Source organism: Oharaeibacter diazotrophicus (assembly GCF_004362745.1).
GTDB classification, from domain to species: Bacteria; Pseudomonadota; Alphaproteobacteria; order Rhizobiales; family Pleomorphomonadaceae; genus Oharaeibacter; species Oharaeibacter diazotrophicus.
In genome coordinates this window covers 113,044-169,069 of record NZ_SNXY01000011.1, presented here as the reverse complement: position 1 = coordinate 169,069, position 56,026 = coordinate 113,044, and the positions used below count along the sequence as shown (strand labels likewise).

At 72.1% G+C, this 56,026-nt stretch carries 50 protein-coding genes and 1 tRNA gene (2 of these 51 running past the window's edge); 31 read left to right on the top strand and 20 right to left on the bottom strand.

What is annotated here, in order from left to right; all coding sequences use genetic code 11:
* Positions 1–366, top strand: the 3' portion of a protein-coding gene (gene lpdA, locus EDD54_RS23285; RefSeq protein WP_126540554.1) for a dihydrolipoyl dehydrogenase. 1,041 nt of this gene lie to the left of the window's left edge; only the last 366 of its 1,407 coding nucleotides appear in the window; its start codon lies off the left edge, out of view; its stop codon occupies positions 364–366.
* A gap of 296 nt (positions 367–662) precedes the next feature.
* A complete protein-coding gene (locus tag EDD54_RS21050; RefSeq protein WP_165644869.1) occupies positions 663–1,754 on the top strand; it encodes an acyltransferase family protein in 1,092 nt (363 codons plus the stop codon).
* Here the strand turns inward: EDD54_RS21050 and EDD54_RS21045 are convergent.
* Complete coding sequence (locus EDD54_RS21045; protein ID WP_126540552.1) at positions 1,729–2,664, bottom strand: DMT family transporter; 936 nt, start codon at positions 2,662–2,664, stop codon at positions 1,729–1,731. The two genes, EDD54_RS21050 and EDD54_RS21045, sit on opposite strands and share 26 nt — an antisense overlap.
* A 460-nt stretch (positions 2,665–3,124) precedes the next feature.
* Between EDD54_RS21045 and EDD54_RS21040 the strand changes: the two genes are divergently transcribed.
* Positions 3,125–3,592: a hypothetical protein gene (locus tag EDD54_RS21040; protein ID WP_126540551.1), complete on the top strand. Its 468-nt coding sequence runs from the start codon at positions 3,125–3,127 to the stop codon at positions 3,590–3,592.
* 163 nt (positions 3,593–3,755) lie between these two features.
* Here the strand turns inward: EDD54_RS21040 and EDD54_RS21035 are convergent, their stop codons facing one another.
* Positions 3,756–4,703: a tyrosine recombinase XerC gene (locus tag EDD54_RS21035; protein ID WP_126540550.1), complete on the bottom strand. Its 948-nt coding sequence runs from the start codon at positions 4,701–4,703 to the stop codon at positions 3,756–3,758.
* Positions 4,704–4,919: 216 nt separating this feature from the next.
* Between EDD54_RS21035 and EDD54_RS21030 the strand changes: the two genes are divergently transcribed.
* Positions 4,920–5,228: a hypothetical protein gene (locus EDD54_RS21030; RefSeq protein ID WP_126540549.1), complete on the top strand. Its 309-nt coding sequence runs from the start codon at positions 4,920–4,922 to the stop codon at positions 5,226–5,228.
* Between the two features lie 141 nt (positions 5,229–5,369).
* Here EDD54_RS21030 and bfr read toward each other — a convergent pair whose 3' ends face one another.
* The 5 genes from bfr to EDD54_RS21005 form a co-directional block, all read right to left on the bottom strand.
* A complete protein-coding gene (gene bfr, locus EDD54_RS21025) occupies positions 5,370–5,852 on the bottom strand; it encodes a bacterioferritin (protein WP_126540548.1) in 483 nt (160 codons plus the stop codon).
* Positions 5,853–5,963: 111 nt separating this feature from the next.
* Positions 5,964–6,212, bottom strand: a complete 249-nt coding sequence (locus EDD54_RS21020) for a (2Fe-2S)-binding protein (protein WP_126540547.1) — start codon at positions 6,210–6,212, stop codon at positions 5,964–5,966.
* Between the two features lie 97 nt (positions 6,213–6,309).
* On the bottom strand, positions 6,310–7,797 hold the full coding sequence (locus EDD54_RS21015) for a glucosamine inositolphosphorylceramide transferase family protein (protein ID WP_126540546.1): 1,488 nt from the start codon (positions 7,795–7,797) through the stop codon (positions 6,310–6,312).
* A 99-nt stretch (positions 7,798–7,896) separates the two neighbouring features.
* Complete coding sequence (locus EDD54_RS21010; RefSeq protein ID WP_126540545.1) at positions 7,897–8,646, bottom strand: phosphatase PAP2 family protein; 750 nt, start codon at positions 8,644–8,646, stop codon at positions 7,897–7,899.
* A 61-nt stretch (positions 8,647–8,707) separates the two neighbouring features.
* Positions 8,708–9,787 (bottom strand): polysaccharide pyruvyl transferase family protein, encoded by a 1,080-nt coding sequence (locus EDD54_RS21005; protein WP_245515843.1) that lies wholly within the window; start codon positions 9,785–9,787, stop codon positions 8,708–8,710.
* A gap of 290 nt (positions 9,788–10,077) precedes the next feature.
* On the opposite strand from EDD54_RS21005, the gene gltX reads away from it, so the two are divergent.
* The 4 genes from gltX (at position 10,078) to EDD54_RS20985 (ending at position 14,479) form a co-directional block, all read left to right on the top strand.
* Complete coding sequence (gene gltX / locus EDD54_RS21000) at positions 10,078–11,517, top strand: glutamate--tRNA ligase (protein ID WP_126540544.1); 1,440 nt, start codon at positions 10,078–10,080, stop codon at positions 11,515–11,517.
* A 74-nt stretch (positions 11,518–11,591) separates the two neighbouring features.
* Entirely contained in the window at positions 11,592–13,085 is a 1,494-nt protein-coding gene (gene lysS / locus EDD54_RS20995; RefSeq protein WP_126540543.1) for a lysine--tRNA ligase, read from the top strand.
* A gap of 223 nt (positions 13,086–13,308) precedes the next feature.
* On the top strand, positions 13,309–13,791 hold the full coding sequence (locus EDD54_RS20990) for a methyltransferase family protein (RefSeq protein WP_126540542.1): 483 nt from the start codon (positions 13,309–13,311) through the stop codon (positions 13,789–13,791).
* 187 nt (positions 13,792–13,978) lie between these two features.
* On the top strand, positions 13,979–14,479 hold the full coding sequence (locus EDD54_RS20985; protein ID WP_126540541.1) for an MmcB family DNA repair protein: 501 nt from the start codon (positions 13,979–13,981) through the stop codon (positions 14,477–14,479).
* 574 nt (positions 14,480–15,053) lie between these two features.
* Here EDD54_RS20985 and EDD54_RS20980 read toward each other — a convergent pair.
* Entirely contained in the window at positions 15,054–15,605 is a 552-nt protein-coding gene (locus EDD54_RS20980) for an ActR/PrrA/RegA family redox response regulator transcription factor (protein WP_126540540.1), read from the bottom strand.
* A gap of 233 nt (positions 15,606–15,838) precedes the next feature.
* Positions 15,839–17,161 (bottom strand): ActS/PrrB/RegB family redox-sensitive histidine kinase, encoded by a 1,323-nt coding sequence (locus EDD54_RS20975; protein WP_126540539.1) that lies wholly within the window; start codon positions 17,159–17,161, stop codon positions 15,839–15,841.
* A gap of 245 nt (positions 17,162–17,406) precedes the next feature.
* Here EDD54_RS20975 and phaZ point away from each other — a divergent pair, with 245 nt between their 5' ends.
* The 4 genes from phaZ to EDD54_RS20955 all read left to right on the top strand — a co-directional run bounded on the left by phaZ (position 17,407) and on the right by EDD54_RS20955 (position 22,334).
* Positions 17,407–18,921, top strand: coding sequence for a polyhydroxyalkanoate depolymerase (gene phaZ, locus EDD54_RS20970; RefSeq protein WP_126540538.1), 1,515 nt, complete (start codon positions 17,407–17,409; stop codon positions 18,919–18,921).
* 158 nt (positions 18,922–19,079) lie between these two features.
* Positions 19,080–20,756 (top strand): methyl-accepting chemotaxis protein, encoded by a 1,677-nt coding sequence (locus EDD54_RS20965; RefSeq protein ID WP_126540537.1) that lies wholly within the window; start codon positions 19,080–19,082, stop codon positions 20,754–20,756.
* Positions 20,757–20,919: 163 nt separating this feature from the next.
* A complete protein-coding gene (locus EDD54_RS20960; protein WP_126540536.1) occupies positions 20,920–21,324 on the top strand; it encodes a DUF2852 domain-containing protein in 405 nt (134 codons plus the stop codon).
* A 206-nt stretch (positions 21,325–21,530) separates the two neighbouring features.
* Positions 21,531–22,334 carry a M48 family metallopeptidase gene (locus EDD54_RS20955; RefSeq protein WP_245515842.1) on the top strand — a complete coding sequence of 268 codons (804 nt, stop codon included), beginning with the start codon at positions 21,531–21,533 and terminating at the stop codon, positions 22,332–22,334.
* Positions 22,335–22,340: 6 nt separating this feature from the next.
* Here EDD54_RS20955 and EDD54_RS20950 read toward each other — a convergent pair whose 3' ends face one another.
* The 3 genes from EDD54_RS20950 to EDD54_RS20940 form a co-directional block, all read right to left on the bottom strand.
* Positions 22,341–24,683 carry a transglycosylase domain-containing protein gene (locus tag EDD54_RS20950; RefSeq protein WP_245515840.1) on the bottom strand — a complete coding sequence of 781 codons (2,343 nt, stop codon included), beginning with the start codon at positions 24,681–24,683 and terminating at the stop codon, positions 22,341–22,343.
* Positions 24,684–24,818: 135 nt separating this feature from the next.
* Entirely contained in the window at positions 24,819–27,839 is a 3,021-nt protein-coding gene (polA, locus tag EDD54_RS20945) for a DNA polymerase I (protein ID WP_126540535.1), read from the bottom strand.
* Positions 27,840–27,919: 80 nt separating this feature from the next.
* Positions 27,920–28,954: an acyltransferase family protein gene (locus EDD54_RS20940; RefSeq protein WP_126540534.1), complete on the bottom strand. Its 1,035-nt coding sequence runs from the start codon at positions 28,952–28,954 to the stop codon at positions 27,920–27,922.
* Positions 28,955–29,151: 197 nt separating this feature from the next.
* Here EDD54_RS20940 and EDD54_RS20930 point away from each other — a divergent pair, with 197 nt between their 5' ends.
* Together EDD54_RS20930 and EDD54_RS20925 are read left to right on the top strand one after the other, a co-directional pair.
* Positions 29,152–29,574 (top strand): hypothetical protein, encoded by a 423-nt coding sequence (locus EDD54_RS20930; RefSeq protein ID WP_165644543.1) that lies wholly within the window; start codon positions 29,152–29,154, stop codon positions 29,572–29,574.
* 102 nt (positions 29,575–29,676) lie between these two features.
* Complete coding sequence (locus EDD54_RS20925; protein WP_126540532.1) at positions 29,677–30,729, top strand: MaoC family dehydratase; 1,053 nt, start codon at positions 29,677–29,679, stop codon at positions 30,727–30,729.
* 96 nt (positions 30,730–30,825) lie between these two features.
* On the opposite strand, the gene EDD54_RS20920 is transcribed toward EDD54_RS20925, so the two are convergent.
* Positions 30,826–31,956, bottom strand: a complete 1,131-nt coding sequence (locus tag EDD54_RS20920) for an SMP-30/gluconolactonase/LRE family protein (RefSeq protein WP_126540531.1) — start codon at positions 31,954–31,956, stop codon at positions 30,826–30,828.
* A 132-nt stretch (positions 31,957–32,088) separates the two neighbouring features.
* A complete protein-coding gene (locus EDD54_RS20915) occupies positions 32,089–33,237 on the bottom strand; it encodes a hypothetical protein (protein ID WP_126540530.1) in 1,149 nt (382 codons plus the stop codon).
* A gap of 390 nt (positions 33,238–33,627) precedes the next feature.
* On the opposite strand from EDD54_RS20915, the gene sdhC reads away from it, so the two are divergent.
* The 10 genes from sdhC (at position 33,628) to EDD54_RS20865 (ending at position 42,325) form a co-directional block, all read left to right on the top strand.
* On the top strand, positions 33,628–34,026 hold the full coding sequence (gene sdhC / locus EDD54_RS20910; RefSeq protein WP_126540529.1) for a succinate dehydrogenase, cytochrome b556 subunit: 399 nt from the start codon (positions 33,628–33,630) through the stop codon (positions 34,024–34,026).
* Positions 34,027–34,037: 11 nt separating this feature from the next.
* Positions 34,038–34,430 carry a succinate dehydrogenase, hydrophobic membrane anchor protein gene (gene sdhD, locus EDD54_RS20905; RefSeq protein WP_245515839.1) on the top strand — a complete coding sequence of 131 codons (393 nt, stop codon included), beginning with the start codon at positions 34,038–34,040 and terminating at the stop codon, positions 34,428–34,430.
* A 2-nt stretch (positions 34,431–34,432) separates the two neighbouring features.
* Complete coding sequence (gene sdhA, locus EDD54_RS20900) at positions 34,433–36,268, top strand: succinate dehydrogenase flavoprotein subunit (RefSeq protein WP_126540528.1); 1,836 nt, start codon at positions 34,433–34,435, stop codon at positions 36,266–36,268.
* Between the two features lie 36 nt (positions 36,269–36,304).
* Complete coding sequence (locus EDD54_RS20895) at positions 36,305–37,084, top strand: succinate dehydrogenase iron-sulfur subunit (protein WP_126540527.1); 780 nt, start codon at positions 36,305–36,307, stop codon at positions 37,082–37,084.
* 53 nt (positions 37,085–37,137) lie between these two features.
* Positions 37,138–37,956 carry a nucleotidyltransferase domain-containing protein gene (locus tag EDD54_RS20890; RefSeq protein WP_166653475.1) on the top strand — a complete coding sequence of 273 codons (819 nt, stop codon included), beginning with the start codon at positions 37,138–37,140 and terminating at the stop codon, positions 37,954–37,956.
* Between the two features lie 130 nt (positions 37,957–38,086).
* Positions 38,087–38,854: a hypothetical protein gene (locus EDD54_RS20885; RefSeq protein ID WP_126540525.1), complete on the top strand. Its 768-nt coding sequence runs from the start codon at positions 38,087–38,089 to the stop codon at positions 38,852–38,854.
* Between the two features lie 188 nt (positions 38,855–39,042).
* Positions 39,043–39,822, top strand: coding sequence for a hypothetical protein (locus EDD54_RS20880; RefSeq protein ID WP_126540524.1), 780 nt, complete (start codon positions 39,043–39,045; stop codon positions 39,820–39,822).
* A gap of 172 nt (positions 39,823–39,994) precedes the next feature.
* A complete protein-coding gene (creD, locus tag EDD54_RS20875) occupies positions 39,995–41,380 on the top strand; it encodes a cell envelope integrity protein CreD (protein ID WP_126540523.1) in 1,386 nt (461 codons plus the stop codon).
* A gap of 224 nt (positions 41,381–41,604) precedes the next feature.
* The gene (locus tag EDD54_RS20870) at positions 41,605–42,084 is read left to right on the top strand and encodes an arsenate reductase/protein-tyrosine-phosphatase family protein (protein ID WP_126540522.1); all 480 of its coding nucleotides are present in this window, start codon (positions 41,605–41,607) and stop codon (positions 42,082–42,084) included.
* Between the two features lie 151 nt (positions 42,085–42,235).
* Positions 42,236–42,325 (top strand) — tRNA-Ser (locus tag EDD54_RS20865).
* A 194-nt stretch (positions 42,326–42,519) separates the two neighbouring features.
* On the opposite strand, the gene EDD54_RS20860 is transcribed toward EDD54_RS20865, so the two are convergent.
* On the bottom strand, positions 42,520–42,936 hold the full coding sequence (locus EDD54_RS20860) for an ester cyclase (protein ID WP_126540521.1): 417 nt from the start codon (positions 42,934–42,936) through the stop codon (positions 42,520–42,522).
* A gap of 247 nt (positions 42,937–43,183) precedes the next feature.
* Entirely contained in the window at positions 43,184–44,089 is a 906-nt protein-coding gene (locus EDD54_RS20855) for a LysR family transcriptional regulator (RefSeq protein WP_126540520.1), read from the bottom strand.
* 236 nt (positions 44,090–44,325) lie between these two features.
* Between EDD54_RS20855 and EDD54_RS20850 the strand changes: the two genes are divergently transcribed.
* The 4 genes from EDD54_RS20850 (at position 44,326) to EDD54_RS20835 (ending at position 49,812) form a co-directional block, all read left to right on the top strand.
* Positions 44,326–44,751 carry a DoxX family protein gene (locus tag EDD54_RS20850; protein WP_245515838.1) on the top strand — a complete coding sequence of 142 codons (426 nt, stop codon included), beginning with the start codon at positions 44,326–44,328 and terminating at the stop codon, positions 44,749–44,751.
* Between the two features lie 23 nt (positions 44,752–44,774).
* Positions 44,775–45,710, top strand: coding sequence for a VOC family protein (locus EDD54_RS20845; protein ID WP_126540519.1), 936 nt, complete (start codon positions 44,775–44,777; stop codon positions 45,708–45,710).
* 222 nt (positions 45,711–45,932) lie between these two features.
* Positions 45,933–47,804: a sigma-54-dependent Fis family transcriptional regulator gene (locus EDD54_RS20840; protein ID WP_126540518.1), complete on the top strand. Its 1,872-nt coding sequence runs from the start codon at positions 45,933–45,935 to the stop codon at positions 47,802–47,804.
* A gap of 208 nt (positions 47,805–48,012) precedes the next feature.
* Positions 48,013–49,812 (top strand): NAD(P)/FAD-dependent oxidoreductase, encoded by a 1,800-nt coding sequence (locus EDD54_RS20835; protein WP_126540517.1) that lies wholly within the window; start codon positions 48,013–48,015, stop codon positions 49,810–49,812.
* A gap of 225 nt (positions 49,813–50,037) precedes the next feature.
* Here the strand turns inward: EDD54_RS20835 and EDD54_RS20830 are convergent, their stop codons facing one another.
* From EDD54_RS20830 to EDD54_RS20820, 3 genes are all read right to left on the bottom strand, one after another.
* On the bottom strand, positions 50,038–50,976 hold the full coding sequence (locus tag EDD54_RS20830) for an acetamidase/formamidase family protein (RefSeq protein WP_126540516.1): 939 nt from the start codon (positions 50,974–50,976) through the stop codon (positions 50,038–50,040).
* Between the two features lie 135 nt (positions 50,977–51,111).
* Positions 51,112–52,005 carry an NAD(P)-dependent oxidoreductase gene (locus tag EDD54_RS20825; protein WP_166653474.1) on the bottom strand — a complete coding sequence of 298 codons (894 nt, stop codon included), beginning with the start codon at positions 52,003–52,005 and terminating at the stop codon, positions 51,112–51,114.
* A 214-nt stretch (positions 52,006–52,219) separates the two neighbouring features.
* Complete coding sequence (locus EDD54_RS20820) at positions 52,220–52,936, bottom strand: enoyl-CoA hydratase/isomerase family protein (protein ID WP_126540514.1); 717 nt, start codon at positions 52,934–52,936, stop codon at positions 52,220–52,222.
* Between the two features lie 116 nt (positions 52,937–53,052).
* Here EDD54_RS20820 and EDD54_RS20815 point away from each other — a divergent pair, with 116 nt between their 5' ends.
* Genes EDD54_RS20815 through pcaC form a run of 3 tightly spaced genes read left to right on the top strand, consistent with a single transcriptional unit; the run spans position 53,053 to position 54,956 of the window.
* Positions 53,053–53,823, top strand: coding sequence for an alpha/beta fold hydrolase (locus tag EDD54_RS20815; protein ID WP_126540513.1), 771 nt, complete (start codon positions 53,053–53,055; stop codon positions 53,821–53,823).
* Positions 53,824–53,832: 9 nt separating this feature from the next.
* A complete protein-coding gene (locus EDD54_RS20810) occupies positions 53,833–54,561 on the top strand; it encodes a GntR family transcriptional regulator (protein WP_126540512.1) in 729 nt (242 codons plus the stop codon).
* On the top strand, positions 54,558–54,956 hold the full coding sequence (gene pcaC / locus EDD54_RS20805; protein WP_126540511.1) for a 4-carboxymuconolactone decarboxylase: 399 nt from the start codon (positions 54,558–54,560) through the stop codon (positions 54,954–54,956). Before EDD54_RS20810 ends, pcaC begins: the two co-directional genes overlap by 4 nt.
* Positions 54,957–55,238: 282 nt before the next feature.
* Here the strand turns inward: pcaC and EDD54_RS20800 are convergent, their stop codons facing one another.
* A protein-coding gene (locus EDD54_RS20800; protein ID WP_126540510.1) for a 2,5-dihydroxypyridine 5,6-dioxygenase NicX family protein crosses the window boundary here: on the bottom strand, positions 55,239–56,026 show its 3' portion. The gene runs 256 nt beyond the window's last position; 788 of the gene's 1,044 nt are visible here — the last part of the coding sequence; its start codon lies off the right edge, out of view — the gene reads right to left on this strand; its stop codon occupies positions 55,239–55,241.

Below are 56,026 nucleotides of genomic sequence, written 5' to 3'. Positions count from 1 at the left end.
GTCATCCCGGGCGTGGTCTACACCATGCCGGAGGTCGCCGCCGTCGGCCGCACCGAGGAGGACCTGAAGGCCGCGGGTATCGAGTACCGCGTCGGCAAGTTCCCCTTCACCGCCAACGGCCGCGCCAAGGCCAACCTGTCCACCGACGGCTTCGTCAAGGTGCTCGCCGACGCCGCCACCGACCGCGTGCTCGGCGCCCACATCGTCGGCGCCGGCGCCGGCGAGATGATCCACGAGATCGCGGTGCTGATGGAGTTCGGCGGCTCGTCGGAGGACCTCGCGCGCACCTGCCACGCCCACCCGACCCTGTCGGAGGCGGTCAAGGAGGCGGCACTCGCCGTCGACAAGCGCCCGATCCACATCTGAGGCCCGCCTCGTAAAGTCCCGGCGCGCCGGGACTTTACGAAGTCTCGGCCTTACGGCCGGCGCGCGCCGGGCGCTCCCCGCACGCAATGCTCCGACCACGGCCGGGAACGCCGCGCGCTCGGTACGAGACCTCGCCCGGGGTCCCGACTGCCGGCATTCCCGGCGATTCTGCCGTCCGGACATCCACGGATACGAATCCGTTCCAATTTTCTCGAATTGCCCTCGGATTTGGAGAAACGGCGCAAGGAACCGGTGAGGTTTGGCCGACAAGCTGGTCCCGAACCGAAGGACCGGACATGCCGACGACGCCTCCCGCCTCCCGCCTCGCCTGGCTCGACCACGTCCGCGCCGCCGGCATCCTGCTCGTGGTCGCCGGGCACGCGATCCGCTCGCTCGACCGCAGCGGCCTGCCGACCGCCGACTGGCTCGTCGCGCTCGACGACGCGATCTACTCCTTCCACATGCCGCTGTTCTTCATGCTGGCCGGCATGACCCAGGGTCTCGGCCGCCGCAAGGGCGTCGCCGCCGCGCTGCAGGCGCTGTTCTGGGGCATCGTCCTGCCCTATCTGATCTGGTCGTCGGTCTGGGTCGCGCTCAAGACCGGCTTCGCCGACGCGGTCAACGCTCCCGTCACCGGCTCGCCCTTCGCCATCCTGTGGCAGCCGATCGACCATTTCTGGTTCCTCTACACCCTCGCCATCCTGCGCATCGTCTGGATCGGCGTCGAGGCGACCGGCAGCGCCCTGGCGCGCCGGCTGGCGATCCTGGTCCCGCTCGTGGCCGCCTTCGTCGGCCTGCCCGCCGCCGGCGGCCCGGTGGTCGACACCTACCTGTTCTTCTGGGCCGCCTTCTACGGCGTCGGCGTCGTCGCCGTGCACGAGGCGCCCGAGATCCGCGGCCGCGCCCTCGTCCTCCTGACGCTCGTGGCCGAGGTGGTCTGGCTCGGCGCCATGGTGCTCGATCCCGCCGCGGTCGACGCGGACTTCGGCCCGGTCCGCACCCTGATCGCCTTCGCCGGCGTCTTCACCCTGATCGGCACGGTGCTGATCTGCGCCCCCGGCGGGCTTGCCGGCCGCCTCGCCGGCTTCGTCGGCGAGGCCTCGCTGGCGATCTTCCTGACCCACACCCTGTTCGGCGCCGTCGCTCGGCTCGCCTTGGAGCGCCTCGGCCTGCTGTCGCCCGGCACGCTGCTCGTCGCCGCGATCGTCGCCGGCGTCGTCGGGCCGACGCTCGCCTATGCCGCGGTGCTCCGGGCCGACGCCGCCCTCGGCCGCCCGTTGGCGCGCTGGATCGGCTTCGGCACCCAGCGCCGCTCGCACTATTTCGACCTCGGACGACCGGCACGCGCCGCCGGCGGCGCGGTCAGCCTCGACGGTCGAGCAGGGTGAACAGCCCGACGCCGCCGACCACCATCGCCGTCCCCACCACGTCGGCGACGGTGACGGTCTCGCCGAGCACCAGCACCGCCAGGATCAGCGTCGCCACCGGGCTCAGTGTCCCGATCACCGCGTTGGCCTGGGCCGAGATCCGCGACAGCGCCGCGTTCATCAGGTAGGTCGGCAGCACGGTCGCGCCGATCGCGATCGCCAGCGCCGCCTGGAACACCGGCGCGGACACGGCGAGGTCGGACAGCGGGCGCGTCGCGACGAACTGCAGCCCGGTGCCGAGCGCCGCCCCGCTCATCGCCACCGAGGTGAACAGCGGTGCGCCGAGCCGGCCGATCACCGGCTTGGCCAGCAGCTGGTAGAGCGCGAAGGCCACCGCCGACGACAGCACCCACGCGACACCGACCGCCACCGCCGCGCCCTGGTCGCCGACGTCGGTCAGGAAGATCAGCGCGAGGCCGGCGTAGCTGACGGCGAAGGCGCCGAGCGAGGCGCGCCGGAACGGCAGGCCGAACAGCGCCGCGCCGAACAGCACCACGAACAGCGGATAGGTGAACAGGATCAGTCGCTCGAACTGCGGCGACAGCGTCTCGAGGCCCTTGAAGTCGGTGTAGCTGGCGAACCAGTAGCCGACGAGGCCGACCCCGATCGCCTTCAGGAGGTCGCCGACCGCCGGCGCCGCGGCGCCGCGCCGGCGCGCGCGCGCGTAGGTGACCAACCCGATCGTGACGAACACCGGCGCCGACAGCGCCATCCGCAGCGTCAGCAGCGTGATCGCGTCGACCGAGCCGCCGTAGGCGAGCTTGATCAGCACGCCCTTGGCCGAGAACAGGATCGCGCCCGCGGCGGCGAGCAGGTAGCCGGCGAGCGGCACGGCCGGCCGCGGCACGGCGGTGGCGGAGGGAGCGGACATCGGGCGGAATCCTCGGCTGGCGCCCCCCGGCTCGGCACCCGGGGTCCGGGGGCGGGAGCCTCCGGGCCGGGTAGCACGCCCGGCCGCGCCGCCGCAAGCCGGGCCGCGGCCGGCGGTCGCCGCTTCACGCGATTGCGATGGATCAAGGCCGGAAACGTCGAGGAAACATATGCTCGGAAGCGTCGGAGCTCGCCTGCCGGCGAAATCCAACGACAAGAAACCATCCCCCGCGCCGGCCGACGACGTCCCGGAGCGGCCGGTCCTCGTGGCTCGTCGCCCGGACCGGCCGCCGTCGGGGTTTCGTGACGTCGCGGCCCACAGGCGGCTCCGAGGAGGTCCGACCGCCGGTCTTGCCGTCGCGCGCGAGGAGCACCCGACGGCGCACCGGCCGAAGGACCGCGATGCCGCATCGGCCCGATCGCTCGGCACGGTGCGGGACCGGTACCACAGGAGGAAACCCATGCGTCCGTTCGCTTCGCTTCCGCTCGCCGCCGCCCTGGCGCTCGCGCTCGCCGCCCCCGCCACCGCCGCCTGCAACACCGCCAGACTGGCGGGCTCGTGGTCGATCACGGCGGGCCTGTTCAACTGCGTCGCGACCGTCGGTGCCGACGGCAGCTTCCCGGCCGCCAAGTGCGAGGGCGCGACCCTGCCGGGCTCGTCCGCGGCGCTCACCGCCGTCACCCCGATCGGCCCGGTGACGCTCGGCACGCTCGCCATCGACACCGCCGGCACGCTCTCGGGCAAGCTGGCGCTGAGTTCGGTGTGCAAGCTCACCGGCAACTTCGTCTTCACCGACACCAAGGGCGGCCGGACCGGCATGACCGTGCGCGGCCGCACCGACGACCAGGTCAACATGTTCGCCGCGACCGCGGTCAACCGGACCGTCGGCAAGGAGGTCCTGATGAGCTTCGGCGGCTATCGCAACTGACACCGGGCTCGCGACGTTCCGACCTCGAGTCGGAGCGTTGTGGGCGAGGTGCGCCGGATGGACGCCGGCCGGATGGCCGAAACCGCGCAAAGTCCCGGCGAGTCGGGGCTTTGCGAAACCGGTATGGGACCGGGCCCGGCGGCCCGATCCCCGCGCACCCGCGTCACGCGCGCGGGTGCGCCTCGGCCCAGGCCTTCATCAGGCGGTCGGCGTCGACGGCGGTGTACATCTGGGTGGTGCCGAGGCTGGCGTGGCCGAGCAACTCCTGGATCGTGCGCAAGTCGCCGCCGGCGCCGAGCAGATGGGTGGCGAAGGAGTGCCTGAGCGCGTGCGGCGTCGCCGAGGCCGGCAGGCCGAGGGCACCGCGCAGCCGCTCCATGGCGCGCTGCACCACCCGCGCGGCCAGCGGCCCGCCCTTCTCGCCGACGAACAGCGGCCCGTCCTCGGCCGGCGTCCAGGGACAGGCCGCGACGTAGTCGGCCACCGCCGCCGCCACCTTCGGCAGCACCGGCACGACCCGCGTCCGCCCGCCCTTGCCGGTGACGCGGATGGCGCCGGCGTCGATCGCGGCGCGGTCGGCCCGCGTCAGCCCGAGCGCCTCGGAGATGCGCAGGCCCGAGCCGTAGAGCAGCGCCAGCACCGCGGCGTCGCGCGCGGCGACCCAGGCGTCGGAGGCGAGCTGGCGCTCCGGCGCCACCACCGCCAGCGCGTCGGCGACCGGCAGCGGCCGCGGCAGCCGCCGCGCCAGCTTCGGCGTCCGCACCGCCGCGGCGGCGGCGCTGGAGCCGAGCCCTTCCCGTTCGAGATGACGGATCAGCGAGCGCACCCCGGCCATGCCGCGCCCAAGCGTCGCCGCACCCGCGCCGTCGCGGCGGCGGTCGGCCAGGAAGGCGCGGAAGTCGGACGGCGCGAGGCCGACGACGGCGGGAACGCCCGGCGGCTCGCCGAGATGGCCTGTGAGGAAGCGGCAGAACTGCTCGACGTCGCGGCCGTAGGCCTCGACGGTCTTCGGCGACATCCGCCGCACCGCCGCGAGTCCCGTCCGCCAGCCCGCGACGGCGTCGGCGAGGTCGGGCGCCATCACGACCAGGAAGGCGGGGTCCGGCGACATCGGGGGCGGCTCCGGCGAAGGTTCGTCTCGGTCCGACCCTGCCCCCTCCGGCTGAACGATTCCTGAATGCCGGGTTCGGACCGGGTTCAGCGCGGGCGGCCTATCCATGGTCCCACGACGCCGGCTCCCCGGCGCCCGCTTCGCCCCGGTTCCCGGCGCGGAGCACCGCCAGGCGCCGGCCGGAAGGCCGCCATCGACTCGAGAGGAGATCCGGTCATGATCGACGTCCGCAGCCTGCGTACCGGCGTGATCGCCGTCGCGGCGCTCGCCGCCACCGTCCTGCCGGCCGCGGCCGACGGCTTCAGCTTCGGCTTCCGCTTCGGCGATCCCGAGCCGCGCTGGGGCTGGCGCGCGCCGCCGCCCCCGCCGCCGGTCTACTACCGCGGCGGCTGGCGCAACGACCCGCCGCCGATGGTCCGGGTCTGCCGTCCCGGCTGGGTCACCCGCAAGTTCCGCGACGACTGGGGCCGTGTCTACAAGGTCGTCCGTGTCCGCGAGCAGCAGTGCCGCTGGGTGCCGCGCTGACGCCGGCCCCCGGCCGGCCGAAGGGGCACCGGGGCGCGGGAAGCCCTCCCGCTCCCCGGCGGGCCGGCCTGAGCGGGCGCCGCCCGCAGGGCCGAAATCCCGCACGCGACCCGACAGATCCGGTCGCGTGCGGAACCGGTGTCACTCCTTGTCGGCGCTGTCGGCGTTGAGCAGGCCGTAGCGCTCCTCGCCGATCTTGTCGAGCAGGGCGATCTGGGTTTCGAGGAAGTCGGTGTGGCCTTCCTCGTCCTTCAAGAGTTCCTCGAACAGCTGCATCGAGACGTAGTCGCCCTCTTCGTGGCAGATCTCGCGGGAGCGGCTGTAGGACTTCACCGCCTCGAGTTCGCCGGCGAGGTCGGCCTCGAGAATTTCGCGCAGCGTCTGCCCGATCCGGAGCGGCGCCAGCGTCTGCAGGTTCGGGTGACCTTCCAGGAAGATGATGCGCGCGATCAGCTTGTCGGCGTGCTGCATCTCCTCGATCGACTCGCGGCGCTCCTTGGCGGCGAGCTTGGTGAAGCCCATGTCCTCGAGCAGCCGGTAGTGCAGCCAATACTGGTTGACCGCACCGAGCTCCAGGAACAGCGCCTGGTTCAGCCGTTCGATCACCTTCTCGTTGCCACGCATCTCCACCTCCATCCGCCGTCGCCGGCACGAGCCGTCCAGGGGCCCTCGCCCCCCTTCGCCGAACCAACGGCGACGGCGGTCGATCCGTTCCGGCCCCGATACCGACAGAGCTTACGCGGCGGAGCGGTCGCGATCCACCGCGTCGACGGTTTCCTCCACCAGCGTCCCGCCGTATTCGGCGGCGGCGGCGCGGATCACGGAGATCGCGTTCGGGAAGCAGCCGCAGCAGCGCCCGCGCCGGCCGAGCGTCATGTAGACGAGGCCGGGGGTGAGCAGCCGGTGGGGATCGGCGGAGAGCAGGTCGAAGACCGCGCGGCGAATGTCGCGATCGGTGATGACGTTGCAGTGGCAGACGATCATGAGGTCCGGACCCGCTGACGACGGCACGACGGCCGGGCGGCCGCGCCATGCGACCGGCCCGCATATAGTTGATGATTAGACTCCGGTTTTAAAGCCGTCAATCCGGACGTGCCACGACGACCGGTCCCCGTATCCGGGGCCCGAACACGTCGACCACCTCGAGCCCGCCGCCGCGGTTCCAGGTGTGCAGGCCGAGCAGCGGCGCGGCCGGGCGCACCCGGCGCACCACGGTCTGCGCCGGGCGGGCGCCGAGGTCGTCCATGGCGGCGAAGGCGAGCGCGCCGCCGTAGCGTTCCGAGCTGTCCTGCACCGGGCGGACGACCCGTCCGCCGACGTGGAAGGGCGCACCGGCCGGCCGGGCCGTGCGGACGTCGACCAGGAACGGGCCGTCGCCGCAGCGCCGCCACGGGCCGCGCAGCGCCGGGGCGCGCCAGAGTTCGACCGCGTCCCAGGTCGAGCACCAGCGCGCCCGGCCGTTGGCGAACATCGCCCATCCCTCGCCGTCGCGCATCGGCGAGGCGTCCGAGAGGTCGCAGCCGGAGATCAGGACCGTGTCGAGTTCCCAGCGGCCGGGAAAGTCGATGCAACGCCACAGTTCCACCGTGCCGCGTCCCGAGGTCTCCGGCACCATGTAGAGCGTGCCGTCCTCTTCCAGCAGGTAGGGATAGGAGAGGTGGCAGTCGAGTTCGAGCACCGGCCGGAGCGCGCCCGGCGTGCCGTCGGCGGCGATCTCGACCGACGAGATCACGCCCTTGCCGGTGGAAAACGGCAGTTCCTCCACGAACACCACGCGCCGGCCGTCGCGCGCCGCCGGGAACGGGTCGGCGAGAAAGCGGGCGCCGTCGTCGGGGATCAACCGAAAAGGGCGCCCGGCGAGGTCCGGGATCCCGTCGGAACCGTCGTCGGGGCGGACGCCGACGTGCCATTCCGGCTTCAGCCGCAGCATCCGCCCGAGCCGCCGGGTCGCGACGTTGGCGATCGAGGCCGCCATGAACCCGGCCGCCGATCCGGCGCGGACCGCCGGCCCGGGCGTGGCGACCGGCCCGAGGTCGATCGCCTCCGCCGGCCGTCCCGCCGCGACCTGCCGCGCCGCGCGCGCCACCAGGTCGATCGCCCGGCCGTAGATGTTGGAAAGGCCGGCGACGAACACCGAGCGGTTCTCCACCGCCACCGCCCAGGCCACCAGCCGCCGGCGCTCGGTGCCGTCCTCGAGGTCGAGCGTCAGCACCGGCGTCGTGCCCGCGGTCATCGCCGCGGCGGCGCCGAGGTCGACCGGCAGGCCGTCGCAGCGCAGCACCAGCCGCCGCCCGGTCGCCGGACCGGCCGCGAGGTCGATCGCCAGCCGTCCGGCCGCGACCGCGGCCTCGCCGGCGGGCGGCGCGGGGTCGGGCAGCGCCGGATGCCCCGGGCGCACGCCGCGCACCAGCCGCTCGAGCTCGATCAGCAGCCGCACCGGCGTCGGCAGCGGCGGCGCGGCGACGCGCACCACCTGCACCGCTTCGCCCGTCGCCGCCGCCACGGCGTCCACCGCGGCCCGGTGCCAGACCATGGCCGCAGGGGACGGCAACACGAGCGCGAACGACATGGATCCTCCGGTGGCCGGCCAACGGCACGGACTATGGCGATTTCGCGGCCGGGTTCAACCGCTTCGTCCGACAAGTTCCGCGCGAGGCCGGCGCCGGCCTCACTCCGCGCGGTCGGAATCGATCCGGCCGCGCCGCTGCAGCAGCGCCACCACCAGCCACCACGCCGCCGCCCAGGCGAAGCCGACGGCCCAGCCGGCCAGCACGTCGGTCGGCCAGTGGACGCCGAGATAGACCCGGCTCGCCCCGACGATCAGCACGATGGCGACCGCGGTGCCCATGGCGAAGGCCTTGAGCCGGCGCTCCGGCAGCACGCGCATCAGGAGCGCGCCGAGGGTGAGATAGGCGATCGCGGTCATGGTGGCGTGGCCGCTCGGAAAACTCGTGGTGTAGACGTCGACCACGTGTGGCACGAGGTCGGGCCGCGGCCGGTCGAACCACTGCTTCAGCGCCGTCGACAGCAGCGTGCCGCCGCCGATCGACAGCACGGTCAGCCCCGCCGCGCCCTTGCGCCCGGTCAGGAGCAGGAAGGCGACCGCGACCGTGGTGATCAGGCCGATCACGGCGAAGCCGCCGAGGGTGGTGAGGTCGCGCGCGGCGATCTCCAGCCAGGCCGGGCCGATCGGATCGGTCGGGTCGGCCGGATTGCGCAGGGCGAGCAGCAGCGTGCGGTCGAAGGCGCCGGTGTCGCCCTCGGCGACCTCGTCGGCGATCGCCACGAACAGCCAGGCCGACAGCGTCAGCACGAAGCCGGCGGCGAGCAGGCGGCCCTCGCGGCGGACGCGGAGGGTGAGGCGGCGGAGGCCGCGCGGGGCACCGCGGCCGGGGTGGGGATCGCTGGCGGAGGTCATGGCGTCAACGTGGGCGCGGGCGCGCGCGCCGGCAAGGGTCCGACGTGGCGCCGGACCGTTCTCACCGCGTCCGCATCAGTCGCGCCAACCGCCGGGCCGGCGCGCTGCGGCGCAGCCAGTGGCGGAGGTCGAAGCTGTGGCGGAGCTGCATGTCGCGCACGAGCGGCAGGTCGAACACCGTGCCGCCCTCCGGCGCGCTCACCGGCGCGGTCGCCATCGGGAAGGCCGCGATCAGCGCGTCGCCGTCGAAGGTCCGCGGCGTCCAGCGTTTGTCGACCACCCGAATCAGCTTATCCCAGTCGGTCGGCAGCGACAAGGGCTGCATGTAGACCGGAAGCTTCTCCACCTTCAGCCCCATGTAGAGGTCGAGGATGCGCAGGTCGATGTTGGCGCCCTTGCGCATCGGGTAGACCGCCGGCCCGATCTCGTGGGCGCTCTGCTGGAAGTGCAGGCAGGGGATGCCGTAGGATTCCGCGAAGACGAGCCCGTGCAGGCTGGTCGAGACGATCCGCTTGCAGGCGAGGATCTCGTCGAGCTTGGCCTTGATGCCGGCGGTGGTCGGCGCCGAGATCGTGTTGATGATCCGGACCGCCCCGCGGAGCGAGGGCGGCACGTGGTAGCGGATCAGCTCTTCGCGGGTGCCGGTGTCGAGGGCGCGGCTCTCGAGTTCGGAGAGGTGCACGATCACGCCGAGTTCGGCGGTGCGCTCGATCTTCGGGTCGTAGAAGCGCGGCAGCAGCCAGACCGGATCGCCGAACACGCCGTCGAGGTCGGGGCCGTCGCGCCCGCCGAGCAGCCCGCGCGAGACCGGCCCGCGCGTCGCGGCGAGGTGGAGGCGCGTGCCCGGCGGCGGCGCGTAGGGCGTGCGGTCGCCGGTGCTCGGTCGGGCGAGGTTGGACGAGCCGGAGCCCCAGACCCAGGCCTCGCCGCCGACGACGCCGTGGCCGATGGTGCCGACCGCCGCCATCCGCGGCTCGCGCGAGCGGAACGGCACCCGCTCGATCGGCCGGCCGGAGACCAGCGCCACCATCACCGGGGACAGGGCGTCGCCGACGTTGACGTAGTCCGCGCGCATGCCGCTGCCGGCCCAGCACAGCGGGATCGCGCCACGGCGCTCGACGATCTCGGCGAAGGCGGTCAAGGAGGGTTCCGTCGCGACGGTGGGCAGGGTGCTCCCCGGCCGTCGCGGGCGTCGGCGAGCGGCGGAGAAACTAGCCGCCGGCGGCGCCGTTGCAAGCCCCGTTCGCGGCGGTCGGCCGCGCGCCCGCCGCTATTGCGCCGGGCGCCCCCTGCGATTAGAAGAAGCGCCGATCGAGGGAGCGCCGCCGACGGCCCCGGTCCGGGCGCCCCGAGCCTTCCCGCGCGGCGCGTCGGCCCGGACGTCGCGGAACGCCCCGCACCCCGCCCTTCCGGATCACGAACGACTTTCCGATGGCCACTCCTGTCAGGGTCCGCATCGCCCCTTCGCCCACCGGCGAGCCGCACGTCGGCACCGCCTACACGGCGCTCTTCAACGTGCTGCTCGCGCGCAAGCTCGGCGGCGAGATGATCCTGCGCATCGAGGACACCGACCAGAGCCGGTCGACCCCCGACAGCGAGCAGAAGGTCATGGAGGCGCTGAACTGGCTCGGCCTCGACTGGGCCGAAGGTCCGGACAAGGGCGGCCCCTACGGCCCCTACCGCCAGAGCGAGCGCAAGGACATCTACCCGCCCTACGTCGACGAACTCGTCGCCAAGGGCCACGCCTTCAAGTGCTTCTGCACCCGCGAGCGCCTCGACGCCATGCGCGACGAGCAGCGCCGGCGCGGCGAGCAGCCGAAGTACGACGGCCTCTGCACGCGCCTCTCCCCGGCCGAGATCGCCGAGAAGGAAGCCGCGGGCATTCCGCACGTCGTGCGCATGAAGATCCCCGAGACCGGCGAGTGCCGCTTCACCGACGCCATCTACGGCGAGGTCTCGATCCCCTACGCCACCATCGACATGCAGGTCCTGATGAAGGCCGACGGCATGCCGACCTACCACCTCGCCAACGTCGTCGACGACCACCTGATGAAGGTGACCCACGTCGCCCGCGGCGAGGAGTGGCTGTCGTCGGTGCCCAAGCACGTCCTGCTCTACGAATATTTCGGCTGGCAGCCGCCCCAGTTCATGCATCTGCCGCTGCTCAGGAACCCGGACCGCAGCAAGCTCTCCAAGCGGCGCAACCCGACCTCGCTGTCCTATTTCTCGAACCAGGGCTACCTGCCCGAGGCGCTCAACAACTTCCTCGGCCTCGCCTTCGTCGCGATCGCCGACGGCGAGGAGCTGATGAGCCTCGACGAGCTCGCCGCCCGCTTCGATCCGGCCAGCGTCGCCAGGGCCGGCGCGGTGTTCGACCTCACCAAGCTCGACTGGCTGAACGGCCGCTGGCTCCGCGAGAAGCTGACCGACGCCGAGTTCAAGGCCCGGGTGTTCGACTGGGCGCTCCTCAACGGCAAGCTCGACGGCGGCCTCGCCCTCGCGCGTCCGCGCATCGCGCGCCTCGGCGAGTTGCCGGATCTGACCGCCTTCCTGTTCCGCTCCGAGCTCGGCCTGAAGAAGGCCGACTTCGAGGCCACCAAGAACGGCGCCGACGACAGCGCGCTGATCCTCGAGAAGGTGTCACCGATGGTCGACACCCTCGCCGAGTGGTCGCGCGAGGCGATCGAGGAGGAGATCCGCCGGATCTCCGAGGAGATGGGCCGCAAGGTCCGCACCGTGATCCCGCCGCTGTTCATCGCGCTGACCGGCTCGTCGCGCTCGCTGCCGCTGTTCGATTCGATGGCGCTGCTCGGCCGCTCGATCGTGCGCCAGCGCCTCAAACAGGCGCTCGCGGCCATCGCCGCCGGCTGACCCGCCCGCCGACCAGCGCATCCGGGGACGCGAACGCGCGTCCCTCCTCCCCTTCCCGCCGGATCCATCCGACCATGTCCGCCTCCGACACCACGCCGCCGAAGCTGTCCTCCGACGTCACCGAGGTGCGCTTCCAGAAGCTCGACGCCCTGCGCGCCGCCGGCGTCGATCCCTACCCGGTCCACTTCCACCGCAGCGCCGGCAACGGCGAGCTCGCCGAGCGCCACGCCGCCCTCGCGCCCGACACGACCTCCGAGGACGACGTCGTCGTCGCCGGCCGCGTCTTCTCGATGCGCAACAGCGGCATGTTCGTCGACCTCCACGATTCCTCGGGGAAGATCCAGGTCTTCAGCCACAGGGACGTCACCGAGCCGGAGAGCCTCGCGCTCCTCGCCAACGTCGAGACCGGCGACCTGATCGGCGTCGAGGGCCGGGTCCGCCGCACCAAGCGCGGCGAGCTGACGGTCGACGCCAAGCGCATCCACGTGCTCGCCAAGACCGTGCGTCCGATGCCGGAGAAGTACCACGGCATCGCCGACGTCGAGCAGCGCTACCGCAAGCGCTACCTCGACGTGATGGTCAACCCGGACAGCCGCACCCGCTTCCGCCAGCGCAGCCGGATCATCTCGCAGATCCGCCGCTTCATGGAGGCCGAGGGCTGCCTCGAGGTCGAGACGCCGATGCTGCACCCGGTCTACGGCGGTGCCACGGCCGATCCCTTCCGCACCCATCACAACACGCTCGACATGGACATGTACCTCCGGATCGCCCCGGAGCTCTACCTGAAGCGCGTGCTGGTCGGCGGCCTCGCCGAACGGGTCTTCGAGATCAACCGGAACTTCCGCAACGAGGGCGTCTCGACGCGGCACAATCCGGAATTCACGATGATGGAGACCTATTGGGCCTACGCCGACTACGAGGACATGATGAGCCTCGTCGAGCGGCTGTTCGAGGCCCTCGCGCGCGATCTCCACGGCTCCCCGGTGGTGAAGTTCGGCGACGGCGAGCTCGACTTCACCGGCCCGTTCCGCCGCCTGCCGATGCCGCAGGCGGTCCTGGAGGCGACCGGCCTCGACTTCCTCGCCATCGCCACCGACGAGGAGGCCCGCGCGGCCGCCAAGTCGAAGGGCTTCGAGATCGAGCCGTCGATGACCTGGGGCGAGGTGCTGGCCTTCCTCTTCGAGGAGACCACCGAGGCGAGCCTGAAGCAGCCGACCCACGTGATCCAGTTCCCGAAGGACATCTCGCCCTTCGCCAAGGAGGTGCCGGGCGAGCCGCGCCTCGTCGAGCGCTTCGAGACTTACGTCAACGGCTGGGAGATCGGCAACGCCTTCTCCGAGCTGAACGACCCGGTCGAGCAGCGCCGGCGCATGACCGAGCAGGTCGTCCAGGCCCACGCCCGCGGCGAGAAGGAACGCGTCCTCGACGAGGACTTCCTCGAGGCGATGGACCACGGCATGCCGCCCGCCGGCGGCCTCGGCGTCGGCATCGACCGCCTCGTCATGCTGCTGACCGACGCCCCGTCGATCCGCGACGTCATCCTGTTCCCGGCCCTGCGCAGCCGCTGACACCGAAGGCGCGAGGTTCCGACGTCCCGCGTCGGAGCCTTGCGCGCGGAACGCCCGGCCGGGCGCCGGCCGGTCGGCCGGAGCCTCTCGGACGAGGGCCACCGGACGGGGAACGCCCAACGCACCGACGCCGCGGCGGAACCCGATCGGTCGGGCCTTTGCGACGCCGACCTCCGACCGCCGGGACGTCCCGTCCCGGCGCTCTCCCGCGGAGCCCGCCGCCATGCCGGTCGATCCCGCCGCCGCCCCGAACCGCCTGCCCTGGCCGCCGCTGCTCTACGGCGGCGCGCTCGTCGCCGGCGCCGTCGCCGAGATCCTGCTGCCGACGAGCGTCCCGCTGCCGGCCGCCCTCGGCTGGGCGATCGCCGCCGTCGGTGCCGGCTTCGACCTCGCCGCCATGGCGACCATGTGGCGGGCCCGCACCAACATCCTGCCGCACCGCGCCGCCGACAGCCTCGTCACCGGCGGGCCCTTCGCGCTCTCGCGCAACCCGATCTACCTCGGCAACACCCTGGTCCTCCTCGGCCTCGCGCTCGCCTTCGACAGCCTCTGGCTCGCCGCCGGCGCGCTCGCCGCCGCCGTCCTGACCCACCGTCTCGCGATCCTGCGCGAGGAGGCCCACCTCGAGGCCCGCTTCGGCGACGCCTGGCGCCGCTACCGCGCCGCCGTGCCGCGCTGGATCGGCCCGCCGCGCCGCAAGCGCTGAAACCGAGCCCGCAAGGTTCCGACCCGTGGTCGGACCATTGCGAGCCGGAAGCGCCCGACCGGGCGCGGGCCGAGAGGTCGAGACATCGTGACGTCCCGACGAGTCGGGACCTTGCGAGACGGGTACGACGTGCGGGCCGCGCGGGCAGGGCCTTGCGTCGCCCGAACGAATGGGGAACACTGCCGTCATGACCGACGCCGTCGCCCTCGCCGCCGCCATGTTGGACGCCCGCCTGCTCGACGGGCGGCAGTCCGAGACCGCCCGCGCGATCCAGCGCGGCGTCGGCCGGCTGCTGGTCGGCCTCGGCTTCTCGGTGGTCTACGAACTGCCGCTCGCCTCGGGCCGGCGCGCCGACGTCGCGGCGTTGTCGATGGCTGGCGAGATCTGGATCGTGGAGATCAAGTCGTCGGTCGAGGACCTGCGCGCCGACCGCAAGTGGCCGGACTACCGGCTCCACGCCGACCGGCTGTTCTTCGCCACCCACGCCGGCGTGCCCGCCGAGATCTTCCCGGCCGACGCCGGCCTCATCCTCGCCGACGGCTTCGGCGCCGCCATCCTGCGCGAGGCCCCCGAGCACCGCCTGCCCCCGGCCACCCGCAAGGCCACCACCCTCCGCTTCGCCCACACCGCCGCCCGCCGCGTCCACGCGCTGATGGACCCGGGCGTCGGCGAACCCGGCCCCTGGTGACGGGAACGGCGGGCGCCAGCGGCATCCCGCGAGAGGTTCGCTCCTGCCAACGCACCGCGGCCGTGGCTCCCCCTCTCCCTGTCCCTCCCCCTCGAGGGGGAGGGGACGCGACGGGAGCCGTACGGCGGAACGACGACACGGAGGCACATCCCGCTTCCCGTCACGACGAACGTAACGTCATCCCACCCGCGGTTCGTCCTTCGCCGCGAGCCCCGCCCTTCCGCAATGGCGGACGCCGCGAGCCGCCGGCGCACCACCGTCAGGTCCAACGGCCCTGCACCGCCGCTGAAACCTCCCCGCCCCGCGAACCGCCTCGCCCTCGTCCGCCGCTCGACGCGCGTCGCCCCCGCCCAACGAGAACGCCGCTACCGACGCCTCCTTCTTCGCGCCCCCCCACCGCGTCCCCTCCCCCCTGGAGGGGGAGGGACAGGGAGAGGGGGCAACCCGCGCCGACGTCGACAGAACGAGTGTACGAGACCGCCGAACGGTCGGCCTTGCCCTCCGAAAACGACGACACCGCCGAACCGCTATCCGCGGCCGGCGGTGTCCCTCGGATCCCTCCCGAGCTCCCCGGTCAGCGCGGCGCGCGCTTGGCGAGGATGCGCTGCAGGGTGCGGCGGTGCATGTTGAGGCGGCGCGCCGTCTCCGAGACGTTGCGCTCGCAGAGTTCGTAGACGCGCTGGATATGCTCCCAGCGCACCCGGTCGGCCGACATCGGGTTCTCCGGCGGTTCGGCGCGGATGTCCGGGTCGCGCGTCAGGGCGGCGAACACCTCGTCGGCGTCGGCCGGCTTGGCGAGATAGTCGACCGCGCCCATCTTCACCGCGCTGACGGCGGTGGCGATGTTGCCGTAGCCCGTCAGCACGATGGTGCGGGCGTCGGGACGGCGGTCGCGCAGGCGCTCGACCACGTCGAGGCCGTTGCCGTCGCCGAGGCGCATGTCCACCACGGCGTAGGACGGCGCTTGGGAATCCACCTTGGCGAGGCCGTCGGCCACGGTGTCGGCGGTGTCGACGGCGAAGCCGCGCGCTTCCATCGCCCTGGCGAGGCGCTGGAGGAACGGCTTGTCGTCGTCGACGATGAGCAGGGTCTTGAGCGTTTCCGAAGGTGTGGTCAGGGTGTCCATATGGCGTGACCTCTGGTGACCGGCCCACGCGGTGTATCCGGACTCAGGGCCACGCCACTCCGGCCGTGAGATCCTTCGTTATTGTCCGCGTCGGGTTCTCTTTCCACCGTGGTCAGGATAGGGCGCCATCGGGGGCGCGGCAATAAGCCTTCGGGTGCAGCCTGCGGCAAATGGTTTCGGATTCTCTGAAAGGGTCCTTCAGGGAAACGCCCTGCCCCGTCGGCTCGCGCCGCTCACCAGCCGTCGGCCTCGCCGGCGTCCATCGCCGCGCGCGGCCAGCGCACGGCGATCACCGCGCCGGTCTGCGGCGCGCCGCGGTTGGTGATCGCGACCCGCGCGCCGGTGCGCTCGAGCAGCGTCTTGGCGATGAAGAAGCCGAGGCCGAGGCCGCCGCCGCCCTCGCGGGCCTTGCCGGGGTGGCGGGCGCGGGTGGTGACGTAGGGATCGCCGAGCCGGTCCATCACCTCGGGCGCGAAGCCCGGGCCGTCGTCGCGGATCGTCACCACCACCTCGTCCTCGGTCCAGGACGCGCCGACGTCGACCCGGCTGGCGGCATAGTCGACCGCGTTCTCCACGATGTTGCCGAGGCCGTAGAGGATCGCCGGGTTGCGCGTGCCGATCGGCTCGCGGCCGGGGTCGCCGTCGACATGGACGATCAGCGCCACGCCGAACTCGCGGTGCGGCGCGATCACGTCCTCGACGAGGTGGGTGATCGGCAGCCGGTCGAGGTGGCCGCCGAGGTCGGTCGACAGCGAGGTCAGCTTGCCGAGGATATCGCGGCAGCGCTCGGCCTGCGAGCGCAACAGGCCGAGATCCTCGCGGATCGGCGAATCCGCGGGCACCTCGCGCAGCAGTTCCTTCGACACCAGCGAGATGGTGGCGAGCGGGGTGCCGAGCTCGTGGGCGGCGGCGGCGGCGAGGCCGTCGAGCTGGTGCAGGTGCTGCTCGCGCGACAGGATCAGCTCGGTCGCCGTCAGCGCCGCCTGCAGCTGGCGGGCCTCCTCGGAGACGCGGAAGGAATAGGCACCCATGAAGCCGAGGGCGGCGACCAGGGCGCTCCAGATCCCGGCGACGTAGCGCTCGGGCATCGCGATCGGCGCCTCGGCCGCCCACGGCAGCGGCAGGTGCCAGAACACCAGGGCGCTGGCGATCGCGACCACCAGCACGCCGAGCGACAGCGTCCAGGCCATGCCGAGGGCGCTCGCCGACACCAGCACCGGGGCGATCAGCAGCATCGCGAAGGGGTTGGTCAGGCCGCCGGTCAGGGCGAGCAGGGCACCGAGCTGGACGATGTCGTAGCCGAGCAGGGCCGCCGCCGCCCCGTCGGCGAGACGGTAGGCGGCGGTGAACCGGATCTTCAGGAAGACGTTGAGCCAGGCGGAGGCCGCGATCAGCCCGAAGCAGAAGCCGACCGGCAGGTCGTAGGCGAACAGCCAGGCCACCACGGCGACGGCGGCGGTCTGGCCGGCGACGGCCAGCCAGCGCAGGCGGATCAGGGTGTCGAGCTTGAGGCGCTGGCGCGCGGCGGGGGGCGTGAGCTCGGGAGCGGACGGCATGTCAGCAGCTTAGCAGGTGCCGCGGCCGTCCTCGACGGGGCCGGACTGCGGCGGAATGGAGCGGCGTTGCGCCGACCCTTGGCCGGGTGATGAGACTATAGGATGGCGCCAGCCGGGTCCGCCGTGACACGCGAGCCCTTGCCGGAATGGAAAAGTGGAACTTATCTTCAAACCGTTTCAGCGATGAAACCGCCGATCGGGATCGACCGGATCCCGGCGGCGCGCGGCGAAAGGACCGGCGGGGGATGACCGTGCCCTACTATCACCTCTACGAGTTCAACCACGCCGCCCTCGGCCCCGCCCGCGCGGCGGCCGACCTCACCCGGCTGTTCTACCAGAACCCGTTCAACCCGCTGTCGCAGACCCACGTCGGGCGCTCGATCGCGGCGGCCTGCGAATTGTTCGAGCGCTCGACCCGGCGCTACGGCAAGCCGGCCTTCGGGCTCGACACCACGGTGGTCTCCGGCATCCGCGTCCCGGTCACCGAGGAGGTGGTCTGGCGCAAGCCGTTCTGCCGGCTGGTCCGCTTCGAGCGCGCCGCGCCCAACCAGGGCCGCGTCGACCCCAAGGTGCTGGTGGTCGCCCCGATGTCGGGCCACTACGCCACGCTGCTGCGCGGCACCGTCGAGGCGCTGCTGCCGCGCCACGACGTCTACATCACCGACTGGGAGGACGCCCGGATGGTGTCGGTCGCCGAGGGTCGCTTCGACCTCGACGACTACGTCGACTACGTCATCGAGATGCTGCACGCCCTCGGCGGCGACACCCACGTGGTCGCGGTCTGCCAGCCCTCGGTGCCCGTGCTCGCCGCCGTCTCGGTGATGGCGAAGCGCGAGGATCCGTTCGCGCCGCTGACGATGACGCTGATGGGCGGGCCGATCGACACCCGCCGCAATCCCACGGCGGTCAACAAGCTCGCCGAAGAGCGCGACATCGAGTGGTTCCGCCGCAACGTCGTCATGAAGGTGCCGTTCCCGCATCCGGGCGTCTACCGCGACGTCTACCCGGGCTTCCTCCAGCTCGGCGGTTTCATGAGCATGAATCTCGACCGTCACGTCGGCGCCCACAAGGAATTCTACGAGCACCTCGTCAAGGGCGACGGCGACAGCGCCGCCAAGCACCGCGAGTTCTACGACGAGTATCTCGCCGTCATGGACCTCACCGCCGAGTTCTACCTGCAGACGGTCGAGACGGTGTTCATGACCCACGCCCTGCCGAAGGGCGAGATGATGCACCGCGGCGAGCGCGTCGACCCCGGCGCGATCCGCCACACCGCGCTGCTCACCGTCGAGGGCGAGAAGGACGACATCACCGGCGGCGGCCAGACCGAGGCGGCGCACGACCTCTGCACCGGCCTCGCCGACGACTGGAAGGTCCACTACACCCAGCCCGGCGTCGGCCACTACGGCGTCTTCAACGGCTCGCGCTGGCGCGCCGAGATCTGTCCGCGCCTCGCCGACTTCATCCTCACCCACAACCAGCGTTCCGTCGCCGCCAAGGCCGCCGGGGCCCGGCGCGCCGCCGCCCGCGCGGCCGACGAGGCGCCGGCCCGCAAGGTGGTCGACGATCTCAAGCGGATCGGCGGCGTCGGCCCCAAGCTCGAGGCCCAGCTCAACAAGGAGGGCATCTTCCTGTTCTCCCAGCTGATCGAGCTCACCGACGCCCAGGTCGACGACCTCGACCGCCGAATCGGCGGTGCCGGCCGCATCCGCCGCGACGACTGGATCGGACAGGCACGCCGTCTGATGGCGCCGACCTGATCTCCCGACCGGGGGCTGTGACGCCTCGTCGTTTAGCCCGATCCGGAGCGACGGATCGGGCTGCTTGATTCGATTTTCAAGGGCGATCGTCCGCGCCGTTAAGCTCCGCTTCACCGCCTCTCTGCTTCCATGGGGAGCATATATTCGAGAGGCCTAATATGCTCATCCGGACCAAGATCGTCGCGCTGTCGCTGTCCGCGGTGGCCATCGTCTGCGCCTGCGTCGGGCTCGGCATGGCGACGCTGGCGCAGTACGGCGACCGCGTCGAGGCGTTGCAGACCGCACACGAGCACGCCTTCAGGGCCGAGCGGGTCAATCGGCTGGTCACCGCCGTGGTGATGGACTCCCGCGGCATCTACGCCGCCGCCGATACCAAGGCCGCCGCCAAGTTCGGCGAGGGCCTCGAGCAGAGTCTCGTCGACATGGAGACGATCCTGTCCGGCTGGCGCGCCGAGACGCTGCCGCCGGAGGAGCGCGCGCAGTTCGACCTCGTCGACGGCAAGGCGGGCGAGTTCGCCAAGTTCCGTCGCGAGATCGCCGCGGCCGGTCGCGACGTCTCGCCGGCCGAGGCCGGCAAGCTCGGCAACAACGAGACCAACCGCGCCAACCGCAAGGCCTTCCAGGCCGAGATCGACAAGATGGTCGCCCTCGCCGAACGGGACCTCGACGGGATCGAGGCCGACCTCGCCGCCTTCGAGCGCCGCACCGAGACCACCTTCCTCGCGGTCGCCGTCGGCGCCGCGCTGGCGATGCTCGCCGCCGCCTACTGGATCGGCGTCCGCAGCATCTCGCGCCCGCTCGGCCGCATCGCCGCGACGGTCTCCGCCATCGCCGACGGTGCCTACGACACCGCGGTGCCGCGCACCACGGCGAACGACGAGATCGGCGTGCTCTGGCGCGCCACCGCCGCCCTGCGCGACAAGGCCGCCGAGACCGACGAGCTGAAGCGCCGGCAGGCCGACCGCGACGCCGAGGCCGCCGCCGCCTTCGCCGCCGAGCGCGGCCGCATCGCCGACGCCTTCCAGGCCCGCATGGGCAAGCTCGCCGCCGAGTTCGTCGGTGCGTCCAAGTCGGTCGCCGCCGCCGCCCAGCGCCTGCGCGACGGCTCCGACGCCACCACCGCCCAGGTCGGCACTGCCGCGACCGCCGCCGAGGAGGCCGCCGCAAACGTCGGCGTCGTCGCCGCCTCCACCGAGGAGCTCGCCGCCTCGGTCCGCGAGATCAACACCCAGGTCACCCGGTCGGCCCAGATCTCCGTCGCCGCGGTCGAGCAGGCTGGCGACGCCGAGGCCGAGATCAAGAAGCTCGCCTCCGCCGCCACCGAGATCGGCGACGTCGTCAACCTGATCTCCGCCATCGCCGCCCAGACCAACCTCCTCGCGCTCAACGCCACCATCGAGGCGGCGCGTGCCGGCGAGGCCGGCCGCGGCTTCGCGGTGGTCGCCTCCGAGGTCAAGAACCTCGCCGGCCAGACCGGCAAGGCCACCGACGAGATCGCCCGCAAGATCGCCGAGATCCAGGGCGCCACCGGTAGCGCGGTCGGCGCCATCGGCACTATCGTCGGCACCATCGGCGAGGTCCGCGAGCTCACCAACGCCATCGCCGGCGCGGTCGAGCAGCAGGGCGCCGCCACCGCAGAGATCGCCGACAACACCCACCGCGCCGCCAACGGCACCCACGGCGCCAGCCGCAACCTCGACGGCCTCGGCCGGGTCGCGGCCGAGACCGGTGCCGCCGCCGGCGAACTGATGGGCCTGTCGGACGCCCTCGAGGGTCGCGCCGCCGACATCGAGCACGAGGTCCGCACCTTCGTGCAGTCGCTGCGCGCCGCCTGACCGCGGCGGACGAATCCCGCGATCGTCATTCCTGCGGAGACGGCCCCGTCCGTCTTCGCATCGAACCGACCCGCGTCCGAAAAAGTCCTCACGAGATCTTGAATCGACCTTCGACGGGGGCCACCTCGTCGAAGGTCGACGTCATCTTGCGAGGACCTTTGAAATGTCACGAAGCTGCGCGGTGAAACCCGGTTGGAACCCGCTCACCACCGGCCTGATGATCCTGGGATTCATCGTCTTCTGGCCGCTCGGCCTGGCGATGCTGGCCTACATCCTGTGGGGCGACCGCATGCGCTCGGCCTGGTCGGACGTGCGCCCCGGCGTCGAGAACGCCATGCGCAACGCCGGCTTCCGGCGTCCAGACTTCGCCGAGGCCGGCTTCGGCCGCACCGGCAACGCCGCCTTCGACGAGTATCGCGAGCGCGAACTGAAGCGCCTCGAGGAGGAGCGCGCCCGCATCGACGCCATGCGCACCGAGTTCGACGACTTCCTGCGCAACCTGCGCCGGGCTCGCGACCAGGAGGAGTTCGACCGCTTCATGTCCGGTCGCACCCCGCCGGCGGTCTGACACCTCTCCCGCACACGTCCCGACTCGTCGGGACGTGTGCGGCGTTTCGGCCATCCGGCCGGCGCCCGGTCGGGCGCTTCTCGCCCGCGACGCTCCGACCACGGGTCGGAGCTCTGCGAGCTCGGTCCGACACCCGCCCAGCTCGAAAGCCATCCGGCCGCGGACGCCCACCGGCGCGTCCGCGGCCGCCTTCGCGGTGGTCGGCGATGCGCTATCCTGACGTCATGGCGAATCGCTGGCTTCCCGACCTCCTCGTCCGTGCCGGGCTGCGGCCGCCGCCGGCTCCGCCGCGCCGGACCGCCACCACCGCCTTCACCGTCGTCGCCGGCGGCCGCGCCGTCGAGGTCCGGCTGCGCCGCAACGCCCGGGCCAAGCGCTACACCCTGCGCCTCGACGCCAAGGGCGCCGGCGCGGTCGTGACGCTGCCGCGCCGCGGCACCATCGCCGAGGCCCGCGCCTTCGTCACCCGCCACGCCGACTGGCTCGCCGAGCGCCTCGCCCCGGAGACCGCCTCCGCCGTGCCCGCCGACGGCGACATGGTGCCCGTCCGCGGCGTTCCCCACCGGCTCGCCTGCACCGGCGCCGCCCGCGGCGCCGTCGCACTCGCCGCCGACGGCGACGGCCGTCCCGTGCTGGTGGTTCCGGGCGCGCCCGAACACCGCCGCCGCCGGCTCGAGACCTTCCTGAAGCGCCTCGCCCGCGACGATCTCGCCGCCGCCGTCGCCCGCCATGCCGGAACGCTCTGCGTCCGCCCCACCGCGATCCGCCTCAAGGACACCACCTCGCGCTGGGGCTCGGCCTCGGCGGCGGGCGGCCTGTCCTTCTCCTGGCGCCTCGTGATGGCGCCGCCCTTCGTGCTCGACTATCTCGCCGCCCACGAGGTCGCCCATCTCGTCGAGATGAACCACTCCGACCGCTTCTGGACGATCTGCCGCCGCCTCGCACCGCGCACCGAGGAGGCCAAGGCGTGGCTGAAGGCCGAGGGCCGCGGCCTGCACCGCCTGCCCTGACCCGATTCAGCGCGACGATCCCTCGAACAGCCGTTCGAGCAGCGTGCGTTCGCCCTCGGTCGGCGCCGTCTCGGGCGGCGCGGCCACCGGCACCTCGACCGGCGCCGGCGCCGCGGCGCCGGGCAGCGCCGGACCCTGGCGCTCCAGCCCGTCGATGGTGGCGGCGATGTCGTCGGCCGGGGCCGGCGGCGGCACGAGGTCGGTGCCGGGCAGCGGCAGCACCGGCCGCCCCGCCACCGCCTCGGTCATGAACCGGTGCCAGACCGCCGAGGTCAGCGCGCCGCCGGTCGCCTTCTTCGTCGGCGAGTTGTCGTCGTTGCCGAACCAGACGCCGGCGGTGAGGCCGGTGACGTAGCCGATGAACCAGGCGTCGCGGAAATCCTGGCTGGTGCCGGTCTTGCCGCCGACCGGCCGTCCCGCGATCGCCGCCTTGGCGCCGGTGCCGTATTGCACCACGCCCTGCAGCATCGCATTCATCACCCCCACGGCCCGCGCGTCGATCACCCGGCCCGGGCCCTCGCCCTGACGGCGGAACAGCACCTTGCCGTCCTTGGTGGCGATGCTGTCGATCACGTAGGGGATCACGCCGTAGCCGCCGTTGGCGAAGGGCACGTAGGCCGAGGTGATCTCGAGCGGCGTCACCTCGGCGGTGCCGAGGGCGATCGAGGGATTCTCGTGCAGCTTGGAGACGATGCCGAGCCGGCGCGCCGTGTTGGCGACCGCCGACGGCCCGACCTCGGCGGCGAGCTGGGCCGCCACCGTGTTCAGCGACTTGGCGAGCGCGGTCCGGAGCGTGACCGGACCCAGATAGTCGCCGTCGTAGTTCTTCGGCTGCCAGCCCTTGATCGACACCGGACCGTCGGTCATCAGGTGGTCGGGCGAGTAGCCGCGCTCGATCGCGGTCAGGTAGACGAAGGGCTTGAAGGCCGAACCCGGCTGGCGCCGCGCCTGCACCGCGCGGTCGAACTGGCTGGCCGCGTAGTCGCGGCCGCCGACCAGCGCCTTGACCGCGCCGTCGTTGTCGATCGCCACCAGCGCGCCCTGGCTGACGCGGAATTTCGCCGCCTCGCCGGCGAGCGCGTCGCGGATCGCCGTCTCGGCGGCGCGCTGCATAGAAAGGTCGACGGTGGTCGTCACCACCACGTCCTGCGACAGCGACGACAGGTAGCCCGGCAGCAGGTCCATCACCCAGTCGGCGACGTAGTTCTCCGAGCGGGTGTTGTGCTCGGCGACGACGTGCGGCGGCTCGTCGGCGGCGCGCTTCGCCGCGGCGCGGTCGATGTAGCCCTCCTCGGCCATCGCGGCGAGCACGGTCATGGCGCGGTCGTGGGCGAGCTTGGCGTCGCGGCTCGGCGCGTAGCGCGACGGCGCCTTCAGGAGGCCCGCCAGCGTCGCCGCCTCGCCGAGCGTGACCTCGCGCGCCGACTTGCCGAAATAGGCCCGCGCCGCGCCGTCGACGCCATAGGCGCCGGCACCGAGGTAGACGCGGTTGAGATACATCTCCAGGATCTCGTCCTTGGAGAAGCGCCATTCCAGCCACAGCGCCAGCACCACCTCCTGGAGCTTGCGCTCCATGGTGCGGTCCGGTTTCAGGAACAGGTTCTTGGCGAGCTGCTGCGTCAGCGTCGAGCCGCCCTGGACCACGCCGCCGGCGGTCAGGTTGGTGACGAGCGCGCGGGCGAGGCCGAGCGGGTCGATGCCGAAATGGTGGTAGAAGCGGCGGTCCTCGATCGCGATCACCGCCTCGGGCAGGTAGGGCGGCAGCTGCTCGAGCCGCACCGCCTCGCCGCCGGTGTCGCCGCGGTTGGCGATCGGTGCGCCGGCTGCGTCGACGATCTCGACGTTGGGCGGGCGCGCCGGAACTTTCCACTCGTCGGTCTGCGGCAGCGTCGCGAAGGTGTAGCCGATCACGCCGGCGACGCCGACCGCGCCCCAGATCGACAGCACCACGCCCCAGTAGAACAACCGGCCGAGGAATCCGAACAGGCCGATCCCGCGCCGTCGCCGCGGCGCCCGCCCGGCCGGCTTGCCGCCGCCGCCCTTGGCCCCGCCGGCACCCTTGGCGCCGCCGCCCTTCGGGCCGGCGCCTCCACCGTTCCGACGCGGCCCGCCGTCGCCGGCCGCGCGTGTCGGCGCGGGTCCGTCGAGGCGCGGCTCGATGCGCGCGTTGGTCCGTCCGGCCCGGGCCGTCGTCGCCATCCCGCCGTCCTCGTCGTCGGCCCCGCGGGGCGGATCGATGCGGGCGGTGCCGTCGGCACGGTCGCGCGCGGTCGGGCGGAGGCCGGTGCCGTCCGTGTCGGCGCCGAAGCTCGGCTCGACCCGTCCGCGATCCCGATCCGACCTCGCCATCCCGCCGCGACCCTCCGGAGAGAGGAACGGACCCGCGCACCGGCGCGGCCGTCACCCGGAGGCCCTCGCTTCCAGGCTAAAGGCGGCGGTTTAAGGGCCGGTAAAGGTTGACGCCCGGCGCGCAGGGAGCCGGCATCAGTGCGCCTCTTCCCAGTTCTGCGCCGCCCGCGCCTCGACCTCGAGCGGCACGCTGAGCCGGACCGCCGGCTCGGCCGCGCCCGCCATCACCTTCACCACCACCGGGATCGTCGCCTCGACCTCGGCGTCGGGCACCTCGAACACCAGTTCGTCGTGCACCTGCAGCAAGAGCAGCGCCGACAGGCCGGCCTCGACGAGCGCGCCCTCCATCCGCACCATGGCACGGCGGATCACGTCGGCGGCCGAGCCCTGGATCGGCGCGTTGATCGCGGCGCGCTCCATGAAGGCGCGCATCGAGGCGTTCGGCGAGGCGATGTCCGGGTAGTGCGCCTTGCGGCCGAACAGCGTCGTCACGTAGCCCTGCTCGCGCGCGGTCCGCCGAGTCGTGTCCATGTAGTCGCGGATGCCGGGGAAGCGCTGGAAATAGCGCTTGATGTAGTCGCCGGCCTCCTCGCGCGAGATGCCGAGCTGGTTGGCGAGGCCGAAGGCCGAGATGCCGTAGATGATGCCGAAGTTGATCGCCTTGGCGCGCCGGCGCACCATCGGGTCCATCCCCTGGACCGGCACCCCGAACATCTCCGACGCCGTCATGGCGTGGATGTCGAGCCCATCGGCGAAGGCGCGCTTCAGCTGCGGGATGTCGGCGACGTGGGCGAGCACGCGCAGCTCGATCTGGCTGTAGTCGGCCGAGATCAGCTTGCGGCCCGGCGGCGCCACGAAGGCGGTGCGGATCTTGCGCCCTTCCTCGGTGCGCACCGGGATGTTCTGCAGGTTCGGCTCCGACGACGACAGCCGGCCCGTGGTCGTCGAGGCCATCGAGAACGAGGTGTGGACCCGGTGGGTCTCGGGATGGACGTAGGTCGGCAGCGCGTCGGTGTAGGTCGACTTCAGCTTGGAGAGCTGGCGCCAGTCCAGCACCTTGCGTGGCAGTTCGTGGCCCTGCTCGGCGAGGTCCTCGAGCACGTCCGCGCCGGTCGCCCAGGCGCCGGTCTTTGTCTTCTTCGCGCCCGGCAGCCCCATCTTGCCGAACAGGATGTCGCCGAGCTGCTTCGGGCTGCCCGGGTTGATCGGTTCGCCGGCGAGCGCCTGGATCTCGGCCTCCATACCGGCCATCTTCTGGGCGAACTCGCCGGACAGCCGCGACAGGATCTGGCGGTCGATCTGGATACCGCGCGTCTCCATCCGCGCCAGCACCGGCAGCAGCGGCCGCTCCAGCGTCTCGTAGACCGTGGTCATGCCCTCGGCGACGAGGCGCGGCTTCAGCACGTGCCAGAGCCGGAGCGTGACGTCGGCGTCCTCGGCGGCATAGGCGGTGGCGCGGTCGAGCGGCACCTTGTCGAAGGTGATCGCGCCCTTGCCGGAGCCGCAGACGTCCTTGTAGGCGATCGGCTTGTGGCCGAGCAGCAGCTCGGACATCTCGTCCATGCCGTGGCCGTTGCGGCCGGCGTCGAGGGCGTAGGAGATCAGCATGGTGTCGTCGAACGGCGCGACGACGATGCCGTGGCGCTCCAGCACCAGCCGGTCGTACTTGACGTTCTGCCCGATCTTGAGGACGTCGGCCGCCTCCAGCACCGGCTTCAGGATCTCCACCGCGGTCGCGAGCGGGATCTGTCCCGGCACGAGCCCGCCGCCGAGCAGGTCGCCGGCGCCGGCGACGTGGGCGAGCGGCACGTAGCAGGCCTTGCCCGGCGCGAGCGCCAGCGACACGCCGACGAGGTCGGCCCGCATCGGGTCGAGCGCGTTGGTCTCGGTGTCGAAGGCGACGACGCCGGCCTCCGCCGCCTCGGCCGCCCAGGCGGCGAGTCGGGCCGCGTCCAGAACCGTTTCGTAGGCGGAATGGTCGACCGGGACCGCCCGCATCGCCGCCGCCGCCGCGGCCACCCGCGCCGCCGGGGTCGAGGCGACGTCGCCGTGGGCGTTGGTGGTCGGCCCGCTCGCGGAGGCCTCCGCGACCGCCGCACCCGCCTCGGCGGCCGGAGCCGCCGCCCCGCCGTCCGCGGCCTCCGCCACCGGGGCGGCCGCCGCTCCCTCGAGCCCCGCGTCACCGCCCGCCGGCCAGTGCCGCACCGGCACCGTCACCGCCGCGACCTTGCCGGTGTCGACCCCGGTCGCCTCGGCGACGCGGCGGGTCAGGGTGGAGAATTCCATCGCCTTGCAGAAGGCGATCAGCCGCTCGCCGTCGACGGGACGGACGCCGAGGCCGTCGATCGGGTGGTCGAGCGGCACGGCGCGGTCGAGTTCGACGAGGCGTCGCGAGATCCGCGCCTGCTCGGCGTACTGGATCAGGCTCTCGCGCCGCTTCGGCTGCTTGATCTCGCCGGCGCGCGCGAGCAGGCCCTCGAGGTCGCCGTATTCCAGGATCAGCTGCGCCGCCGTCTTGATGCCGATGCCGGGCACGCCCGGCACGTTGTCGACGCTGTCGCCGGCGAGCGACTGGACGTCGACCACCTTGTCCGGCGTCACGCCGAACTTCTCGGCCACCTCGGGGATGCCGAGGCGCTTGTCCTTCATGGTGTCGAGCAGCACGACCTTGTCGTCGACCAGCTGCATCAGGTCCTTGTCGGACGACACGATGGTGACGTCGGCGCCGGCGGCGCGGGCCTGGGTGGTGTAGGTCGCGATCAGGTCGTCGGCCTCGAAGCCGAGCTGTTCGACGCAGGCGACGTTGAAGGCCCGCACCGCCTCGCGGATCAGGCCGAACTGCGGTCGGAGGTCCTCCGGCGGCTCCGGCCGCTGCGCCTTGTAGAGCGGGTAGATCTCGTTGCGGAAGGTCACCGACGAGGCGTCGAACACCACCGCGAGATGGGTCGGCTTGACGCCCGCCGCCGTGTGGTCGGCCTCCTTCAGCAGCCGCCACAGCATGTTGCAGAAGCCGGCGACGGCGCCGACCGGCACGCCGTCCGACTTGCGCGTCAGCGGCGGCAGCGCGTGATAGGCGCGGAAGATGTAGCCGGAACCGTCGACCAGGAAGACGTGGTCGCCGGCGGTGACGGGGCGGGACGGGGCATCGTTCGACATGGCCGGGACTATGCCCCGCCGAGCCCTCCGGCGAAAGCCTCGCCGTGCCGCCCCCCCGTCGGCCCGGACCCCTCCCGCCGTCACTCCGCCGGGGCGACCGCCGCCACCCGGCGCGGCCGGTCGACGCGGGCGAAGGCGGGGCGCTCGTAGAGGAAGGTCGCGCCGACCGCAAGCGCCGCCCGCCACATCAGGAACGGCACCACCACGGCCGTCACTGTGGTGATCAGGGAGATCCAGCCGATGTCGGCGATCACGCCGGTGCGCAGCAGCGCCTCGCGCGTCACCACCATCGGCAGGAAGAAGCCGAGGTAGACCACCAGCGAATTCTCGCCGACGAACCTGAACGGCGGCACGATCGTGGGCAGGCTCGCGATCAGGCTCGACACGGTCACGATCGCCATCGCCCCGAGCGCGCCGAGCACCAGCGACACGCCGGGCAGCGACGCCCAACCGAAGTGGACCGCCGTGCCGTTCACCGCCGCCCAGGCGGCGAGATAGCCGAGCCCGAGCGCCGGCCGCACCGCGGCCCCGGCGGCGAGGCGGAAGATCGTCGGCGCGAAGGCGTAGCCGGCGTAGAAGTAGACGAAGCGGGCGGCGGTCTCGTCGATCGCGACCCAGCCGGTCTCGACCGGCGCGATCTCGGCGGCGGCGGCGAGCGCCAGCATCGCCCACACCGGCACCGTCCGGGTCAGCCGCACCGCGAGAGCGAAGAACGGCAGGATCCAGATGAACCACAGCGTGCCGAACGGCTCGAGGAACAGCGAGGTCGCGAACAGCCGGAGCGTCTCGGCGACGCCGTCGTCGGCCACCATGCCGGGCGCCTTGAAGGCGAACTGCACCACCAGCCAGACCACGTAGAAATAGAAGAAGTGCACGACGCGGCGGTCGAGGAAGGTGCGCCAGTCGCGCCGGATCGCCTTGCCGAGGAAGAGGCCGGCGACCAGGAAGAAATCCGGCATCCGGAACGGCTTGGCGAATTCGACCACGTGGGTCATGAACCCGGTGGCGCCAGCTGCCTTCTCGACGCCGAGGGTCGAGTGCATCATCACCACGAAGACGATGCAGATCGCCTTCGCCGTATCGATCCAGTCGACCCGCTCGCTCGCGTGCGACATCCGACGTCTCCGTGTCACGAAACCTGCCGGATCCTACGTCGAAACCCTTAAGAAGGCCCGTAACGGCGACGTGAACCTGATGTAAAGGTTAATCCGGCCGCCCTGTAACCTCGGAAACAGCCGCTCTCTGCGGCGAGAACGATGATGTCCCCGTCGACCGCACCGCCGGTGGTGCCGGTCTCCCGGAGATCCGAACCATGTCGAGACGCCTCGCCCCCCTCGCCCTCACCGCCTTCGCCACCCTCGCCGCCCTCGCCGCCCCCGCGGTCGCCGCCCCCTCCTTCGACAGCGTCGGCGTCACCGCCACCGGCGGCGTCGTCGCCCGCACCGCCGGCGTGGTCGGCGTGACGAAGCGCGCGCTCGGCCGCTACGAGGTCCGCTTCGCCCGCGACATGCGCGCCTGCGTCGCCGTGGCGACGCCGAAGGCCTTCGGCGACCCGTTCGACGTCGAGGGCACCGACCCGGCCGGCCGCAACCCCTATTTCATCCAGACCGCCTGGACGGCGACGTCCTCCGGCTTCCCGGGCGTCGACTTCTCCAAGAGCGTGATCGTCGTCCTGCACAAGCGCGACGGCACCCGCGTCGACAAGGCCTTCGACCTCCACGTCCAGTGCCCGTGAGGACGGCCGGCGCCGCGACCTTCGGCGGGGCTGACAAGGCTCCGCCGCCTCCTCTAGACGATGTGCGGCGCAGCATCGGCGCCGGATGCGGGAGGCGGAGCCGTGACCAAGACCAACCCCGGCAATTTCTTCGAGGATTTCGCGGTCGGGCAGGTTCTGCGCCACGCGACCCCGCGCACGGTGACGGCCGGCGACGTCGCGCTCTACCAAGCGCTCTACGGCAACCGCTTCGCGGTGCAGTCGTCCGACGCCTTCGCCCGCGCGATCGGCTACGAGCGCGCGCCGGTCGACGACCTCCTGGTGTTCCACGTCGTGTTCGGCAAGACCGTGCCGGACGTCTCACTCAACGCGGTCGCCAACCTCGGCTACGCCGGCTGCCGCTTCCTGGCGCCGGTCTTCCCGGGCGACACGCTCTCCACCGTCTCCGAGGTGATCGGCCTCAAGGAGAATTCCAACGGCAAGACCGGCGTCGTCTACGTCCGCTCCACCGGCACCAACCAGAACGGCGTCGAGGTGCTCGACTACGCCCGCTGGGTGATGGTCCGCAAGCGCGACGAATCCACCCCGGCGCCGACGGCGGTGGTGCCGGTCCTGCCGGCGCACCTGCCGCCCGACGCCCTCGGCGCCGCGGTGCCGCGCCTCGACCTGTCCGGCTGGGACGACGCCCTTTCCGGCAGCCCGCACCGCTGGGGCGACTACGCGGTCGGCGAGCGCATCGACCACGTCGACGGCACCACCATCGAGGAGGCCGAGCACCAGATGGCCTGCCGGCTCTACCAGAACACGGCCAAGGTGCACTTCAACCAGCACACCGAGGGCAAGGGCCGCTTCGGCCGCCGCCTCGTCTACGGCGGCCACGTCATCTCGACGGCGCGCGCGCTCACCTTCAACGGCCTCGGCAACGCCTTCGCCGTCGCCGCGATCAACGGCGGCCGCCACGTCGCGCCGTCCTTCGCCGGCGACACCATCTACGCCTGGTCCGAGATCCTCGACAGCCGCGCCATCCCCGGCCGCGACGACGTCGGCGCGCTCCGCGTCCGCCTCGTCGCCACCAAGGACCAGCCCTGCGCCGCCTTCCCCGACAAGGGCGACGACGGCCGCGACGACCCCGCCGTCGTGCTCGACCTCGACTGGTGGCTGCTGCTGCCGCGCTGAGCGGCGCGCGGGAGCGGCGCCGATCCGCACGGTGCCGCGATCCCGGTGCGGGCGCGACCTCCGTCGCGCATCTGCTCGCGACCGGTCGGCGTCCCGTCAGCGCAGGCGCCACAACTCGATGGCGCCACGCCGTATCCGCCGATCCTCGACGACGCCGGCGAAGAGGTCCGGTCCGACCGCAATCACGTTCGCCAACGGATTGCCGGGCTCGACGGGGACCCTCGAGACCGCCCCCTTCCGCCGGTCGATCAGCGTCCAACCGTCGAAGTTGGCCACCGCGATCCGCCCCTTCCCCGCCGGGAAGAGGGCGACCTGGGAGCCGAGATAACCGACGTCGAACGTCGCGAGCGGCTTGGCGGCGGCATCGACGACGACCACGCGGTTGACCGCCGCGTAGGATCCGCCGCACAGCCAGTGGACGGCGAAGCGTCCGCCCCCGAGGTCGGCGATGCGCAGCACCGGTCCCATGCCGTCCTCGTCGACCTCTTCCAAGAGATGGGCCGGGCCGAGCCTGCCGCCGAAGGCGACCTTGCGCACGTAGATCCGGCGCTTCGTTTCGGTGCACACGGCGACCAGGGCGAGCACGCCGTCGCCGCAGGCGACCGTCGCGACGTCGCTCAGCACCACACCCGCATCGGCGACGATCTCGTAGGGGCGCGTCAGCGGCCGCCCATCGGCGGAGAGGAATACCCCGCCGGGATTCTTCGGCTGCCCGTCCTCGTCGAGATGAACGACCCAGCCCTGCGCATGGAAGCGGCCGTTCGACGTGGCGACGAGATCGTCGAATGCGTAGTTGCGCTTGTCCGTACCCGGCAGATACGGGACCACGGGCCCGGCCGGGGCGCCGGCCAGGGTGACGCGCCGGTATCCGGCTTGGCTGCTGTAGAGCCCGCCGCCGTCGCCGAGTGCGAAACCGTAGAGCCCGCTCCCGTTCCTGGTCGGAAGCCGACGATAGCCACCGACCGGCCGCAGCCCGTCGGTGAAGCGATGCGCGAGCACCTGCGTCGCCGGCGACTCCCCTTGCTGCCAGACCGCGAGAAGGCCGCCGGCCGGGTTCCGAACCAATAGGCACCCCGCCGCGAGCGCATGATCCGGAGCATCCGGATCCGGCCCCACGAGAGGCGTCTCGCGGATACGGACGATAGCGGGTTCCGCACGCGCGAGCGCCGGCATCGGGAAGGTCGCCGCCCCGAGGGTGGCGGCGAGGAAGCTGCGGCGGTCGAGCATGGTCTGTCCCCCATACCGTGGCGACACCGGAGATCGGCGTCGCGGAAATCCGTCGAGGCGGGCGCTCCACGCCACCCGGGCGACCGGGTCGGCGAGGCGACGTGCCGCGCCGCCGGGGGCACGCGGCCCGCGTCACTCGATCGCGAGCGTCGTCAGATACGGGTAGTTGCCGTTGGCGATCGCGACGCGTCCGTGCCCCAGTGCCGCGGCGGCCGACGCTTCCCCCCAGTTCTCCCGGGGATCGTCGAACCGGGCGACGACCCGGCCGGTCGAGAGGTCGTGGACCACGAGGCCGGCGTAGTTGAACAGGCGACCGCCGCCGAGCGGCACCAGCATCTTGTTGGAGGCGACCCGCATCACCGGTGGAGGCACGTCGGGCACCGGCTCGAAGTCGCGCACGCACACCCCGTTCGGCGCGTAGAGCCCGCCGTACAGCGTGCCGCCGACGCACCAGAACAGGGCGACGCGGTCGCGCAGCCCGACCGCCCCGCCGACCGCCCAGTCGAACCCCGTGGCGATCTCCGTGACCGGACCGAGCTGGCCGCGGGGGCCGACGCGCCGCATCCGCATCGAACGCGGCGTGGTCGACTGCCCGTCCGGTAGGCCACCCCGCTCGTCGAGGGTTCCGACCACCACGGCCCCGTCGCCGGCGGGAACCAGCGCCTCGATGAAGACCCACGCCCCGTAGTGCTGGTAGCGCTTGAACAGGTTGAACAGGCCCGTCCGCCGCCGCCCGTCGGGACCGATCACCAGACCCGCGGCTCCGAAATAGGACGAATCCCGACTTTCGGCCCGCCAGGCCGTCATGAAGGAGCCGTCGGCCAGCGTGCAGACCGCCGGTTCGTAGATGCACACGCGGGCGTCGCGGCGCGTCAGCTGGATCTCCGGTCCCGCGAGCGCCCCGTCGAAGGTGAACGGCGTTGCCGTGCTGCCGGTCGCGACACCGGTCAACGCCACGCCGCCCGTCCGCGACATCCCGACCGCGTGGTGCACCATGCCGGCCCCCCGCACATTGACCGGCTTTGAGCGCGGCGAGAGGGTGGGCGTCAGAATCTGCACGTAGGTGTCCACGCCGTCGTCCATGACGGAGCCCCACATGGCCGCGACCTTGCCGCCCGGCGTCGCCGCCAGCGTCGGATAGACGGCCCATTCCCGCTGCCCCTCCACCCGGCACTCCCGCTGCGCGATCACCCGCAGCGTCAGCGCCGCGCGCGCGAGCGCCGGCATCGGGAAGGTCGCCGCGCCGAGGGTGGCGGCGAGGAAGCTGCGGCGGTCGAGCATGGCGGTTCGTCTCCGTTGGCGCCACCGTCGGTGGCACCCGCGGGTGTAGATCGCCTTCCGGTGCCACCCGTGTCGAGACGTACCGCCGGAAACCTCGCGCCAGGGTTAAGGCTCGGTACACCCCGCGGCCGGCCGCCGCAGCGACACCTCGGCCCCTTCCGCCGGCCTCACCGAAACGTTACCCCCGTCTCCGCTGCGCCGGCCGCCGACGGCGCGCGGTTCGGGCGCATTAGACTTATTGCGCTGCAAGATGGCCTTTGACGCAAGGGGACCGAGAAGCTAGAAGAAACCGAAGACGATCAATCACTTGACGCTTACGTAAACGTCAGGTGACGTGTTCGGAAGGACCGAGCTTCCGTCCGCCGCAGAGCCGAGGGGATCAAGAGACCGATGGCCGACGCCAGACCCGCCGTTTCGCGGCCGCTCTCGCCGCACCTCCAGATCTTCCGCCCGATCCTGACGATGACGATGTCGATCGTCCATCGCATCACCGGCGCGGGCCTCTATTTCGGCATGGCGCTGCTGGCATGGTGGTTCGTCGCCGCCGCGAGCGGGCCGGCGGCCTTCGCCTGCGCGAGCGCCTTCTTCGGCTCCTGGTTCGGCCAGCTCGTGCTGTTCGGCTTCACCTGGGCCCTCGTCCACCACGCCCTCGGCGGCATCCGCCACTTCATCTGGGACCTCGGCTACGGCTTCGGCCTCGAGGCGCGCAACTTCATGGCCAAGGCGACCATCGTCGGCTCGGTCGCGCTCACCCTGATCCTGTGGATCGTCGCCTTCGTCGTCGCCTGAGGTCTGACATCATGGCCAAGTCCCAGTCCATGCGCACGCCGCTCGGCAAGGTCCGCGGCCTCGGCTCCGCCAAGTCGGGCACCGAGCACTTCTGGCGCCAGCGCGTCACCGCCGCCGCCAACCTGATCCTGACGGCGGTCTTCGTCGTCGTGGTGATCGCGCTGCAGGCCGGCACCTACGCCGACGTCCGCGCCGCCCTCGCCAACCCGGTGCTCAACGTCCTGACGATCGGCATGGTCGTCTCGATCGTCTGGCACATGAAGATCGGCATGCAGGTGATCGTCGAGGACTACGTCCACACGGACAACCTCAAGATCCTCGCGCTCGTCGCCAACACCTTCTTCTGCGGCCTCGTCGGCCTCGCGTCCGTCGTCGCCCTCGTCAAGATCGGTTTCGGAGCCTGAACATGGCGCAGTCCAACACCCCCGGCACCGCGAAGGGCTTCACCGTGGGCGGCCGCGCCTACACCTTCGTGGACCACACCTTCGACGTCGTCGTGGTCGGCGCCGGCGGCGCGGGCCTGCGCGCGGTGGTCGGCGCCTCCGAGGCGGGCTTGCGCACCGCCTGCATCACCAAGGTGTTCCCGACCCGCTCGCACACCGTCGCCGCCCAGGGCGGCATCTCCGCCTCGCTCGGCAACATGGGGCCGGACGACTGGCGCTGGCACATGTACGACACCGTCAAGGGCTCCGACTGGCTCGGCGACCAGGACGCCATCGAGTATCTCTGCAAGAACGCCCCCGCGGCGGTCTACGAGCTCGAGCACTGGGGCGTGCCCTTCTCGCGCACCGAGGAAGGCAAGATCTACCAGCGGCCCTTCGGCGGCATGACCACCAACTACGGCGAGGGCCGCGCCCAGCGCACCTGCGCCGCCGCCGACCGCACCGGCCACGCCATCCTGCACACGCTCTACGGCCAGTCGCTGCGCTATTCGGCGGAGTTCTTCGTCGAGTATTTCGCCATCGACCTGATCATGGAGGACGGCGCCTGCCGCGGCGTGGTCGCCCTGTGCATGGACGACGGCACCGTCCACCGCTTCCGCGCCCACAAGACGATCCTCGCCACCGGCGGCTACGGCCGCGCCTATTTCTCCTGCACCTCGGCGCACACCTGCACCGGCGACGGCAACGCCATGGTGCTGCGCGCCGGCCTGCCGCTGCAGGACATGGAATTCGTCCAGTTCCACCCGACCGGCATCTACGGCGCCGGCTGTCTGATCACCGAGGGCTCGCGCGGCGAAGGCGGCTACCTCACCAATTCCGAGGGCGAGCGCTTCATGGAGCGCTACGCCCCCTCGGCCAAGGACCTCGCCTCGCGCGACGTCGTCTCGCGCGCCATGACCATGGAGATCCGCGAGGGCCGTGGCGTCGGCAAGTCCAAGGACCACATCTTCCTGCACCTCGACCATCTCGACCCGAAGATCCTGCACGAGCGCCTGCCCGGCATCTCCGAGAGCGCCAAGATCTTCGCCGGCGTCGACGTCACGCGCGAGCCGATCCCTGTGCTGCCGACCGTGCACTACAACATGGGCGGCATCCCCACCAACTTCCACGGCGAGGTGCTGACCAAGGTGGGCGGCGACCCGGACTGCGTCGTCCCCGGCCTGATGGCCGTCGGCGAGGCCGCCTGCGTCTCCGTGCACGGCGCCAACCGCCTCGGCTCCAACTCGCTGATCGACCTCGTGGTGTTCGGCCGCGCCTCCGGCGCCCGCTGCGCCGAGACCATCGAGCCGAACCAGCGCCACTCCGAACTGCCGAAGAACGCCGGCGAGAACTCGCTCGCCCGCCTCGACCGCTTCCGCCACGCGAGCGGCGGCACCCCGGTCGCGGAACTGCGCCTCTCGATGCAGCGGACCATGCAGAACAACTGCGCGGTGTTCCGCACCGGCGAGGTGCTGGAGGAGGGTCACGAACTGATCCACAAGGTCTGGGCCGGCACCGAGGACGCCAAGGTCACCGATCGCTCGCTGATCTGGAACACCGACCTGATCGAGGCGCTCGAATACGACAACCTGATCGTCCAGGCCGTCGTGACCATGGACTCGGCCGTCAACCGCAAGGAGAGCCGCGGCGCCCACGCCCGCGAGGACTTCCCCGACCGCGACGACACCGAGTGGATGAAGCACACGCTCGCCTTCGTCGACGACACGGCGCGCAGCGTCGCGATCGACTACCGCCCGGTGCACACCTACACCATGTCCAACGAGATCGAGTACATCGCGCCGAAGGCGCGCGTGTACTGAGCCCTACGGCGGAACGAAGCTGAAGGAAGAGCCAAGATGGTCCAGCTCACGCTGCCGAAGAACTCGCAGATGGTCGAGGGCAAGGTGTGGCCGAAGCCGGCCGGCGCCACCAAGCTCCGTGAATACCGGATCTACCGCTGGGATCCGGACGACGGCCGCAACCCGCGCATCGACACCTATTTCGTCGACCTCGACGACTGCGGTCCGATGATCCTGGACGGTCTGATCTGGATCAAGAACAAGGTCGACCCGACGCTGACCTTCCGCCGCTCCTGCCGCGAGGGCATCTGCGGTTCCTGCGCGATGAACATCGACGGCATGAACACGCTCGCCTGCACCAAGGGCATGGACGAGGTGAAGGGGCCGATCAAGATCTACCCGCTGCCGCACATGGCGGTGGTCAAGGACCTCGTGCCCGACCTCACCAACTTCTACGCCCAGCACCGTTCGATCGAGCCGTGGCTGCACACGGTGACGCCGGCGCCGGAGACCGAGTGGAAGCAGAGCCGCGACGACCGCGAGAAGCTCGACGGCCTCTACGAGTGCATCCTGTGCGCCTGCTGCTCGACCTCCTGTCCGAGCTACTGGTGGAACGGCGACCGCTACCTCGGCCCGGCCGCCCTGCTGCAGGCCTACCGCTGGCTGATCGACAGCCGCGACGAGGCCACCGGCGAGCGCCTCGACAATCTCGAGGACCCGTTCCGGCTCTACCGCTGCCACACCATCATGAACTGCGCGCAGACCTGCCCCAAGGGCCTCAACCCCGCCAAGGCGATCGCCGAGATCAAGAAGATGATGGTGGAGCGCCGCATCTGACCACCGACCTCGCCGCCGGCCGCGCCCTGCCGCCCGACTTCGATCCCGCCGTCGTGGCGGCGATCGACGGGCGGCTCCGCGCCGTCGGGGCCGAGCACGGCGCGAGGCTGCTGTTCGCCGTCGAGAGCGGCAGCCGGGCCTGGGGTTTTCCCTCGCCCGACAGCGACTACGACTGCCGCTTCCTCTTCCTGCGCCCGCCGGCGGACTACCTCGCGCTCCGGCCCGGCCGCGACGTGATCGAGTTTCCGATCGACGGCGACCTCGACGTCAACGGCTGGGACCTGCGCAAGGCCCTCGCGCTCGCCCTCGCCGGCAACGCCGTGATCGGCGAGTGGGCCGATGCCGCCATCACCTACGCCGATCCCGACGGGTTCAAGGCCGCGCTCCGCGCCGTGCTCGACGAGATCGTCGATCCCCGCCTCGTCGCCCGCCACCACGCCGGCCTCGTCTTCGCGCACCGCAACCGCTTCGACTACACGGGCGAGGTGCCGCTGAAGAAGCTGTTCTACGTCGTCCGCCCCGTCGCCGCGCTGGCGTGGATGCGGGCGCGCGGGTACCGCCACCAGCCGCCGATGAACCTTCGCGCCCTCCTCGCCGGCATCGACCTGCCGGCCGGTGTCGGCGCCGCGCTCGACGACCTCCTCGCCCGCAAGGCGGTGACGCGCGAACTCGGCACCGGCGTGCCGCCCGCCCCGCTGCGCGACTGGCTCGCCGCCGGCTTCGCCCTCGCCGACGAAGTCGCCCGCACGCCGCGCGCCCGGCCCGACGACGGCGCCCGCCGCGCCGTCGCGGACGCCTTCCTGCTCGCCTGCTTCGACCGCTTCTTCCCCGGCCCGCTCGCCGAACGGGGTGCCCTGGCCGAGAAGCCCTGACGGTCGCGCTTGCGCTTCGGCGGACCGTAATTCAACCTCCGGTCGGGCGATCGGCTTTCACGATCGTCCACCCGCCCGCCGGCCCCGGTCTCGGCGCCGGCGGGTGCGTTCGTTTTCCGGAGTGCTCGATATGGTGCGAACCCTTTTCCCGATCATTGCTTCCTTCGCCGTGCTGACCACCGCGGGAACGGCCCTCGCCGGCCCGTCCTGCGCCGCGCTGGCCGGCAAGTCCTTCGTCTTCCGCATCGACGGCGTGGAACAGGAGCAGTTCGACGACGACGTGAAGCCCTACGCCGCGGGCGGACGCTTCCGCCTCTACGCCGACGGCCGCCACGGTCTGGTGCGCTACTTCGTCAACGGCGCCGGATCCGAAGCCGGCTTCCGCACACAGGACGTCGAATGCCAAGGTGACGACGGCATCCCTCCGCGCCTGACCTTCTGGCGCAAGGACCAGTCGGAACTCACGCTGGTTTTCCGCCATGGTCCGGCCGGTGACCTGATCCTGACCGCGGCCTGGCCCGGCGGCCTCGTCGCCCGCGGCGACGCCGCACCGCTGGTGCCGGGCCGGGCCGCCTCGGCGCCCTGCACCGCCTTCGGCGGGCGCTTCGCCGCCCTGATCGGAGGGCGAGACGCCGGTCTCGGGAAATACGCCCCGGCCGTCGCCGAACTCAACGACTACGTGTTCAAGTCCGGCAAGGGCTCCTCGGACGCCGCCGCCGAGGTGGTCTGCACGGCTGCACCCGAGTTCGGCCCCGGCGCGGCCCGCCTCGTCATCGGCAACGGCCCCGGCAAGAAGATCACCAGCGGCTACGTCGCCGCCGCCTCGCGCGACCGCGTCGTCTACGTCGACGAGACCCCCGGCCGCGCCACCAGCGGCTGGTTCCACCGCCAGCCCTGACGGCGGCAGCCGCCCCTTCAGACCCGCACGAACGGCCGGTCCCGTCCCCCGACGGGGCCGGCCGCTTCGCATCGGGACCGCCTCGTCGAAGTCGACCATCCCGACCTTGCCCGCGTGGACCGTAAGTCGTCTCTGCCGCGCCCCGGCGTCGTGCCGGCCGCCGCGGCCATCCGAACCGAGGGTCCATCATGAAGACCGTTCTCCTCGCCACCGCCGGCCTCGCGCTCGCCGCCGGCTTCGCCAGCCCCGCCGCAGCCGCGTCCAGTTGCGCCGACGTCGCCGGCCGCACCTACGTCTACGCCCTGAAGGGCAACACCAAGCCCGGCGCCGTCGTCCAGGCCCACGCCGCGATCGGGCGCATCGTGCTCGGCGCCGGCGGCGCCGGCGTCGCCAACAGCTTCGTCAACGGGCCCGGCGCGGTCGCCGGCTTCCGCGACGACAAGGTCGCCTGCTCGGACGTGCCCGGCCAGCCGCCGCGCCTCGTCTTCACCGGCGGCGGCACCTCCTTCGAGCTGCGCTTCCACACCAAGGGTAGCGCCGCCGAACTCGTGCTGATGCGCGACAACCCGCTCCAGGCCACCATCGGCGACGCCGTCGCCGACCCGAGCGCGGCGACCGGCGGCCGCTACGACGCCTGCCTCGCCGCCAACGGCGTCTTCGTCGGCGCCGCCGAGGGCCCCTATCTCGGCGGCACCGAGTCCGCCACGCTCGCCCGCTACACCTTCGTGTCCGGCTCCGGCCCGGTGTCCTATCTCGCCGAGCGCGCCGATTCGGTCGTCGCCCTCGTCAACCAGCGCGTCGTCTGCAAGACCGCCAACGCCGCCGGCGCCGGCCGCTTCATCTTCAGCGCCGGCGCGGGCGTCGCCGGATCGGCGATCGTCTACTCGACCGCCAACAGGACGCGCTTCGCGATCATCGAGGAGAAGGTCGGCTCGCCGGCCCTCGGCTGGGTCTACCGCCAGCCGTGACGGCGCCGATCGGAAACGGGATCTCCGCCACGTTCGGGGGCGGATCGCGAAATCGCCGCGATCCGCCCCCGCTTCCGTCGCCCTCGCACCCCGGCTTCGACGTCTTCCCTCGCGATCCTCGCCCCGCGGCCGCCCCGACGGGATCACCGGCGGTCGCGACCCGGGGGACACCATGACCGCGACCACCACCGAGACGCCCGCCGCGCCGCGGGCCGAGCCGCCGCCGCGCGGCGGCTTCCTGCGCAGCCCGACCGCCAAGTTCGTCTTCATCGCCCTTTTGTCGCTGCTGCTGATCGTGCCGCAGTTGATGGTCTACGCCCTCAAGGACGAGCGCGCCGGCCGCCGCGACGAGGTGGTCGCCACCATCGCCCGCGACTGGGCCGGTCCGCAGCGCCTGTTCGGGCCCGTCCTCCTGGTGCCCTATACCGTCGCCACCTCCGCCGGCACCCGCGACGGCCTGCCCTACACCGCGACCGTCGAGACCCGCACCGCGGTGATCCTGCCGGAGCGCTTCGCGCTCGCCGGCGACCTCGCCGCCGAGACGCGCCGGCTGTCGCTCTACGAGGTCCCCGTCTACGGCGCGACCGCGACGCTGACCGCGCATTTCGGCCCGGTCGGCCCCGAGCACTTCCCCGGCGACGTCCGCGGCGTCGACCGCGCCCGCGCCGTGCTGTCGATCGGCATCTCGGACCTCGGCGGCATCGAGACCGCCGACCTCGCCGTCGCCGGCACGTCGGCGAGCCTCGAGTCCGGTGTCGGCGTCGCCGGCGGCGCGGTCGGGCTGCACGCCGCCCTGCCGGCCGGCCTCCTCGACGCCACCACCGCCGGCGGCTTCGACGTGACGCTCGCGCTGCGGCTGAAGGGCTCGGGCGGTTTCCAAGTCGCCCCGGTCGGCCGGACGTCCGAGGTGAAGCTCGCCTCGAACTGGCCGCATCCCGGCTTCTCCGGCGGCACGCTGCCGTCCGAACGCGCGCTCCGCCCCGACGGCTTCGAGGCGACCTGGCGCGTGCCGCAGCTCGCCCGCAACGTGCCGCAGACGTGGACCGCCGAGACCGAGGGCTACGACCGCTTCGACGGCGAAACCGTCGGCGTCGACCTCGCCGCCCCGCTCGACCTCTACGCCCTGGTCGACCGCGCCCTGAAATACGGCCTGATGTTCGTCGGCGCCGTCTTCGGCATCGTCTTCGTGCTCGAGATCCTGTCGCCGCGCCGCATCCACATCGTGCAATATGCCCTGGTCGGCCTCGTCCTGGTGTTCTTCTACGTGCTGCTGCTCGCCTTCGCCGAGCAGATCGGCTTCGGCCCCGCCTATGCCGTCGCCTCGCTGGCCACCGGCGGCGTCGTCACCGCCTTCGTCGGCATGCAGCTCGGCGGCCTCGTCCGCACCGCCGTCGCCGCCGGCGCCTTCGGCGCGTTGTTCGGGCTGCTCTACGCGATCCTGCGCCTCGAGGACGTCGCGCTGATGGCTGGCGCGGTCACCGGCTTCGTCCTCCTCACCGTCGTGCTGTTCGCGACCCGCCGGGTCGACTGGTCGGGCACCGCGCCGGCGGGAACCTGACGGCGCCCCGCGCGTTCGATCGGGCGGCCCGGACACCCGTCCGGCGCCGCCCCGGAGTTCGACCGACGGCGGTTGGCCTGTTCGATGCATGGGCCCGGACCGGGACCCCGGGGAGCCGCGGCGTCGCGGATCCCCGGGGACCCCGGGCGTCACCGCGCCGACACGTGATTCCGGCAAGGATCGCGCCGTCGGGTGGGCGCCGCGACGGCCACCAGGAGACGCGCATGCAGTCGTTCGACGTCCTGTTCCTGTGCGAGACCAACGCCGCCGTGAGCCTGATGGCCGAGGCGCTCGTCAACCACCGCGCCGACCCGCGCATCCGCGCCTTCAGCGCCGGCCGCAATCCCGCCCCGCGCATGCTCGAGGAGGCCCGCGCCGCCCTCGCCGCCGCCGCCGTGCCCGCCGACGGCCTCGAACCGAAGGCGTGGACGATCTTCTCCCTGCCCGGCGCCCGCCGTCCGGACGTCGTCGTCGACCTCGCCACCGTCACCTGGACCGGCCCGGGCGTCTCCGCCTTCCCCGACGTGCCGGTGCTACGCTGGCCGCTGCGCGACCCCGCCCTCGCCACCGACCGCCGCGAGCGCCGCGGTCTCGCCGAGGTCGTCCGCGACGCCCTCTCCGGCCGCATCGCCGACGAGCTCGCCGCCCGCCTCCTCGCCCCGGCCCGTCCCTCGCGCACCCCCGGCTTCGCCGCCGCCGTCTAAAGGGCGCCCGCACGAGCGGTCGACCGTGACGACCGGCCCGGGCGGCCCCGGCGATGGGGCGCGCACGCCCGTTTTCGCTTTGCCGCGCAAGACGCTTGAACCCTGCGCCGCGATGAGTATAGTCCCGCCCGCGACGTCAAGTCGGCCCCGCGGAGAGGTGGCCGAGTGGTTTAAGGCGCACGCCTGGAACGCGTGTATACGGGAAACCGTATCGAGGGTTCGAATCCCTCCTTCTCCGCCATTTCCTTCCCCATCGTGTCGGATCGCTTCGCTCCCGGTTGCTGAAGGCCGACCCGGGGGGCGCTCGTTCGCTCGGAATTCCGTGGCCGCGCGATCACTTGCGACGTGAACTGCAGGCGCACGCCGGAACGGCGATCTCCGGAACGAGGTCGGCCCGGGAAGTCCCGGGCCGGAGAGTTTGAGCGAACGTTCGGATCACTTCTCGAAGGCGCCCATCTGGAAGAGGCCGCCGAGCCAGTCCTCGAGGTGCCAGGTCTTCTGCACCATGCCCTGGTCGTTGAACTCGTGGATGTCGATGGTCATGATGGTGAAGGGGCGACCCTTGGCCGGGAAGCCGGCGAAGGGGCCGACCTGGGTGGCGGTGTAGGACGAGCGGACGGCGACCTTGTTGCCCTCCTGGACGATGTCCTCGATCGTCAGCTTGCCGTTGCCGAAGGTGGCGGCGAAGCCCGGGATCAGCTTCTTGAAGCCCTCGCGACCCGGTTCCTCTCCCGGGGCGGCGGGGATGTGGACCCAGTCCTCGGCGATGATCCGGTCCAGGAGGCTGGGATCGTTCTGGTTGAAGGTCTCGTAGAAGATGCGGATCTTCTCCTTGTAGTCGTCCCGGGCCATGGCGGCCCCGGTGAACGGCGACAGGGCGGCGGCGGTGGCGACGGCCAGGGCGGTGCGGCGGGTGATGGACAGGGTGACCTCCTCATCTCACGTTTCGGGTCGAGGCTTGCGGATCGCGGCCGCTCCGGCTCGTGCGATCTCGCGGCCCGACGAGATGAAGCTAGATCTCAACTCCCAGGAGATCATCCGGCGGATCGTTGATCCAGGCTTTCCTGATTGGAGATGATCGCCTCGTCTGCCGACCCCGTCACAGCGCCCCCAGCGGGCCGCCGAAGCCTTCGGGACCGGCGAGGAAGTCGAGGAAGCTGCGGGTCTTGGCCGGCAGGTAGCTGCGGTCGGAGTAGATTGCGGACAGGGCCACCGTGGGCGCCGGGAGTTCGGGGAGAAGCCGCTCCAGCCGGCCCTCGGCCAGATCGGCGCGCGCGACGGGGTGGGGCATGATCGCGATGCCCATTCCTTCCAGCGCGGCCTGAAACAACAGCGTCTCGTTGGAACTCTGCATGACCGGGATCATCCGGACCTCGGGCGCGTTCGGGCCCAACCCCAGACGCACACGCCCGCCCGTGGTGACCGGACTGTAGGCCAGGAACGGCGCACCGTTCAGGTCGGAGACGTCCCTCGGGCGGCCGATCCGATCCAGGAGGGCGGGGGCGGCCACGATGTGGAAGGTCACGTCCACCAACCGCCGCGCGATCAGGCCTTCGTCCAGCGTCGGGCTGACGCGCAGGGCGAGGTCGTAGCCGTCCTCGACCAGATTGACCGGGCGCCCGCTGAGGTCGAGATCGAAGGCGACGTCGGGATATCGCCTGCGAAAGGCCGCCAGCACCCGGACAAAGCCCGGTTCGGCCAGCCACACGGGCATGCTGATCTTCAGCGTTCCGCGCGGGTCGATGGTCGAATTCGCCAGCCGCGCACCCGCCTCGTCGAGCCCTTCCAGCAGGGGACGCACGGCGGCGAGGTAGATCGCGCCCGCCTCGGTCAGACTGACGCTGCGACTGGTGCGGTTCAGGAGCCGCGCGCCGACCGCGGCCTCGATGTGCTGGACGTGCTTGCTGGTCATCGCGGCCGAGATGTTCATGCGGTCGGCGACGGCCGCGAAGCTCTTCGCCTCGGCCACGGCGGCAAAGACCCGCAGGCTGAGCAGGCTGTCCATGATGTCCTCCAGGCGAACCCACGTGGTGCAGCGGGCGAAGATCGGTGTCGCAGCGGGCAGGGTAGAGGCGGCCGACATTGCCGATCAATACAGGAGCCCTCGACATTCGCGCCGATCATCAACCCGGGAGAAAGGCAGCCTTCGGCCTCGCGCCGATGATCGGAGGTGGGGGACCGGCTATCTCCGGCGGCACGAGACACGGGGGCCGATGCCCCCCGAACCCGGAAGGACAGACCATGACCATGACTTCGACCGTCTCCGCCCCCACCCGCCGCGGCTGGAATGTCGCCCTCTGGGCCGGCCAGATCGCGCTTGCGGCTCTCTACCTGATGGGAGCCTGGTTCCACTCTCTCTCCCCGGAAGAGGCCGCCAAGATGGGCGCGGTCTGGATGTCGGACGTGCCGATCGCACTGCCCCGGTTCATCGGCGCGATGGAAGTGCTCGGCGTGATCGGGCTGATCCTGCCTGCCGCGACCCGGATCATGCCGCATCTGACCGTCTGGGCCGCCGCGGGTCTGCTCGCCATCCAGGTGCTGGCCGTGCCGTTCCATGCGCTGCGCGGCGAATTCGCACCGCTGCCTTTCAACCTGATCTACGTGGCGCTCGCCGTGTTCGTCCTCTGGGGCCGTACCCGCAAGGCGCCCATCGCGCCCCGCGCCTGATCGCCGGATCCGAGGAGACCGACATGGACACCCCTGCCCTCGCCCTTGCTCGGCAACGCGCAGCCGACCACCTTCCCGAACGGCTGACCTGGGGGCCTCTGACCTTGTCGGTCACCGACCTCGACCGCGCCGCGGCGTTCTGGACCGACGTCGTCGGTTTCGTGCGCCGCCACGACCGCGGTCCGGGCCTCGCGCTCGGCAGTCCCGACCGGACGCTGGTGGTGCTCGCCCCCGGTGCCGCCGGCCCGGTCGCGAGGGGCCACGCGGGCATGTACCACGTGGCCTTCGGAATGCCGAGCCGGGCCGAATTCGCCCGCCGGATGCGGCGGTTCCTCGACCTCGGCATTCGCTTCTCGCCGGTCGATCACCTGATGTCGAAGGCGATGTACCTCGACGACCCCGATGGCCACGGCATCGAGATCGCCTACGAGACGCCCGAGCGCTTTGGCCGGTTCGCCTTCGACGGCGGCCGGTTCGCCATGTTCGATGCGTCGGGCCGTCCCCACGGCGGGCGCGATCGCCTGGATCTTCGGGCCGAACTGGCTGCGCTCGACGGCACCGATCCGGCCCTGCCGGTGCACCGCGACGCGACGGTTGCGCACCTGCACTTGCACGTGCCCGCGCTGGAGCCCGCCCAGGCCTGGTTCGAGTCCCTGGGCTTTGCCCGCAACCTGAATCTTCCCGACTTCGGCATGGCCGACATGGGCACGGGGGCACCTTATACGCACCGGCTCGCGATGAATCTCTGGGCCGGCCCCGGCGCGCGTCCCGCCCCGCGCGCTTCGGCGCGGCTTCTGTCCTACCGACTGGAGACGACCGACCGCGACATCTTCGCCGCCGCCAAGGCTCGCTTGGCCCAGGATCCTGCCACCGGAGCCCTTTCCGGAACCGATCCCGCAGGCGTCGTCGTGACGCTGGCCCTGCGTAGCGCCGAGCGCCCCGAGGAGGACGCGGCTTGACCCTGCCGCGGAGCCTCGCGCCCCCCACGGCCTCCGGGCTCCGTGCTCGCTGCCCTCGGTGGCGATGACGGTGGCGATCGTCGCCGCGGACGATGCGGCGCTCGTTCCGGCCGCGGCCGCGCCATGGTTCCGCGCCCTCGCGACGGCGCACCCGATCCCGACGACCGAATTGGCGGCCCGGCCGCGGCCGTGCATACTCGCGGGCGGAGGAGGACCCCGGGAATGTCGGCTCGATCGCACGTCGAGGAGATCGCGCGCGTCGCCATGGGCGCGCGCTCGCGGCGGGACGCGCCGGTGGTGCGGTCGTGGCTGCGCTGCATCAACGACTACCGGCTCGACCCGGCGGCGGCCCAGGAGGCTTACATCGTCCCCGAGACGATCCTGAAGGAGCACCGCGAGCAGGCCGAGGAGCTGATCCGGATTGGCCGCTCCGGCCTCGAGCGCCTGTTCGGCCACGTCGCCGAACAGAACTACGTGCTGCTGCTGTCCGACGCCCGCGGCGTCACCGTCGACTTCATGGGCGACCCGACCTTCGACAACCAGCTCCGCCGTGCCGGTCTCTACCTCGGCTCGGAATGGTCGGAGAGCCGGGCCGGCACCTGCGCCGTCGGCGCCTGCATCGTCTCCGGCGAGCCGGTCGTCATCCACCAGGACGACCATTTCGACACCAGCCACATCGGCCTGACCTGCACCGCCGCGCCGATCTTCGACACCCTCGGCGACCTCACCGCCGTGCTCGACATCAGCCAGCTGCGCTCGCCGACCGCCAAGGCCAGCCAGCACCTCGCGCTCCACCTCGTCTCCACCACCGCGCGGCGGATCGAACTCGCCAACCTGATGGCGCGCGCCCGCAACGACTGGGTGCTCCGCCTCGCCCGCTCGCCCGATTTCCTCGACGTCGACCCCGACTGCGCCGTCGCCCTCGATGGCGCCGGCCGCGTCACCGGCATGACCCACGGCGGCCTTCGCGCCCTCTCCGGCTTCCTCGGCCTCGACGGCCCGTCCACCGGCACGCTCGTCGGCCAGCCGATCTCCCGCTTCCTCGACCTCGAGGTCGACGACCTGCCGCGGCTGATGCGCGGCCGGCCGGACGGCGAGCGCGTCGTGCGCACCCGCGGCGGCTTCGCCCTGTTCGCCAGCGCGATCGCGCCGCCGGCAAGCTTCCGCGGCGTGCCGCAGCGACGGCCGGCGGTGCCGCGGGCGCTGCGCGAGCTCTCCTTCGGCGATCCCGCCATGGACGCCGTAGCCCAGCGCGCCGCCAAGCTCGCCGCCCGCGACATCCCGATCCTGATCCAGGGCGAAACCGGCACCGGCAAGGAGGTGCTCGCCCGCGCCATCCACGACAGCCGGCCGAACCCCGGCCGCTTCGTCGCGGTCAACTGCGCCGCGATCCCCGAGCAGTTGGTCGAGAGCGAGCTGTTCGGCTACGCCCCCGGCGCCTTCACGGGCGCCGCCGCCCGCGGCAAGCCCGGCCTGATCGAGCTCGCCGACGGCGGCACCCTGTTCCTCGACGAGATCGGCGACATGCCGCTCCTGTTGCAGAGCCGGCTCCTGCGGGTGCTCGCCGAGGGCGAGGTCACGCCGGTCGGCGGCGGCAGGGCCAAGCCCGTCCGCTTCCGCCTCGTCTCCGCCTCCCACCGCGGCATCGAGGCGATGGTCGCCGCGGGCCGCTTCCGCGAGGACCTCTGGTACCGCCTCGCCGCCGCGACGCTGAAGCTGCCGCCGCTGCGCGCCCGCACGGATTTCCAGGGCCTCGTCGACCACCTCCTGGAGCGGATCGGCCGCGAGACAGGCGAGACCCCGCGCCTCGGTCCGGGCGTCCGCATGGCGCTCGCCGCCCACCGCTGGCCCGGCAACGTCCGCGAACTCGTCAACGTGCTGAAAGTGGCCGCCGCGCTCTGCGACGACGGCACGATCACCCTCGGCGACCTGCCGGAGGGCCTCGCCGCGACCGCGACGCCGCCCGAGCCCGTCGGCGACACCCTGGCGCTGCTCGCGGCGGCCGGCGGCAACGTCTCCGAACTCGCCCGCCGCCTCGGCGTCGACCGCTCGACGGTGCACCGCCGGCTGCGGCGCGAACGCGGCGACGCCTGAGCGCCCGCGGCCGGCGTGGCGCCACACCTGTGGCGGCCGGCGTGGCGCGTGCAACGCCGCGGCCGCCGGCACCATCCTCCAAGTAACTGTTTTTCCTTACCTCGGCTCGTCCCGCCCCCCTTGGCACGGCCGTTGCGCTCCCCTCCCCGGCGCGGCGGCGGGAGGACGACGCCGCGCCACGTGGAAATCACTCGGGAGGAACGAAGGCATGCTCGACACCACACCGACCGGCAAGGTCCAGGCCTTCCTGGACCGCTTCGGCGACGCCCTCGCCGCCGGCGACATCGACGCCGCGGTCGGCCTGTTCGCCGAGGAGTGCTACTGGCGCGACCTCGTCACCTTCACCTGGAACATCAAGACCATGGAGGGCCGCGACGCGGTCCGCGACATGCTCTCCGCCTGCCTTTCCCGCACCGCGCCGACGGGTTGGCAGATCGCCGAGGGCACCGAGGCCAGCGAGAACGGCGGCATCGCCGAGGCCTGGATCTCGTTCGAGACCGCGGTCGCGCGCGGCTACGGCCTGATCCGGCTGAAGGACGGCCTGATCTGGACGCTGCTCACCACCATGGTCGAGCTGAAGGGCCACGAGGAGAAGGCTGGCTTCACCCGTCCGCTCGGCGCCCGCCACGGCGTCAACGTCGGCGCCCGCACCTGGAAGGAGGAGCGCGAGCACGAGGCCGCCACCCTCGGCTTCGAGACCCAGCCCGAGGTGCTGATCATCGGCGGCGGCCAGGGCGGCATCGCGCTCGGCGCCCGGCTGCGCCAGCTCGGCGTGCCCACCATCATCGTCGAGAAGAACGAGCGGGCCGGCGACAGCTGGCGCAAGCGCTACAAGTCGCTCTGCCTGCACGATCCGGTCTGGTACGACCACTTGCCCTACATCGACTTCCCGAAGAACTGGCCCGTCTTCGCGCCGAAGGACAAGATCGGCGACTGGCTCGAGATGTACGCCAAGGTCATGGAGCTCAACTATTGGTCGAGCACCACGGCGAAGAAGGCGACCTGGGACGACGCCGCCAAGGAATGGACCGTGGTGGTCGAGCGCGGCGGCCGCGAGATCGTGCTGAAGCCGAAGCAGCTGGTGTTCGCCACCGGCATGTCCGGCAAGGCCAACGTGCCGAAGTTCAAGGGCATGGAGACCTTCGCGGGCGAGCAGCACCATTCCTCGCAGCATCCGGGACCGGACGGCTGCAAGGGCAAGAAGGTGGTCGTGATCGGCTCCAACAACTCGGCGCACGACATCTGCGCCGCGCTATGGGAGAACGGCGTCGACGTCACCATGATCCAGCGCTCGACCACGCACATCGTGCGCTCCGAGCCGCTGATGGAGATCGGCCTCGGCGACCTCTACTCCGAGCGCGCGGTGCAGTCGGGGATGACCACGGCCAAGGCCGACCTGATCTTCGCCTCGGTGCCCTACCGGATCATGCACACCTTCCAGAAGCCGGTGTACGACAAGATCCGCGAGATCGACGCCGACTTCTACGCCGCGCTCGAGAAGGCGGGCTTCCAGCTCGACTTCGGCGTCGACGGCTCCGGCCTCTTCATGAAGTACCTGCGCCGCGGCTCGGGCTACTACATCGACATCGGCGCCTCGCAGCTGATCATCGACGGCAAGATCAAGCTGAAGGCCGGTCAGGTCGAGGAGATCGTGCCGGAGGGCGTCAAGCTGGCGAGCGGCGAGGTCGTGCCGGCCGACGTCATCGTCTACGCCACCGGCTACGGCTCGATGAACGGCTGGGTCGCCGACCTCGTCGACAAGGAGACCGCCGACAAGGTCGGCAAGGTCTGGGGCCTCGGCTCCGACACGCCGAAGGACCCCGGTCCCTGGGAGGGCGAGCAGCGCAACATGTGGAAGCCGACCGCCCAGGAGGGCCTGTGGTTCCACGGCGGCAACCTGCACCAGTCGCGCCACTACTCGCAGTTCCTGGCGCTGCAGCTGAAGGCCCGTCAGGTCGGCATCGAGACGCCGGTCTACGGCCTGCAACAGGTCCACCACAAGGGCTGATCCGAGACCTGTTCGGCCACACGCCGGGACGCTCCCACGACCGTCCCGGCATCCGGCGGCGCGGCGCCCTCCCCCGCGCCGCCGGGCCCCCTTCGCGTCATACCGAGCTCGCACAGTTCCGACCTCTGGTCGGAGCTGTGCGAGCGAGGAGCGCCCGACCGGGCGCCGGCCGGATGGCCGAAACACCGCAAAGTCCCGACGAGTCGGGAATTTGCGGGACCGGTATCAGAGCACCGCCTTCGCCAGCATCATGTGGACGCCCTTGTTGCCGTCGACCGTCTGGGTGACGCGGAGGTTCCCGGCGAGCGAGCACAGCATGTAGGCCTGGTTGCGCGTCAGGTTGGTGCGGGCGCAGACGTGGGCGACCATCTCGCGCACCGCCTGCTTGGCGGCGTCGTCGAGGTCCTCGTCTAGGCCGATCGAGATCAGGTGGTCCGCGGTCTCGGCAAAGGGCGAGCGGTAGCCGAGATCCTTGCGGACGGTGAGGCGGAAGGTGCCGCTGAGCGCGGTCTCGAGCGCGGTGATGCAGACTTCGCCGTCGCCCTGGACGCCGTGGCCGTCGCCGGCCGAGAACAGCGCGCCCTCGTTGAACACCGGCAGATAGAGCGTCGTGCCGGGCTTCAGTTCCTTGTTGTCCATGTTGCCGCCGAAGACGCGCGGCACCGGCGAGCCGCAGCGGCCCCAGGCCGGCGGCGGCGCCACCGCCATCACGCCGAAGAACGGGTCGAGCGGGATCTCCACGCCCCACGGCATGGTGCAGACGCCGCGCTCGGCGTCGATGGTCGGGTGGATGAACTCGTAGTCGGTGAACTCCTCCGGCAGCGTGCCGAGCAGCGGCAGGATGGCGACGAAGCCCCAGTCGAGCCGCGGCTTCACCTCGAGGATGTCGACCTGCAGCACGTCGCCGGGCTCGGCGCCCTCGACGTGGACGGGTCCGGTCAGGAAATGCGGCCCCGGATGGTGCGCCAGCGCGTCGAGCGCGGCGAGGAAGTCGTCGGGCACCGTCAGGCCGTTGGTCGGCAGCGACTCGCGCCCGCCCGACGGCACCGCGTGCAGGGTCACGGTGTCGCCGGAGGCGATCCGCAGCACCGGCGGCTGGCGGGCGTCGAGGAAGCCGTAGACCATGTTCTCGGGGGTGGCGGGGATCTCGTGGTGGCGGGCCATGGCGGCGCTCCTCGGCGGCGGCAGGGGGAAGGGACGGCGCCGATGGTTCCCCATCCGGCGCCCGCTGGCAAAGCCGAATGTCGGTCGCCCCGCCCGCCGCGCTGCCCGCGAATCGGGCAACGCCACCGGCGGCGTCTACTCCGACGGATCGCCGTCCCGCGCCGCCGCGCGCTCGGCGAACAGGCGCGCCACCACGGTGATGTCCTCGCGCCCGCCGAGTTCGTCGCGCGCCGCGCACCACAGCGCCTCCAGCGCCGCGAGACCGGAGGCTTCCACGCCGGCGCGCGCGGCGAGGTCGGAGGCGATCGCGATGTCCTTGCAGAACAGCGTCAGGGTCTGGCCGAAGTCGTAGCGGCCGGTCAGCACGTGGTGCGGCAGCTTGACCTCGGTGGCGTGGCTGCGCCCCGATCCGGCGGTCCACACCTTCAGCATCGTCTCCGGGTCGACGCCGAGCCGTGTGCCGATCACCAGCGCCTCGGACGCGGTCCACAGCGTCGCGGCCGACAGGAAGTTGTTGAGCGCCTTGACCACGTGGCCGGAGCCGACCGGCCCGACCCGGGTGACGTCGCCGCACATCGCCGACAGGATCGGCCGGCAGCGCTCGAACAGCACGGGATCGCCGCCGACCATGGCGGTCAGGCTGCCGTCGCGGGCCCGCGCCATGCCGCCGCTGACCGGGGCGTCGAGGAGGCCGACGCCGCGGGCGGCGAGATCGGCGGCGAGGCCCTCGGTCGAGCCCGGCGCCGCCGTCGACATGTCGATCACCGCCTCGCGCGCGATCGCGCCCACCGCCCCGCCCGGGCCGAGCAGGGCCGCGCGGACGTGGACGTCGGTCGGCAGCATGGTGACGACGACGCGGCCGGGGAGATCCGCGCCGGTCGTCGCCGCCGGCACGCCGCGGGCGCGGAACGGCGCCAGCGCCTCCTCCGAGAGGTCGGCGACGGCGAGCCGCGCGCCGGCGGCCAGCAGCCGCTCCGCCATCAGGCCGCCCATGCGGCCGACCCCGACGAACAGGATGGTCTCGTCCACGTCCGCGTCCTCCCTCGTGCCGGATTCCCGGTCTCGTCCCCATCGCACGGGCGGTCCCGACGGAGCGGGACCGCCCGGGCTCGGCTTCATACCTGTCCCGTGAAGTCCCGACTCGTCGGGACTTCACGGGGTCTCGGCCATTCGGCCGACGCCCGGTCGGGCGCTCCTCGCCCGCAACGTTCCGACCAGAGGTCGGAACGTTGCGGGTTCGGTGTCAGTGCCCCGCCGCGGTCCGGGCGGCGATCATGATCGCCATCTGGTCGACGCCGACCTTGGCCTCGAAGTCGTCGGAGAGGCCGGCGACGCGGCGGGCGAAGGTCCTGAGCAGCACCACCGACGCCTCGTCGAGCGCGGCGATCTCGCGGGCGAAGGCGAGCGCCCGGGCGTGGGCGGTGCCGGCCGGCACCACCTCGGTGGCGATGCCGATCTCGCGGGCCTCGTCGGCGCCGAACTCGCGGCTGGTCAGCGCCAGCTCGAAGGCGCGCTTGAACGGCACGAACTTGCCGAAATAGCTGAGCACGATCAGCGGCGGCAGCCGGTGCGACATCTCCGGCAGGGCGAAGCGCGCGCCGTCGCCGGCGATGGTGACGTCGCACTGGGTGGAGAAGCCGCAGCCGAAGCCGAAGGCCTTGCCCTCGACCGCCGCCACGAACGGCACCTTGGAGCCGCGCAGCCGGCTGTTGACCTCGAGGATCAGCGACAGGTCGGCCGCGACCTCGGCCGCCGAGGTCAGCCCCTTGGCGCCGATCCGGCCGGCGCAGAAGTTCTCGCCCTCGCCCGACAGCACCACCGCCCGCAGGCCCGGCGTCGCCAGCACGCCGTCGAGCGCGTCGGCGAAGGCGCGGATGCCGGCCGAGGTGATGTGGTTGCCGTCCGCGGCGAGGGTGAACACCACCCCGATGACGCCGCCGCCGTGGTCCTCGATCCGCATGTCACGCTCTCCCTTTCGAGCCGGTCCCCGCGTCGCCGTCCGCGACGCGGCTTGACCGTATGATTGTACGACAGTAATACGTTGATCCACCGCAATCGACCCCTCGGAGACCGCCCGTGGCCACCATCGACGTCAACGGCGAGACACTCGGCTACGACCGTGCCGGCGCCGGCGCCCCGCTCGTGCTGATCCACAGCCTCGGCACCGCCGCCTGGCTCTGGGCCGAGCAGATCCGGCGCTGGTCCACCCGCTTCGACGTGGTCGCCATCGACGCCCGCGGCCACGGCCGTTCCAGCCGAGACGGCGGTTTCACGGTGCGCAACGTCGCCGCCGACGTCGCCGCCGTGATCGACGCGCTCGGCCTCGGCCCGGCCGCGGTGGTGGCGATCTCCATGGGCGGGCCGATCGCCGCCAACCTCGTCGACCTCGCGCCGGAGAAGGTCTCGCGCCTCGTGATCGCCGACAGCTTCGCCACCCAGGGCGAGGCCGGCGCCCAGCGCGCCGCCGCGATCGCGGCGACCATCGCCGACAAGGGCATGGAAGCCTACGGCCGCCAGTATGCCGCCGACACCCTGGTCGAGGACGGCGACCCCGCCCATGCCGAGGCGCTCGCCGCCTCGATCGCCGCCATGTCGGCCGAGGCCTATGTCGAGGCCGCCAATTCGGTCTTCACCGCCGACGTGGTCGACCTCCTGAAGGCGATCCGGATTCCGGTGAAGGTCGTGGTCGGCGACCGCGACCAGCGCACGCCGCCGCGGCTCTCCGAGGAGATCGTCGGTCTCGTGCCCGGCGCGCTCTACGAGACCATCCCGGGCGCCCGCCACCTCGCCAACCTCGACCGGCCCGACGCCTTCCACGCCGCCGTCGACGGCTTCCTCGGCGCCTGAGCGGCGCCGGTGGACGCCGACGTCATCCCGGTCGAACCGATCGCCCGCGAGGCGGCACCGCTGCGCCGCCGCCTCGTCGCCGCCATCGCCGACCTGATCGGGCGCGGCGCGCTGGCACCGGGCGACCGGCTGGTCGAGAAGGACCTCTGCACCCGCTTCGCGGTCAGCCGCACCGTGCTGCGCGAGGCGCTGCGCGAACTCGAGAGCGCCGGTCTCGTCGAGCCCGGCGTGCGCGGGCTGGTGGTCGGCCGGATCTCGCGGCGCGAGGCCGAGAACGTCTACGCCGTCCGCGCCGCGCTGGAGGCGCTGACCGCCCGCGAGTTCTGCGCCCGCGCCGACGCGGCCGCCCGCGCCCGCCTCGCCGACGCCGCCGCGGCGATCGGCGCCGCCTGCGCCGCCGGCGACGGTGCGGCCGTGCTCGCCGCCAAGCGCGCCTTCTACGACGCCCTCGCCGACGGCGCCGACAACCCGGTCGCCCGCGAGATGCTCGCCCGGCTGCACGCCCGCACCGGCCTCCTGCGCGCGCGCTCGCTGGCGCGCCCCGGCCGGCTCGCCGCCTCGGCCGCCGAGATCGCCGCGCTCGCCGCCGCCCTCGCCGCCGGCGACGCCGACCGGGCCGGCGCGCTCACGGCCGCCCACGTCGCCGCGGCCGCCGCCGCGGCGCTCGCCCCCGACGACGCCGATCCCCCCGGGATCGGGCGCCCCGAACCGACGTTCGACAAGGAGATGGGACAATGACCGACGACCTCTACGAGAAGGGCCTGGAGATCCGGCGTGCCGTGGTCGGCAGCGCCTATGTCGACAAGTCGCTGGCCGAGGCCGACGACTTCACCCGCCCGCTGCAGGAGCTGGTGACCAAGTATTGCTGGGGCGAGGTCTGGAGCCGCGACGGCCTGCCGCGCCGCGACCGTTCGCTCCTCAACCTCGCCATGATCGCCGCCCTGAACCGGCCGCACGAGCTGAAGCTCCACGTCCGCGGCGCGCTCAACAACGGCCTCAGCCGCGACGAGATCCGCGAGGTCTTCCTCCAGGTCGCCATCTACTGCGGCGTCCCCGCCGCCCTCGACAGCTTCCGCGTCGCCCGCGAACTCTTCCGCGAGATCGACGCCGAGGCCGCGAAGAGCAACGGCTGAGCCGATCTTCTACCCTCCCCCTTGCGGGGAGGGTCGACGGCCGAAGGCCGGCGGGGTGGGGTACGGTTCCACCGCCGCGACCTACCCTCCCCCTCGTGGGGAGGGTCGACGACCGAAGGCCGGCGGGGTGGGGTAGCGCCGACGCCCGGCATCGACCCGAGCCGGCGCCCGCCCCTCGAAGAAGCTCATCCCCGAACCGCCGCGCCACCCCACCCCGGCGCTGCGCGCCGACCCTCCCCACGAGGGGAAGGGTAGAAGACGCGGCTCTGCCCCCATCCCCCCTCAAGCCTGATCGGCCGGGATCACCTTGCCCTCGATCGTCATCGGCTCGCCGTCGAGCGACAGCGAACACCCCCGCAGCGGGATGTCCATGTGGCAGGGGGTGTCGCGGGTGCCGCCGGCCTCGGTGTTCGGGCCGCTCGACCACAGGAAATTCCCCCAGAACGAGCGCGCGTCCATCGACAGACCCGCCTCGCGGTCGTAGAGGCCGAGCGTGGTCCAGTGCGCCTTGCGGTGCAGGCCCCAGCCGACGTGGGCCATGGCGTAGGCGTCCGGATCCTGGAAGCTGTCCATGTAGCTCCTGAGATACTCCGCCTCGAAGCCGCCGAGGATCCGCCGGATCCGACCGCCCTCGATCTCGATCCGGATCGGCTCGCGGGCGTAGCGCTTGAACGGCAGCAGGATGTCCCCGGTGTCGATCACGATGACGCCCTCGCAGGAGCCCTCGTTCGGCCAGGTCGCGACGAAGCAGCTCGGCCAGTGGTCCCAGCCGCCCTTGACGTCGACGAAGCCCTGCTGCTTCAGCACCGGGTACTGGCCGAGGGCGCAGCGGAAGTCGGTGCCGGCCTTGGACGTCACCGTCATCGTCTTCGCCTTCGCCAGCCGGGCGGCGCCGGCGGAGGCGCGGCGGCCGTCCTCGGCGGTCGGCTTCATCCGGAGCATCACCTCCGGCGGCTCGCAGGCGAGCAGCATCCGCGCGCCGGTCTTCAGGATCTCCTCCTGCTCCGGGGAGAACAGCAGCATCATCGTGTCGATCACGAGGTCGGAATGTTTCATCGCCTCCAGCGCCG

Excerpts from the sequence above, each read along its gene's own strand:
- EDD54_RS21050 (WP_165644869.1), top strand. The coding sequence starts at position 663 with ATGCCGACGACGCCTCCCGCCTCCCGCCTCGCCTGGCTCGACCACGTC.
- EDD54_RS21045 (WP_126540552.1), bottom strand. The coding sequence starts at position 2,664 with ATGTCCGCTCCCTCCGCCACCGCCGTGCCGCGGCCGGCCGTGCCGCTC.
- EDD54_RS21040 (WP_126540551.1), top strand. The coding sequence starts at position 3,125 with ATGCGTCCGTTCGCTTCGCTTCCGCTCGCCGCCGCCCTGGCGCTCGCG.
- EDD54_RS21035 (WP_126540550.1), bottom strand. The coding sequence starts at position 4,703 with ATGTCGCCGGACCCCGCCTTCCTGGTCGTGATGGCGCCCGACCTCGCC.
- EDD54_RS21030 (WP_126540549.1), top strand. The coding sequence starts at position 4,920 with ATGATCGACGTCCGCAGCCTGCGTACCGGCGTGATCGCCGTCGCGGCG.
- bfr (WP_126540548.1), bottom strand. The coding sequence starts at position 5,852 with ATGCGTGGCAACGAGAAGGTGATCGAACGGCTGAACCAGGCGCTGTTC.
- EDD54_RS21020 (WP_126540547.1), bottom strand. The coding sequence starts at position 6,212 with ATGATCGTCTGCCACTGCAACGTCATCACCGATCGCGACATTCGCCGC.
- EDD54_RS21015 (WP_126540546.1), bottom strand. The coding sequence starts at position 7,797 with ATGTCGTTCGCGCTCGTGTTGCCGTCCCCTGCGGCCATGGTCTGGCAC.
- EDD54_RS21010 (WP_126540545.1), bottom strand. The coding sequence starts at position 8,646 with ATGACCTCCGCCAGCGATCCCCACCCCGGCCGCGGTGCCCCGCGCGGC.
- gltX (WP_126540544.1), top strand. The coding sequence starts at position 10,078 with ATGGCCACTCCTGTCAGGGTCCGCATCGCCCCTTCGCCCACCGGCGAG.
- lysS (WP_126540543.1), top strand. The coding sequence starts at position 11,592 with ATGTCCGCCTCCGACACCACGCCGCCGAAGCTGTCCTCCGACGTCACC.
- EDD54_RS20990 (WP_126540542.1), top strand. The coding sequence starts at position 13,309 with ATGCCGGTCGATCCCGCCGCCGCCCCGAACCGCCTGCCCTGGCCGCCG.
- EDD54_RS20985 (WP_126540541.1), top strand. The coding sequence starts at position 13,979 with ATGACCGACGCCGTCGCCCTCGCCGCCGCCATGTTGGACGCCCGCCTG.
- EDD54_RS20980 (WP_126540540.1), bottom strand. The coding sequence starts at position 15,605 with ATGGACACCCTGACCACACCTTCGGAAACGCTCAAGACCCTGCTCATC.
- EDD54_RS20975 (WP_126540539.1), bottom strand. The coding sequence starts at position 17,161 with ATGCCGTCCGCTCCCGAGCTCACGCCCCCCGCCGCGCGCCAGCGCCTC.
- phaZ (WP_126540538.1), top strand. The coding sequence starts at position 17,407 with ATGACCGTGCCCTACTATCACCTCTACGAGTTCAACCACGCCGCCCTC.
- EDD54_RS20965 (WP_126540537.1), top strand. The coding sequence starts at position 19,080 with ATGCTCATCCGGACCAAGATCGTCGCGCTGTCGCTGTCCGCGGTGGCC.
- EDD54_RS20960 (WP_126540536.1), top strand. The coding sequence starts at position 20,920 with ATGTCACGAAGCTGCGCGGTGAAACCCGGTTGGAACCCGCTCACCACC.
- EDD54_RS20955 (WP_245515842.1), top strand. The coding sequence starts at position 21,531 with ATGCGCTATCCTGACGTCATGGCGAATCGCTGGCTTCCCGACCTCCTC.
- EDD54_RS20950 (WP_245515840.1), bottom strand. The coding sequence starts at position 24,683 with ATGGCGAGGTCGGATCGGGATCGCGGACGGGTCGAGCCGAGCTTCGGC.
- polA (WP_126540535.1), bottom strand. The coding sequence starts at position 27,839 with ATGTCGAACGATGCCCCGTCCCGCCCCGTCACCGCCGGCGACCACGTC.
- EDD54_RS20940 (WP_126540534.1), bottom strand. The coding sequence starts at position 28,954 with ATGTCGCACGCGAGCGAGCGGGTCGACTGGATCGATACGGCGAAGGCG.
- EDD54_RS20930 (WP_165644543.1), top strand. The coding sequence starts at position 29,152 with ATGTCGAGACGCCTCGCCCCCCTCGCCCTCACCGCCTTCGCCACCCTC.
- EDD54_RS20920 (WP_126540531.1), bottom strand. The coding sequence starts at position 31,956 with ATGCTCGACCGCCGCAGCTTCCTCGCCGCCACCCTCGGGGCGGCGACC.
- EDD54_RS20915 (WP_126540530.1), bottom strand. The coding sequence starts at position 33,237 with ATGCTCGACCGCCGCAGCTTCCTCGCCGCCACCCTCGGCGCGGCGACC.
- sdhC (WP_126540529.1), top strand. The coding sequence starts at position 33,628 with ATGGCCGACGCCAGACCCGCCGTTTCGCGGCCGCTCTCGCCGCACCTC.
- sdhD (WP_245515839.1), top strand. The coding sequence starts at position 34,038 with ATGGCCAAGTCCCAGTCCATGCGCACGCCGCTCGGCAAGGTCCGCGGC.
- sdhA (WP_126540528.1), top strand. The coding sequence starts at position 34,433 with ATGGCGCAGTCCAACACCCCCGGCACCGCGAAGGGCTTCACCGTGGGC.
- EDD54_RS20895 (WP_126540527.1), top strand. The coding sequence starts at position 36,305 with ATGGTCCAGCTCACGCTGCCGAAGAACTCGCAGATGGTCGAGGGCAAG.
- EDD54_RS20885 (WP_126540525.1), top strand. The coding sequence starts at position 38,087 with ATGGTGCGAACCCTTTTCCCGATCATTGCTTCCTTCGCCGTGCTGACC.
- EDD54_RS20880 (WP_126540524.1), top strand. The coding sequence starts at position 39,043 with ATGAAGACCGTTCTCCTCGCCACCGCCGGCCTCGCGCTCGCCGCCGGC.
- creD (WP_126540523.1), top strand. The coding sequence starts at position 39,995 with ATGACCGCGACCACCACCGAGACGCCCGCCGCGCCGCGGGCCGAGCCG.
- EDD54_RS20870 (WP_126540522.1), top strand. The coding sequence starts at position 41,605 with ATGCAGTCGTTCGACGTCCTGTTCCTGTGCGAGACCAACGCCGCCGTG.
- EDD54_RS20860 (WP_126540521.1), bottom strand. The coding sequence starts at position 42,936 with ATGGCCCGGGACGACTACAAGGAGAAGATCCGCATCTTCTACGAGACC.
- EDD54_RS20855 (WP_126540520.1), bottom strand. The coding sequence starts at position 44,089 with ATGGACAGCCTGCTCAGCCTGCGGGTCTTTGCCGCCGTGGCCGAGGCG.
- EDD54_RS20850 (WP_245515838.1), top strand. The coding sequence starts at position 44,326 with ATGACCATGACTTCGACCGTCTCCGCCCCCACCCGCCGCGGCTGGAAT.
- EDD54_RS20845 (WP_126540519.1), top strand. The coding sequence starts at position 44,775 with ATGGACACCCCTGCCCTCGCCCTTGCTCGGCAACGCGCAGCCGACCAC.
- EDD54_RS20840 (WP_126540518.1), top strand. The coding sequence starts at position 45,933 with ATGTCGGCTCGATCGCACGTCGAGGAGATCGCGCGCGTCGCCATGGGC.
- EDD54_RS20835 (WP_126540517.1), top strand. The coding sequence starts at position 48,013 with ATGCTCGACACCACACCGACCGGCAAGGTCCAGGCCTTCCTGGACCGC.
- EDD54_RS20830 (WP_126540516.1), bottom strand. The coding sequence starts at position 50,976 with ATGGCCCGCCACCACGAGATCCCCGCCACCCCCGAGAACATGGTCTAC.
- EDD54_RS20820 (WP_126540514.1), bottom strand. The coding sequence starts at position 52,936 with ATGCGGATCGAGGACCACGGCGGCGGCGTCATCGGGGTGGTGTTCACC.
- pcaC (WP_126540511.1), top strand. The coding sequence starts at position 54,558 with ATGACCGACGACCTCTACGAGAAGGGCCTGGAGATCCGGCGTGCCGTG.